General features: G+C 65.6%; 59 protein-coding genes, 1 tRNA gene and 1 other RNA gene (2 of these 61 only partly in view). 22 read left to right on the top strand and 39 right to left on the bottom strand.

From position 1 onward, the window contains the following. The 4 genes from ftsH to pal all read right to left on the bottom strand — a co-directional run. Positions 1–1724, bottom strand: partial view of an ATP-dependent zinc metalloprotease FtsH gene (gene ftsH, locus AC522E_RS16740; protein ID WP_500747380.1) — the 5' portion only. It extends 196 nt beyond the left edge of the window; 1724 of the gene's 1920 nt are visible here — the first part of the coding sequence; its start codon is at positions 1722–1724; the stop codon falls past the left edge of the window. 111 nt (positions 1725–1835) lie between these two features. After that, entirely contained in the window at positions 1836–2843 is a 1008-nt protein-coding gene (gene tilS, locus AC522E_RS16745; protein ID WP_500747381.1) for a tRNA lysidine(34) synthetase TilS, read from the bottom strand. 69 nt (positions 2844–2912) lie between these two features. After that, a complete protein-coding gene (gene ybgF, locus AC522E_RS16750; protein WP_500747382.1) occupies positions 2913–3884 on the bottom strand; it encodes a tol-pal system protein YbgF in 972 nt (323 codons plus the stop codon). Between the two features lie 106 nt (positions 3885–3990). Next, positions 3991–4491 (bottom strand): peptidoglycan-associated lipoprotein Pal, encoded by a 501-nt coding sequence (gene pal, locus AC522E_RS16755; protein WP_500747383.1) that lies wholly within the window; start codon positions 4489–4491, stop codon positions 3991–3993. Between the two features lie 253 nt (positions 4492–4744). Between pal and AC522E_RS16760 the strand changes: the two genes are divergently transcribed. Both AC522E_RS16760 and AC522E_RS16765 read left to right on the top strand, forming a co-directional pair. Further along, positions 4745–6265, top strand: a complete 1521-nt coding sequence (locus tag AC522E_RS16760; protein WP_500747384.1) for a phospholipase D-like domain-containing protein — start codon at positions 4745–4747, stop codon at positions 6263–6265. An 85-nt stretch (positions 6266–6350) separates the two neighbouring features. Then, positions 6351–6971 carry an HdeD family acid-resistance protein gene (locus tag AC522E_RS16765; RefSeq protein ID WP_500747385.1) on the top strand — a complete coding sequence of 207 codons (621 nt, stop codon included), beginning with the start codon at positions 6351–6353 and terminating at the stop codon, positions 6969–6971. Positions 6972–7003: 32 nt separating this feature from the next. Here AC522E_RS16765 and AC522E_RS16770 read toward each other — a convergent pair whose 3' ends face one another. After that, positions 7004–7633, bottom strand: coding sequence for a TetR/AcrR family transcriptional regulator (locus tag AC522E_RS16770; protein WP_500747386.1), 630 nt, complete (start codon positions 7631–7633; stop codon positions 7004–7006). A 100-nt stretch (positions 7634–7733) separates the two neighbouring features. Here AC522E_RS16770 and AC522E_RS16775 point away from each other — a divergent pair, with 100 nt between their 5' ends. Then, complete coding sequence (locus AC522E_RS16775; protein WP_500747387.1) at positions 7734–8510, top strand: NIPSNAP family protein; 777 nt, start codon at positions 7734–7736, stop codon at positions 8508–8510. A 52-nt stretch (positions 8511–8562) separates the two neighbouring features. Here AC522E_RS16775 and tolB read toward each other — a convergent pair whose 3' ends face one another. The 15 genes from tolB to AC522E_RS16850 form a co-directional block, all read right to left on the bottom strand. After that, a complete protein-coding gene (gene tolB / locus AC522E_RS16780) occupies positions 8563–9897 on the bottom strand; it encodes a Tol-Pal system beta propeller repeat protein TolB (protein ID WP_500747388.1) in 1335 nt (444 codons plus the stop codon). Between the two features lie 32 nt (positions 9898–9929). After that, positions 9930–11048, bottom strand: a complete 1119-nt coding sequence (gene tolA, locus AC522E_RS16785) for a cell envelope integrity protein TolA (RefSeq protein WP_500750735.1) — start codon at positions 11046–11048, stop codon at positions 9930–9932. Positions 11049–11078: 30 nt separating this feature from the next. Next, a complete protein-coding gene (locus AC522E_RS16790) occupies positions 11079–11528 on the bottom strand; it encodes an ExbD/TolR family protein (protein WP_500747389.1) in 450 nt (149 codons plus the stop codon). A gap of 13 nt (positions 11529–11541) precedes the next feature. Next, a complete protein-coding gene (gene tolQ, locus AC522E_RS16795) occupies positions 11542–12261 on the bottom strand; it encodes a protein TolQ (RefSeq protein WP_224313619.1) in 720 nt (239 codons plus the stop codon). Positions 12262–12502: 241 nt separating this feature from the next. Further along, positions 12503–12982: a tol-pal system-associated acyl-CoA thioesterase gene (gene ybgC, locus AC522E_RS16800; protein WP_500747390.1), complete on the bottom strand. Its 480-nt coding sequence runs from the start codon at positions 12980–12982 to the stop codon at positions 12503–12505. Beyond that, a complete protein-coding gene (ruvB, locus tag AC522E_RS16805; protein WP_500747391.1) occupies positions 12975–14018 on the bottom strand; it encodes a Holliday junction branch migration DNA helicase RuvB in 1044 nt (347 codons plus the stop codon). The genes ybgC and ruvB overlap by 8 nt, the downstream gene beginning before the upstream one ends. A gap of 148 nt (positions 14019–14166) precedes the next feature. Further along, positions 14167–14784 carry a Holliday junction branch migration protein RuvA gene (ruvA, locus tag AC522E_RS16810; RefSeq protein ID WP_500747392.1) on the bottom strand — a complete coding sequence of 206 codons (618 nt, stop codon included), beginning with the start codon at positions 14782–14784 and terminating at the stop codon, positions 14167–14169. Between the two features lie 137 nt (positions 14785–14921). Beyond that, positions 14922–15425 (bottom strand): crossover junction endodeoxyribonuclease RuvC, encoded by a 504-nt coding sequence (gene ruvC, locus AC522E_RS16815; RefSeq protein ID WP_500747393.1) that lies wholly within the window; start codon positions 15423–15425, stop codon positions 14922–14924. A 7-nt stretch (positions 15426–15432) separates the two neighbouring features. Beyond that, a complete protein-coding gene (locus AC522E_RS16820; RefSeq protein ID WP_500747394.1) occupies positions 15433–16179 on the bottom strand; it encodes a YebC/PmpR family DNA-binding transcriptional regulator in 747 nt (248 codons plus the stop codon). A 125-nt stretch (positions 16180–16304) separates the two neighbouring features. Next, positions 16305–16979 (bottom strand): exopolysaccharide biosynthesis protein, encoded by a 675-nt coding sequence (locus tag AC522E_RS16825; protein WP_500747395.1) that lies wholly within the window; start codon positions 16977–16979, stop codon positions 16305–16307. Positions 16980–17049: 70 nt separating this feature from the next. After that, complete coding sequence (locus tag AC522E_RS16830; RefSeq protein WP_500747396.1) at positions 17050–17871, bottom strand: TIGR00282 family metallophosphoesterase; 822 nt, start codon at positions 17869–17871, stop codon at positions 17050–17052. A 10-nt stretch (positions 17872–17881) separates the two neighbouring features. Then, positions 17882–18493 carry a 5-formyltetrahydrofolate cyclo-ligase gene (locus tag AC522E_RS16835; protein ID WP_500747397.1) on the bottom strand — a complete coding sequence of 204 codons (612 nt, stop codon included), beginning with the start codon at positions 18491–18493 and terminating at the stop codon, positions 17882–17884. After that, positions 18483–18638, bottom strand: a non-coding RNA gene (ssrS, locus tag AC522E_RS16840) — 6S RNA. The genes AC522E_RS16835 and ssrS overlap by 11 nt, the downstream gene beginning before the upstream one ends. 199 nt (positions 18639–18837) lie before the next feature. Continuing rightward, a complete protein-coding gene (gene rcdA / locus AC522E_RS16845; protein ID WP_500747398.1) occupies positions 18838–19365 on the bottom strand; it encodes a protease adaptor protein RcdA in 528 nt (175 codons plus the stop codon). A 273-nt stretch (positions 19366–19638) separates the two neighbouring features. Further along, the gene (locus AC522E_RS16850; RefSeq protein WP_500747399.1) at positions 19639–19845 is read right to left on the bottom strand and encodes a DUF1192 domain-containing protein; all 207 of its coding nucleotides are present in this window, start codon (positions 19843–19845) and stop codon (positions 19639–19641) included. Between the two features lie 105 nt (positions 19846–19950). Here AC522E_RS16850 and AC522E_RS16855 point away from each other — a divergent pair, with 105 nt between their 5' ends. After that, positions 19951–20940 (top strand): NAD(P)H-quinone oxidoreductase, encoded by a 990-nt coding sequence (locus AC522E_RS16855; RefSeq protein WP_500750736.1) that lies wholly within the window; start codon positions 19951–19953, stop codon positions 20938–20940. Positions 20941–21090: 150 nt separating this feature from the next. After that, complete coding sequence (locus tag AC522E_RS16860; protein WP_500747400.1) at positions 21091–21816, top strand: DUF1013 domain-containing protein; 726 nt, start codon at positions 21091–21093, stop codon at positions 21814–21816. A gap of 222 nt (positions 21817–22038) precedes the next feature. Here AC522E_RS16860 and AC522E_RS16865 read toward each other — a convergent pair whose 3' ends face one another. After that, complete coding sequence (locus tag AC522E_RS16865) at positions 22039–23982, bottom strand: propionyl-CoA synthetase (protein WP_500747401.1); 1944 nt, start codon at positions 23980–23982, stop codon at positions 22039–22041. 98 nt (positions 23983–24080) lie between these two features. Between AC522E_RS16865 and AC522E_RS16870 the strand changes: the two genes are divergently transcribed. Continuing rightward, positions 24081–24839, top strand: coding sequence for a sulfite exporter TauE/SafE family protein (locus AC522E_RS16870; protein WP_500747402.1), 759 nt, complete (start codon positions 24081–24083; stop codon positions 24837–24839). Between the two features lie 82 nt (positions 24840–24921). On the opposite strand, the gene AC522E_RS16875 is transcribed toward AC522E_RS16870, so the two are convergent. Continuing rightward, complete coding sequence (locus tag AC522E_RS16875) at positions 24922–25104, bottom strand: YdcH family protein (RefSeq protein WP_500747403.1); 183 nt, start codon at positions 25102–25104, stop codon at positions 24922–24924. Positions 25105–25303: 199 nt separating this feature from the next. Between AC522E_RS16875 and AC522E_RS16880 the strand changes: the two genes are divergently transcribed. The 6 genes from AC522E_RS16880 (at position 25304) to AC522E_RS16905 (ending at position 29244) form a co-directional block, all read left to right on the top strand. Beyond that, a complete protein-coding gene (locus AC522E_RS16880) occupies positions 25304–25504 on the top strand; it encodes a YdcH family protein (RefSeq protein ID WP_500747404.1) in 201 nt (66 codons plus the stop codon). A gap of 143 nt (positions 25505–25647) precedes the next feature. Further along, a complete protein-coding gene (gene purE, locus AC522E_RS16885) occupies positions 25648–26139 on the top strand; it encodes a 5-(carboxyamino)imidazole ribonucleotide mutase (protein ID WP_500747405.1) in 492 nt (163 codons plus the stop codon). Between the two features lie 4 nt (positions 26140–26143). Then, positions 26144–27223 carry a 5-(carboxyamino)imidazole ribonucleotide synthase gene (locus AC522E_RS16890; RefSeq protein WP_500747406.1) on the top strand — a complete coding sequence of 360 codons (1080 nt, stop codon included), beginning with the start codon at positions 26144–26146 and terminating at the stop codon, positions 27221–27223. Between the two features lie 178 nt (positions 27224–27401). After that, the gene (gene rpsU / locus AC522E_RS16895) at positions 27402–27650 is read left to right on the top strand and encodes a 30S ribosomal protein S21 (RefSeq protein WP_227385534.1); all 249 of its coding nucleotides are present in this window, start codon (positions 27402–27404) and stop codon (positions 27648–27650) included. A 177-nt stretch (positions 27651–27827) separates the two neighbouring features. Continuing rightward, positions 27828–28661: a tetratricopeptide repeat protein gene (locus AC522E_RS16900; RefSeq protein ID WP_500747407.1), complete on the top strand. Its 834-nt coding sequence runs from the start codon at positions 27828–27830 to the stop codon at positions 28659–28661. A 22-nt stretch (positions 28662–28683) separates the two neighbouring features. Further along, positions 28684–29244 (top strand): nucleotidyltransferase family protein, encoded by a 561-nt coding sequence (locus AC522E_RS16905; protein ID WP_500747408.1) that lies wholly within the window; start codon positions 28684–28686, stop codon positions 29242–29244. Between the two features lie 6 nt (positions 29245–29250). Here the strand turns inward: AC522E_RS16905 and AC522E_RS16910 are convergent, their stop codons facing one another. From AC522E_RS16910 to AC522E_RS16945, 8 genes are all read right to left on the bottom strand, one after another. Then, positions 29251–29727, bottom strand: coding sequence for a GNAT family N-acetyltransferase (locus AC522E_RS16910; RefSeq protein WP_500747409.1), 477 nt, complete (start codon positions 29725–29727; stop codon positions 29251–29253). A gap of 73 nt (positions 29728–29800) precedes the next feature. After that, positions 29801–31204 (bottom strand): NAD(P)(+) transhydrogenase (Re/Si-specific) subunit beta, encoded by a 1404-nt coding sequence (locus tag AC522E_RS16915; protein ID WP_500747410.1) that lies wholly within the window; start codon positions 31202–31204, stop codon positions 29801–29803. Positions 31205–31208: 4 nt separating this feature from the next. Continuing rightward, positions 31209–31646, bottom strand: a complete 438-nt coding sequence (locus AC522E_RS16920; RefSeq protein WP_500747411.1) for a proton-translocating transhydrogenase family protein — start codon at positions 31644–31646, stop codon at positions 31209–31211. 12 nt (positions 31647–31658) lie between these two features. Next, the gene (locus AC522E_RS16925) at positions 31659–32795 is read right to left on the bottom strand and encodes a Re/Si-specific NAD(P)(+) transhydrogenase subunit alpha (protein ID WP_500747412.1); all 1137 of its coding nucleotides are present in this window, start codon (positions 32793–32795) and stop codon (positions 31659–31661) included. A gap of 74 nt (positions 32796–32869) precedes the next feature. Continuing rightward, positions 32870–33163, bottom strand: coding sequence for an aa3-type cytochrome c oxidase subunit IV (locus AC522E_RS16930; protein ID WP_500747413.1), 294 nt, complete (start codon positions 33161–33163; stop codon positions 32870–32872). Positions 33164–33273: 110 nt separating this feature from the next. Then, a complete protein-coding gene (locus tag AC522E_RS16935) occupies positions 33274–34488 on the bottom strand; it encodes a glycosyltransferase (RefSeq protein ID WP_500747414.1) in 1215 nt (404 codons plus the stop codon). A gap of 61 nt (positions 34489–34549) precedes the next feature. Further along, on the bottom strand, positions 34550–35908 hold the full coding sequence (locus AC522E_RS16940) for an ABC1 kinase family protein (protein ID WP_500747415.1): 1359 nt from the start codon (positions 35906–35908) through the stop codon (positions 34550–34552). 4 nt (positions 35909–35912) lie between these two features. Next, entirely contained in the window at positions 35913–37772 is a 1860-nt protein-coding gene (locus AC522E_RS16945; RefSeq protein ID WP_500747416.1) for a M3 family oligoendopeptidase, read from the bottom strand. A 168-nt stretch (positions 37773–37940) separates the two neighbouring features. Here AC522E_RS16945 and AC522E_RS16950 point away from each other — a divergent pair, with 168 nt between their 5' ends. From AC522E_RS16950 to AC522E_RS16965, 4 genes are all read left to right on the top strand, one after another. Beyond that, positions 37941–38969, top strand: coding sequence for a sigma-54-dependent transcriptional regulator (locus tag AC522E_RS16950; RefSeq protein ID WP_500747417.1), 1029 nt, complete (start codon positions 37941–37943; stop codon positions 38967–38969). Positions 38970–39074: 105 nt separating this feature from the next. After that, on the top strand, positions 39075–40838 hold the full coding sequence (locus AC522E_RS16955; RefSeq protein WP_500747418.1) for a L,D-transpeptidase family protein: 1764 nt from the start codon (positions 39075–39077) through the stop codon (positions 40836–40838). Positions 40839–40966: 128 nt separating this feature from the next. After that, positions 40967–42673 (top strand): peptidoglycan L,D-endopeptidase MepK, encoded by a 1707-nt coding sequence (locus AC522E_RS16960; RefSeq protein WP_500747419.1) that lies wholly within the window; start codon positions 40967–40969, stop codon positions 42671–42673. Positions 42674–42796: 123 nt separating this feature from the next. Continuing rightward, positions 42797–43171 (top strand): hypothetical protein, encoded by a 375-nt coding sequence (locus AC522E_RS16965; protein ID WP_500747420.1) that lies wholly within the window; start codon positions 42797–42799, stop codon positions 43169–43171. Between the two features lie 70 nt (positions 43172–43241). Here the strand turns inward: AC522E_RS16965 and AC522E_RS16970 are convergent, their stop codons facing one another. From AC522E_RS16970 to AC522E_RS16980, 3 genes are all read right to left on the bottom strand, one after another. Continuing rightward, positions 43242–43502 carry a DUF2312 domain-containing protein gene (locus tag AC522E_RS16970; RefSeq protein WP_114184860.1) on the bottom strand — a complete coding sequence of 87 codons (261 nt, stop codon included), beginning with the start codon at positions 43500–43502 and terminating at the stop codon, positions 43242–43244. A gap of 77 nt (positions 43503–43579) precedes the next feature. Continuing rightward, complete coding sequence (locus AC522E_RS16975) at positions 43580–43885, bottom strand: DUF1244 domain-containing protein (protein ID WP_500747421.1); 306 nt, start codon at positions 43883–43885, stop codon at positions 43580–43582. 22 nt (positions 43886–43907) lie between these two features. Beyond that, complete coding sequence (locus tag AC522E_RS16980; RefSeq protein ID WP_500747422.1) at positions 43908–44741, bottom strand: N-formylglutamate amidohydrolase; 834 nt, start codon at positions 44739–44741, stop codon at positions 43908–43910. Positions 44742–44932: 191 nt separating this feature from the next. On the opposite strand from AC522E_RS16980, the gene AC522E_RS16985 reads away from it, so the two are divergent. The 3 genes from AC522E_RS16985 (at position 44933) to pyk (ending at position 47954) form a co-directional block, all read left to right on the top strand. Further along, positions 44933–45859: a DMT family transporter gene (locus tag AC522E_RS16985; RefSeq protein WP_500747423.1), complete on the top strand. Its 927-nt coding sequence runs from the start codon at positions 44933–44935 to the stop codon at positions 45857–45859. Positions 45860–46054: 195 nt separating this feature from the next. Beyond that, the gene (locus AC522E_RS16990) at positions 46055–46516 is read left to right on the top strand and encodes a DUF1036 domain-containing protein (protein ID WP_500747424.1); all 462 of its coding nucleotides are present in this window, start codon (positions 46055–46057) and stop codon (positions 46514–46516) included. A 1-nt stretch (position 46517) separates the two neighbouring features. Further along, positions 46518–47954, top strand: a complete 1437-nt coding sequence (gene pyk / locus AC522E_RS16995) for a pyruvate kinase (RefSeq protein ID WP_500747425.1) — start codon at positions 46518–46520, stop codon at positions 47952–47954. 126 nt (positions 47955–48080) lie between these two features. Here pyk and AC522E_RS17000 read toward each other — a convergent pair whose 3' ends face one another. The 4 genes from AC522E_RS17000 to cpdR form a co-directional block, all read right to left on the bottom strand. After that, positions 48081–48677 (bottom strand): tetratricopeptide repeat protein, encoded by a 597-nt coding sequence (locus AC522E_RS17000; RefSeq protein ID WP_500747426.1) that lies wholly within the window; start codon positions 48675–48677, stop codon positions 48081–48083. Between the two features lie 70 nt (positions 48678–48747). After that, positions 48748–48873, bottom strand: a complete 126-nt coding sequence (ykgO, locus tag AC522E_RS17005) for a type B 50S ribosomal protein L36 (RefSeq protein WP_109599448.1) — start codon at positions 48871–48873, stop codon at positions 48748–48750. 47 nt (positions 48874–48920) lie between these two features. Continuing rightward, a tRNA-Val gene (locus tag AC522E_RS17010) sits at positions 48921–48995 on the bottom strand. A gap of 91 nt (positions 48996–49086) precedes the next feature. Continuing rightward, positions 49087–49443 carry a cell cycle two-component system response regulator CpdR gene (gene cpdR, locus AC522E_RS17015; RefSeq protein ID WP_500747427.1) on the bottom strand — a complete coding sequence of 119 codons (357 nt, stop codon included), beginning with the start codon at positions 49441–49443 and terminating at the stop codon, positions 49087–49089. Between the two features lie 176 nt (positions 49444–49619). On the opposite strand from cpdR, the gene AC522E_RS17020 reads away from it, so the two are divergent. Continuing rightward, positions 49620–50510, top strand: a complete 891-nt coding sequence (locus tag AC522E_RS17020; protein WP_500747428.1) for an N-formylglutamate amidohydrolase — start codon at positions 49620–49622, stop codon at positions 50508–50510. Between the two features lie 720 nt (positions 50511–51230). On the opposite strand, the gene AC522E_RS17025 is transcribed toward AC522E_RS17020, so the two are convergent. After that, complete coding sequence (locus AC522E_RS17025) at positions 51231–52493, bottom strand: MFS transporter (protein ID WP_500747429.1); 1263 nt, start codon at positions 52491–52493, stop codon at positions 51231–51233. 131 nt (positions 52494–52624) lie between these two features. Here AC522E_RS17025 and hisN point away from each other — a divergent pair, with 131 nt between their 5' ends. After that, entirely contained in the window at positions 52625–53407 is a 783-nt protein-coding gene (gene hisN, locus AC522E_RS17030; protein ID WP_500747430.1) for a histidinol-phosphatase, read from the top strand. On the opposite strand, the gene AC522E_RS17035 is transcribed toward hisN, so the two are convergent. Then, complete coding sequence (locus tag AC522E_RS17035; protein WP_500747431.1) at positions 53327–54394, bottom strand: alpha/beta fold hydrolase; 1068 nt, start codon at positions 54392–54394, stop codon at positions 53327–53329. The genes hisN and AC522E_RS17035 overlap by 81 nt on opposite strands. 200 nt (positions 54395–54594) lie before the next feature. Between AC522E_RS17035 and AC522E_RS17040 the strand changes: the two genes are divergently transcribed. Further along, positions 54595–54913, top strand: the 5' portion of a protein-coding gene (locus tag AC522E_RS17040) for an Hsp20 family protein (RefSeq protein ID WP_500747432.1). It continues 143 nt past the right edge of the window; the window shows 319 of its 462 coding nt (coding positions 1–319); it begins with the start codon at positions 54595–54597; its stop codon lies beyond the right edge, outside the window.

Genomic DNA, 54913 nt, shown 5'->3' on the forward strand with positions numbered 1-54913 from the left:
AGATCGTGCTGCTTCTCCGTGAGAATGCGGCGGGCATCCTCGAGACCCGCCTCGACGAGGCGGCGCACTTCGGAGTCGATCTTCTGCGCGGTCGCTTCCGACACGCTCTGCTGCCGGCCCATCTGCATGCCCAGGAACACCTCGTCCTGGTTCTCGCCGTAGGCGACAGTGCCGAGCTCGGGCGAGAAGCCCCACTTGGTCACCATCATCTTGGCAAGGCGGGTCGCCTGCTCGATGTCGGACTGGGCGCCCGACGTGACCTTCTCCTTGCCGAAAATCATCTCCTCGGCGATGCGGCCACCCATCATGATCGCGAGACGGGAGGTCATCTGCTCGAAGGTCATGGAGAGCTTGTCGCGCTCAGGCAGCTGCATGACCATGCCCAGCGCCCGGCCACGGGGGATGATCGTGGCCTTGTGCACCGGATCGGTCGCGGGAACGTTGAGGGCGACGATGGCGTGGCCGGCCTCGTGATAGGCGGTCAGGCGCTTCTCGTCGTCGGTCATCACGAGGGTGCGACGCTCCGCGCCCATCATGACCTTGTCCTTGGCGTCCTCGAACTCGTGCATCGTGACGATGCGCTTGCCGCGGCGCGCCGCCAGCAGAGCCGCCTCGTTGACCAGGTTCATCAGGTCGGCGCCCGAGAAGCCGGGCGTGCCGCGGGCGATGACCTTCAGGTCCACGTCCGGAGCGAGGGGGACCTTGCGGACATGCACGCGCAGGATCTTCTCGCGGCCGGTGACGTCCGGGTTCGGAACCACGATCTGACGGTCGAAGCGGCCGGGACGCAGCAGCGCCGGGTCGAGCACGTCGGGGCGGTTCGTCGCCGCGATGATGATGATGCCTTCGTTGGCCTCGAAGCCGTCCATCTCCACCAGCAGCTGGTTGAGGGTCTGCTCGCGCTCATCGTTGCCGCCGCCGAGGCCGGCGCCGCGATGGCGGCCGACCGCGTCGATCTCGTCGATGAAGATGATGCAGGGAGCGTTCTTCTTGGCCTGGTCGAACATGTCACGCACGCGGCTCGCGCCGACGCCCACGAACATTTCGACGAAGTCCGAGCCCGAGATGGTGAAGAACGGCACATTGGCCTCGCCTGCCACCGCGCGGGCGGTCAGGGTCTTACCCGTGCCGGGAGGGCCGACAAGCAACACGCCGCGCGGAATGCGTCCGCCGAGGCGCTGGAACTTCTGCGGGTCGCGGAGGAATTCCACGATTTCCTGCAGATCCTCCTTGGCTTCGTCGACACCGGCGACGTCGTCGAACGTCACGCGGCCGTGGGCCTCCGTGAGAAGCTTGGCCTTGGACTTGCCGAAACCCATGGCCCTGCCCGCGCCGTTCTGCATCTGGCGCGACAGGAATACCCAGGCGCCGATGAACAGGGCGATCGGCAGGATGTTCATGAGAACGGCGATGAACCAGGGCGTGCTGTCGGATTGCGGACGTGCGGTGATCTGCACGCCCTTCTGCTGAAGCTTGGACACCAGGCTCGGATCGTTCGGCGCATAGGTCGTGAAGGTGCGGCCATCCGTGTAGGTGCCGCTGATCTCCGGACCGGAGATGATCACGTTCGAGATGCGGCCGGAATCGGCATCGCTGAGGAGCTGGCTATAGGCAATATCGCCGCTGCCGCCACGATGGCCCGGGCTCTGGAACAGCGTCACGAGCGCGAGCACCAGAAGAAAGATGACGACCCACAAAGCGAAATTGCGGAAATTTGAATTCATCGGATCAGTTCTGCCCCAGAGGGAGATATGCGCGGAGTAGGCCCCGCGCGGCTAAACTCAATGTAGGCGTACCGTTCCCCCTTGCCAAGGGAATGCGGCGCCCGTGCGGCATCATCGGCGGCCTTTATTGAGCGGGCCCGGCCGGCGACCCCGCTTGCGGAGCCGCTCCTGAGTGACGAAGACCCGCCCCCGATCGAGGCGGATCAGCGCCCCGGCCACCGTCAGCCGAAGCCCTCTCTCCCTGTCGATCGCCGCCCGGAGCCGCTCCGTGCAGGCTTCGAGACGCTGGAGCCGGCTCGTTTCGAGAGCGATCCCGGCCTCCCGAAGCGCTGTCATCAGAACGCGGAGGGCAATCTCGAAGGGCTCCCGGGCGAGAACAGCGGCATCGAGGCTCGCGCCGTCATCGTCCACCACAGGACACGCCTGCGCCCAAGCGTCGCCCGCCTTGGCATCGAGAGCTTCCTCTGCGCGCCGGGCTCTTCGGGCCAGCCCCGCCAGCCGCTCCGCCGTGAGGCCTTCCGTGGCCAGCGCGGGCATCAGGCGGCGCCAGCGCACCCGGGCGAAACGTGCGTTCTCGTTGGAGGGATCCTCCACGAATGCCCATTTTTCCCGCGCGCAGAGGCCGAGCAAGGTCCGCTTCGGACAACCGAGCAGCGGGCGGACATGGCGGATTCCGTCGCGCTCGCGCTCGGACCGCATGCCCCCGAGGCCGGCCAGCCCTGACCCACGCGACAGGCGCATCAGAACGGTTTCGGCCTGATCGTCCAAGGTGTGGGCGGTGATGAGAGCGGTTGCGCCCTCCTCCCGGGCGCAGCGCACCAGAAGATCGTATCGCGCCTCGCGGGCGGCTTCCTGGATGCCGGTCGCAGGTTTGGGCCCGGCCCACACGAGCGTCCGGTGCGGGAAACCAAGAGCCGCCGCCTGCCGGGCAACGAAAGCGGCCTCCTGGGCCGCCTCGGGCCGCAGGCCATGATCGACGGTGGCGATGAACACGGGCGGGCGCGGCGCGGCCCTGCGCCACAGGGCGAGCAGATGCATGAGGGCCATGGAATCCGGCCCGCCGGACACGGCGGCGAGAACCCCGCGAGAGGGGATCAGGGGCGCAAAGAGACTTTCCACCCACTCTTGCGGGAGACTATCGTCAGGGGTGGAAAAAACGGGCACAGGCGGCGACAGGCGGCTCCGCCGTCAGCTGCACTTGGAGCGGCGCTGCTCGCGCTCGGAGCCCTGGCGCACGGCGGCGGAGGCCTGGGGGTATTTGCGATCGAGCTCGGCAAAAACGGCGCAGGCCCGGTCCCTGGCTCCCAGCCCGTTGAGGGCGACGCCGAGCTTCAGGAGCGCATCGGGCGCCCGGGTGGCGTTGGGATGATCGGTGGAGACGTTCAGGAACTGCTCGGCCGCCTCCCGGTAGCGATTGCGCTGGAGATAGGTTTCGCCGAGCCAGTAGGACGCTTCCGGCACCAGGCGATCGCGGGGGTTCGATTGCAGGAAGCGGCGGAAGCCCATCTCCGCCTCTTCGTATTGCCGCTGCGTAAAATAGCTATAGGCCGTCTCGAAGTCGGAGCGCGGATCGCCGACGCTCGTGGCCGCGACGCTTGGTCCGCGCGTCGCGGGCGGCGTCGACGGAATCGCGGCCGTACGGGCAGGATTGAGATCGAGGGGCGCGGCATCCATGGCCATGTCGTCCTCCTGAATCAACTCGCCGATCCCAGAGGGCGGCCCTCCTGCCGCCTGGCTCCCGGGCAGCGCCAGTGGCTGCCCTGCATCGGCGACCAGCGGCGCCGACGGAGCCGTCGTGCCCAAGGGACGGGGGGCGCCGGGAGCGCTCGGGATCTCGGACGGGTCGAAGACGTCGCTGCGCCGCTGGGGCTGCGCTGGAGTCTGCGTCGGGCGTGCCGGAGCGGCTGCCGGAGGCGCCTTGCCGCCGCGGCCTTCCTGGAAGCGGAATTCGACATCCTCCTGGAACCTGCGGAGCTGCTCCTTCAACACTTGGTTCTCGTGCTGGAGTTGCTCCATCTGTCCGGACATCTGGCGGAATTGGCTCTCGAGCCGGTTGAGACGCACGATGGCGTCGGCGGCGTCCTGCGCGACGGCAGGCCCGGCCAAGGCCGTTACAAAGGCGAAAAAGACGATCAGGCGGCGCAGCATTCTGGATACCATGAGGATCGCAATAAAGGTGCCGATAACACAAAAGCGCCGCCACGGCGAGATTGTGGCGGCGCAATTCAGCCCCTCCCGGTCGGAAGGGGCGGGTTTCCAGCGAAGGTTACGATCCAGCGCCCGTGTTCAGCACGGTCACCGCGCGGCGGTTCTGCGACCAGCAGGAGATGTCGTTGCAGACCGCGACCGGGCGCTCCTTGCCGTAGGACACGGTGCGCAGGCGCGAGGCGTTGATGCCGCGGGACACGAGGTAGTCGCGGACATTCTGGGCGCGCCGGGCGCTGAGGGAGAAGTTGTACTCGCGGGTTCCGCGCTCGTCCGCATGCCCCTCGATGATGAAGGTGTAGTTCGGATAGCGGTTGAGCCACTGGGCCTGCTTGTCCAGGGTGGCAGTGGCAGTCGGGGTCAGATCGGTCTGGTCGGTCTCGAAGAACACCCGGTCGCCGACATTGACGACGAAGTCCTGGGCACTGCCCGGAGTCGCGGCCCCGCCGGCGCCGAAGCCGCCGGCCCCATCGGCCATCCCATCTTTGTTGGACGAACACGCCGCCGCCCCGAGGGCGAGGACGATGGCAGCGGCGAACTTGACGGCGCGCAACGTCATCATTGGCAATACTCCTTACACATACGTCTGCCGAACGTTGTGTGATCTATATCGGGCGATGGTTAAGGGAGGGTTCCGGCATTTCGCCGGCGCGAAGGTGGGTTAAGGTGAATCGGACCCAGGTTGAGGAACCTGGGCTTAGCGTTAATTAGGAGTAAATGCGGCAAAGAGGTGACGCTCCGGTCCGAAGACGAGCCCCTTCGATGTCCCCCGACCGACAGCGAAGCCGAATGGCCAGCTTGCGCGTTATGAGATTATGACATTGCCCGTAATGCCGTTGAAACCACACGAGCCGATCCTGCCGCCTGCTCCGATGGACCCACGGCTGGAACGTGCCTTCGCCCGCATCGCCGACAGCGACCTGCGCCAGGGCAATGCCGTGGCTCTGCTGCGGGACGCGGGAGAGAACTATCCGGCCTGGCTCGAAGCGATCCGCAACGCCCGCCGGGTCATCCATTTTGAGAACTTCATCATCGCCGACGACGAAGTCGGCCGGACCTTCGCCAATGCCCTGATCGAGCGGGCTCAGGCGGGAGTGAAGGTCCGCGTTCTCTACGATTGGCTCGGGTCGTCCTGGCGCGCCCTGCCGGGCTTCTGGAACCGCCTGAGGCGGGCCGGCGTGGAGGTGCGGGTGTTCAACCCGCCGCGGCTGGCGGATCCGTTGTGGATCCGGCGCAACCATCGCAAGGTCATTACGGTCGATGGATACAAGGGCTTCGTGGCCGGCCTGTGCGTCTCGAACGCCTGGGAGAGTTCCGACGGGACGGAGCCCTGGCGCGACACCGGCCTGGCACTGGAAGGACCCGTGGTTGCCGACCTCGACGCCGCTTTCGCCGAAAGCTGGGCCCATGCCGGCCCACCGCTCGAGCGAAGCGAGCGGGAGGGCCTGAGCGTCATTCCGCCGGCCGGATCGGTCGCGGCGCGGGTCATCTGCGGCCGGCCGGGAACCTTCCGGGCCTATCGGGTCGACCAGTTCATCGCGGCGACGGCGCAGCGCAATCTCTGGCTTACGGATGCGTATTTCGTCCCCACCACCGCCTATGTCCAGGCCCTCGCGGAGGCGTCCAGGGACGGTGTTGACGTGCGCCTGCTCGTGCCGGGCACCAGCGATGTGACTGTCCTGCAGCCGATCGTGCGGGCCGGATACCGTTCGCTCATCGAGGCCGGAATCCGCATCTTCGAATGGAACGGTCCGATGCTCCACGCCAAGACTGCCGTGGCGGACGGGCGCTGGTCGCGGGTCGGCTCGACCAATCTCAATTTGGCGAGCTGGGCGACCAACTGGGAGCTCGACGTGGTGGTGGAGGACCGTGCCTTCGCCGCTGACATGGAGGAGATGTATCTGAAGGATCTTGCCAACGCGACCGAGATCGTCCCCGGCCTTCTGACGCGCCGCAAGCAGTCCCAGAATCTGCGCTCGCACCGGCTGCGGCGCCTCAGAAGAGGCGGCGTGAGACGCCTGACCGCCGGCGCACTGGCCATCGGAAGCACCATCGGAAAATCCGTAAACGGGCGCTCCCTCACCACCACGGAGGCGAGCAGCATCGCCCTGATCGGCGCCGCGCTGCTGGCATTGGCCGTCGTGATCGCCCTGGTCCCGACCCTGGTCGTCGCGCCCATGGTCATCGCCCTGTTCTGGCTGGGCCTGGCGCTGATGATCCGTTCCCTCCGCCTGAAGTGGCAGGTCCGGATCCGGCGGCGCAAACTGGAGCGCCGACGCCAGATGGCAACGGCTCAGGAGACCTCCTCCGAACAATCCCCATCCGAAAAGGAATAAATCCGGCCGCCTGGCCTGAGTATTGATTTGATGCCTAACGCAAGGTCAGGCACCATGGAATGCCTGAAGCCCAGAGGAGGTTACCATGGCGAGCGGCACTTCCACTCCATTCGGATCCTTCAACCGCGCCGAAGCGATGAGCGCGCTCCTGGCCCAGAACTGGTGGGCCGTCGCCCTGCGCGGCGTCTTCGCCATCATCTTCGGCCTGATCGCCCTGTTCGTGCCGGGCGCAACCATCCTGTCCCTGGTGCTGTTCTTCGCCGCCTACATGCTCGTGGACGGCATCTTCAGCATCGTCGCCGCCGTGCGCGCAGCCTCACAGCATCAACGCTGGGGCCTGCTGGTCCTGGAGGGGATCGTCGATATTCTGGTGGGTATCATCGCCTTCGCCTGGCCTGGGCTCACCGTTGTCTTCTTCGTTACCCTGATGGCCGTGTGGTCGCTGATCACCGGTGTGCTCGAGATCGTCGCCGCCTTCAAGCTCAATCCGGAATTCGGACGGGGCTGGCTGATCTTCAGCGGCATCGTCTCGTTGCTGTTCGGCATCGCCCTGCTGGTCGCACCGATGCTCGGCGCCGTGGTCCTGACCTGGTGGCTCGGAGCCTATGCCCTGGTGTTCGGCATCACGCTCCTCGTGCTCGCCTTCAAGCTCAGGAGCCACAAGGACGATGCGGTGACCACCACCGCGATGCCCCGCGGAGCCTGACCGCCTCGCGGGCAAGCTTGGCCGTCTGATCGCTACGCCATTGCATCCCGGCCTTGCATCGTCCGGGCCAGAAGGCCTGCGCAGGTCTTGAGCGGCTCTGCGCTCTGACTGGCCTTGGCCATGGCCATGGCGCCCGAATAGGCAGCCACGACGAAGGTCGCGACCGCCTCCGGATCGAGGTCCAGGAAGCGGCCGGCCGCCTGATCGCTCCGGATCTTGTCGGCGATGGCATTGCGCCAGCGCCCGAAAATCCCATCGATAACCAAGCGGAAATCCGAATCCTGCCGTGACAGCTCGAGGGCAAGGTTGTTCAGCGGGCAGCCGGAAACGGCGCCGCGGGCATCGAGCTCGGAAGCGATGGCGGCAAAGACGTCCTGAATGCCTTCCGCCGCGCTGGGCGCTACGCTCACCGGCGTGATCCATGTCTCCTCGACGGCGTCGGCAACCCGGCTTCGCAGCACGGCGAGCCCAAGATCCTTCTTGGTCGGATAGTGATGGGACAGGGCACCGCCCGAGGCGCCGGCTTCCCGCTTCAGGTCATGCATGGACGTGGCGTGATAGCCGCGGCCCGTGAAGGCTGCGTACGCCGTATCCAGCAGCTTCTGTCTCAAACCTTCTGGATCATTCGCCCGCCCGCGTGAGCGGACCGCCTGCTTCGCCATGGTTCCTCCCAGGCCTCCGAAACTAGCAGATTGACAAAACAGGACAAGCATCCTGTATTGCAAACAGGACAGACGTCCTGTTTGCAGGAGAGCGAGGGACATGGACATCGAAGCGATCAAGACCGGACAAGGGTCAAACCTGAGGGACCGGAGAGACACTGTCGTCGAGTTCCGGCGATATCGACTTGTCCCGGGACGGCGGGAACGACTGATCGCCCTGTTCGACGGCACATTCGTCGAACCGCAGGAAGCTGTGGGCATGAAGGTCATCGGCCAGTTCCGGGACCTGGATGATCCCGATGCCTTCGTCTGGCTGCGCGGCTTCGCGGACATGCCGTCCCGCGCTGAGGCGCTCGGTGCCTTCTATGGCGGGCCGGTCTGGGCAGCCCATCGGGACGAGGCGAACGGCACGATGGTGAACTCGGACAACGTCCTTCTGCTGCGCCCCGCCTCTTCCTCCAACGGCTTCGTGTATCCGGATGAGCCCCGGAAGGGGATCGAAGCGCGCGGCCAGGGCAAAGGTCTGATCGTGGCCACGACCTGCCATCTCGCACCGAGGACGGAGGATGATTTTTCAGCCTTCTTCGAAGAGACCATGAGACCCGGCCTCACGGCGGCATCCGCCCGTGTGCTCGCCACCCTGGTCACGGAACGCAGTCCCAACACCTTTCCTCGCCTTCCGGTCCGCGAGGGGGAAACCGCGTTCGTCTGGTTCTCCGGCTTTCCGGATCAACGGGCCTATGACCGGCACATCCAGGAACTCGCCGGCTCGGAATGGTGGACACGGGACGTTGTCCCGGAGATGGAGCGCCGCATCTGGCGGCCGAACGAGGTGTCCCGTCTGCAACCGACCGCGCGGTCCCTCCTGCACGGCTGAAACCGGCACGTCTCCTTCAACGAAGAAGGGGCGCAGTCGGCGCCCCTCGATTTCAGTTCTGCGCGCGGTTCTCGCTGAGAAGCGGCGACCAGGTCGGGTCCGAGGCAAAGGACGGCGTCGGCACCGGCTGCTCGACCCGGCCGGTGATGTCGACCATGTAGAGCTTGCCGCCGGCCTGACCGCCCGGATCGCGGAAGAACAGGATGTACTGGCCGTTCGGCGCCCAGGTCGGGCTCTCGTTGTGGAAGCCTTCCGTCAGGATGCGCTCGCCCGACCCGTCCGGCTTCATGATGCCGATGGCGAAGCCCCCGGCCCGGCGCTTGGTGAAGGCGATGTAATCGCCGCGGGGGGACCAGGCAGGCTGGGAATACGAGCCGTCGCCGAAGGAGATGCGGCGCTGGTTCGAGCCGTCCGCGCCCATGGCATAGATCTGTTGCTGCCCGCCCCGGTCGCTCTCGAACACGATCTGCGTTCCATCGGGCGAATAGGATGGCGAGGTATCGATGGCGGCGGTCGACGTCAGCCGCGTCGTGGCGCGGGAATTGAGATCCATCATGAAGATGTTGGCATTGCCGCCCTGCTGCAGGCTCATGACGATGCGCTGCCCGTCGGGGGAGAAGCGCGGGCTGGAGGTCATGTCGGGGAAATTGCCGACCACCTGACGGGAGCCGGTTTCGAGGTTGATCACCTGCACGCGCGGCTGCTGGCCGTCCACCTGCGACATGTAGGTGATGTCCTGCGAGGCGGGCGAATAGCGCGGCGTGACGACAAGGTTGTCTCCTTGGGTCAGGAAGCGCACGTTGGCGCCGTCCTGGTCCATGATGGCGAGCCGCTTGCGGCGGTTCTCCTTCGGCCCGGACTCGTCCACGAACACGATGCGCGTGTCGAAGAAGCCGCCGAAGCCGGTGAGTTTCGTATAGACCGCATCGGAGATGATGTGGCCGACGCGGCGCCAGAAATTGGGATCCGTCACGTATTGCTGGCCGGTGAGCTGCTGGCCCGTATCCACGTCCCAGAGCCGGAACTCCGCCTTGAGGCGGCCCGAGGGATCGCGCGTCACGCGCCCCGTCACGAGCGCCTGAGCGCCTGCGAGCTTCCAGGCCTCGAAGCGCGGCGCCACATCGAAGGCCGGACGCTCAGGAAAGCGCGACCTGTCGAGGGGCGCGAAATAGCCGGAGCGCTGCAGGTTGCTCGAGATGATGCCTGAGACCCGCTGGCCGAGATCGCCCTCGCCTGCGAAATCGGCGACGGCGATGGGCATGGGCTGGAACTGACCGCCGGGCCCGACGCGGAAGCTCAGCTGCGCGAAGGCCGCGGGGGCGAGAGCGAACATCGGCACGGCAACAGCCAGCGCGACAAGAAGACGGGAGAGCAGACGGGTGATCATGAGGGCATGTCTCAAGCGGTGGGAGCTTCAGATCAGGTGAGATCGAACTGGACGTTCAGGTTCTTCCAGTCCGAGTAGTACGGGGCGAATTGGGCGGGAACACGATAAGGGGCGCAGCGACGGACAGCGCGCAACGCAGCATCGGCAACCGCGCGGTCCGTGGAATTGGCGCCGCTGCGCATCACGGTGGGATCGCCGGCCAGGGATCCGTCCTGGTTGAGGCGAATGTCGAGAACCGGCGGAGAGACATCGCCGCTGGATGCACTGATCGGTGCATTGTAGCAGCTCTGGATTCTCTCCTTGAACCAGCCCATCAGGGCATCCTTCTGGCTCGGATTGAGCTTGGCGGCCGATCCCGTCGCGGTACCGAGGGAGGCGGTCTTCTGGACCTCCGCTCCTGTCGCGCCGGTGGACTGGTGCCGTTCCTTGTTCTCCAGGAACTGCTTGAGATCGCCCATGTCGAGCTTCTTGGCGACCTGCGCTTCCTTGCGGGCCTTGGCTTCCGCCTCGGCTTTCGCCTTCGCCTCCGCGACCTTCTTGGCCTCGGCCTCCGCTTTCGCCTTGGCCTCCGCTTCCGCCTTGGCCTTGGCTTCGGCGAGCTTCTTGGCCTCGGCCTGAGCCTTCGCCTCGGCTTCCGCCTTGGCTTTCGCTTCCGCCTCGACCTTCGCCTTCTCGGCGGCCTTGGCGCGCTCGATGGCTTCCGCCTCGGCCTTCGCCTCGGCGATCTTCTTCTCTTCCTCGGCGGCCTTGGCCTTCGCGTCGGCCTCGGCTTGGGCAGGTTTCGGGGGCGGCGGCGGCGGTGGGGGCTGTGCCGCCACCGGCTCTTCCTTGTCCGCCACCTTCATCTCTTCAGGACGCTTGGGCGGAGCCGGCGCATCGCGCTTGTCCTCACCGGGGTCACGCAGTTCGGCCTTGTCGGCGACGCGCTCGGCGCGGGGCTTGGGCTGCGGCAGCACGGCCTTGGCCGTCGTCTCGCCCTTGGTGATCTGCGAGAACTGGTTGTCGGTGATGACCTCGACCGGGATGCCTTCCTGCGCCTCGGGAAATTCACGCACGGCGGAGAGGCCGACCAGGGCCGCGGCCAGGAGCGCCACATGGATGACGCCGGAGACCCAGAGGCCCGGTTCGGAGGAGTTGAATTTCAGCTTCAACGCCACGGTCTGCCCCTGCCCTCTTCCCGCTCAGCGCTGATCCGGCTCCGTGACAAGCGCGACGCGCTTGTATCCGGCTCCGGTAACGATGGACATGACCTGGGCGACGCGGCCGTAATCGACCTTCTTGTCGCCACGCACGAAGATGCGCTCGTCGAAGCCGGTCTTCGCGACCTCGGCGAGCTTGCCGACGATGGCCTCGTCGGAGAGTTCCGCATCGCCCATGAAGACTTGGCCCGTGGCCTTGATCGACAGGGTGACGGGCTTGGCGTCCATGTTGAGGGGCGCCGCCTTGGTCTGGGGAAGATCGAGGGGTACGCCGGCCGTCATCATCGGCGCCGCCACCATGAAGATGATGAGCAGCACCAGCATGACGTCGATGAACGGCGTCATGTTGATCTCGTTCATGGCGCCGCCGCGATGGGCGCGCCGCCGGCGGCGGGACCCGCCTCCCTTGGCCATGCCTGCTGTCGATGCCATTGCCAGCCCCCCCTTAAGCCGCGAGCGCGATGCGCTCGTCGATCTGACGCGAGAGAATGGCGGAGAACTCGTCGGCGAAGCCCTCGAGCCGCGATTGCAGCTTGCTGACCTCGCTCTGGAGCTTGTTGTAGGCCAGCACCGCCGGGATGGCCGCGAAGAGGCCGATAGCCGTGGCGAACAGCGCTTCCGCAATGCCCGGCGCGACGACCGCGAGGCTCGTGCTCTTCGAGGCGGCGATGGAGGTGAAGGAGTTCATGATGCCCACCACCGTGCCGAACAGGCCGATATAGGGGCCGGCGGAGCCGATGGAGGCGAGGACCGTGAGCTTGGAATCGAGCCGCTCGACCTCGCGCTGGATGGTCACGTCGAGCACCTTGTCGATGCGCTGGGACAGGCTCTGGAAGGAGCGCCCGGACCCCTCGAAGGAGCGCTTCCACTCACGCATGGCGGCGACGAACACCGCGGCGAGGCCCGTCGCCGGGCGGCTCTGGAGAGAACGGAACAGTTCCTCCAGGGACTGGCCCGACCAGAACACCTCCTCGAAACGGTTCATGGCCCGCTTGGTGCGGGCGTAGAGCAGGGTCTTGTCGATGATGATGGCCCAGCACCAGACGGAGGCGCCCAGAAGGCCCAGCATCACGAGCTTGACGATGAAATGGGCCTGCCAGAACAGGCCGAAAAGAGACATGTCGTGGGCCACAGGAACGGCCTGGGCCACATCCGCCGGATTCATATGTCGCGTCCCCGCTCCTCGAGCAGCCCGGAACCGGGCTCGCCGCGTTCGTAGGAAAATCTTGTGCGTATCATTGTTCGTTCGCGCCCGAATCTGTCGAAAATAAGGGCGCGCATCGATGGGACGCCGATCTTCCCGACCCGTTACATGTTAAGCACAGATCAAGGTTAAGGCTTGGTTTAAGGGCGCGGCGGGAGGGATCCGCCCCCTGTCCTCCCCGAGCGGGCTGCGACGCTACGCCTTAGGCCTTTTCCCCGAGGGCGACCCGCAGATGGTCCGGGATCCGGACCGCCCGGCCGCCTCTCACCGCGGCGACGGTCACCTCGGCGGTGACGAGGATATCGTCCCCGCGCCGGACTTCCTGGGCGAGGGTCATGGACGCGCCGCGCATCTCCTTGGGACGGGTCATGACCGTGAGCACGTCGTCCATCAGGGCCGCGCCGAGAAAATCGATGACCATCTTCCGGACCACGAAGGCGAGGCCGCCCATCTCCGCATGGAGGTCCGACTGCGCCACCTCCGCCGCCCGCAGAAGCTCCGTGCGGCCCCGCTCCATGAAGCGGAGATAACTGGCGTGATAGACCCGGGCGGAAAAATCCGTGTCCTCGTAATAGACCCGGATCGGCAGCACATGGGTGTCACCGTCGAGATGGCCCGACAGGCGGAGCGGGGCGTCGCCCTGCCCCCTCGAGGGGGCGGTGACGTCCCGCCTCTCACTCATCGTCAGCCCCGTTGAACAGCCCGAATTGCGCGGCGGTTTCGCGCGCAGGCTCCGACATGCCGAGATGGCGGAAGGCGTGGGGTGTGAGGATACGGCCACGGGGAGTGCGCTGCACGAAGCCCTTCTGGATCAGATAGGGCTCGATGATCTCCTCGATGGCGTCCCTGGGCTCGGACAACGCCGCGGCAATGGTCTCGATGCCGACGGGTCCGCCCCCGAAGGACAGGGCGATGGTGGTCAGGTACTTGCGGTCCATCTGGTCGAGGCCGATGGGGTCGACGTCGAGAAGGCGCAGGGCCTTGTCGGCGAGGTCGCGGGTGACGGCGGGGGCGCCTTCGACGATGGCGAAATCACGCACGCGCCGGAGCAGGCGGCCGGCGATGCGCGGCGTGCCGCGGGAGCGACGGGCGATCTCGTTGGCGCCGTCGTCGCTCATGCCGAGGCCGAGCACCCGGGCGCCGCGGCGGACGATCAGCTCCAGTTCCTCGACCGTGTAGAATTCGAGCCGGATCGGGATGCCGAAGCGGTCGCGCAGCGGCGTCGTCAGGAGACCGGCGCGGGTCGTCGCCCCGACGAGGGTGAATTTCGGGAGCTCGATCTTCACCGAGCGGGCAGCCGGTCCCTCGCCGATGATCAGGTCGAGCTGGTAATCCTCCATGGCCGGATAAAGGATTTCCTCCACCGCCGGGTTGAGGCGGTGAATCTCGTCGATGAAGAGCACGTCCCGCTCTTCCAGGTTCGTGAGCTGCGCCGCCAGGTCCCCTGCCTTGGCGATGACCGGGCCGGAGGTGGAGCGGAAATTGACCCCGAGTTCCCGCGCCACGATCTGCGCCAGCGTCGTCTTGCCCAGCCCGGGCGGGCCGACGAAGAGCACGTGGTCGAGGGCATCACCCCGGGACTTCGCGGCGTTGATGAAGACCTGCAGGTTCGCCCGCGCGGCCGCCTGGCCCGTGAAGTCGCCGAGTGACAGCGGCCGGAGCGAGGCATCCGGATCGTCTTCGCGTTTCTCGGGGGTCAGCAGACGTGAATCGGTCAAGGAGACTTACCTTCCGGCGGCTTGTTCATGGGGCAGTCCCTTCCCATACGCCATTTCCAACAAGATCAAAACAGGAACGACGAAAGGTTACAGGCCAATGCCCCGGCTGTCTTACCAATCCTGACGGGCGGACGCCAATCCGAGGCGCTTACCGCGCCAGTTCCCTGAGGCCGAGGCGGATGAGCGTCTTCGCCTCGGCTTCCTCTCCCACCTGCTTGAGTGCGGCGGCAACCGCAGCGGAGGCCTGCGCCTGGGGATAGCCGAGATTGACCAGGGCCGAGACCGCATCCGAGACCGGGACCGGGGCCGACCTGTCCTCGACCGCGCCGGTCAGGCGGATCAGGGCCGGATCGATGGTGGAGAAGGCGGGTGCCTTGTCCTTGAGCTCCGCCACGATGCGCGCGGCAAGCTTCGGCCCGACGCCGGGGCCACGGGCCACGGACCCCTTGTCGCTCGTGGCGATGGCCGTGGCGAGACTGCCCGGGTCGAGCACGGAGAGAATGCCGAGCGCCACCTTGGCGCCGACGCCCTGTACGGTCTGGAGAAGCCGGAACCACTCGCGCTCCGCATCCGAGCGGAAGCCGAACAGGCGGATCATGTCCTCGCGGACGAGGGTCTCGATGGACAGCACCGCCGCCTCGCCCTGGGGCGGCAGGTTCTGGAGCGTGCGGGAAGAGCAGTGGACCACGTAGCCGACCCCATGAACGTCGAGGATGACGAAATCCTCGCCGTAGGAGTCGATGACGCCTTTCAGTTTGCCGATCACGTTCTTCTTCCCTCCCCCGTCATCCCAGGGTGGCGAAGCCAGGCCCGGGATCCATAACCGCCGACGGTTCCTGGTCCTGCAATGACTGTTGATGGATCCCCGCCTTCGCGGGGACGGCAGGGGTATCTCTGTACCATTTAGAAGCTCGCCGCCAAAGCGCGGGCCTTGCGGTGATGGGCGTGGGCGATGGCGATGGCGAGGGCGTCCGCCGCATCGGCCTTTTTCGGGTCCGCCTTCGGCAGCAGGACCTTCACCATGGCGAGCACCTGCGCCTTCTCCGCATGGCCAACGCCGACAACGGTCTTCTTGACCTGATTGGCTCCGTATTCGGCAACGGGCAGGCCGTGGAGCGCCGGAACCAGAAGCGACATCGCGCGGGCCTGTCCGAGCTTGAGGGTGGCCTGGGCGTCCTTGTTGACGAAGGTCTCTTCCACCGCGACCTCGTCCGGCGTCCAGGTCGTGACAACCTCGGTCAGCCGGTCGTGGAGCTGCTTGAGGCGCAGGGCCAGGGACAGGTCCCCGTCCGAGGTCACGACCCCGCAGGCGATGTACGAAAGCTTCGTGCCCTCCACGGCGATCAAGCCCCAGCCTGTGTTGCGCAGGCCGGGATCGAGGCCGAGGATACGGATACGTTCGGTCAAGAAGATGCTACTCCGCCATCTTCTGCATCAACGTCTCGGACAGTTCGAAATTGCCGTAGACGTTCTGCACGTCATCGTGCTCTTCGAGGGTTTCCATGAGGCGCATGAGCTTCTCGCCCGCCTCGTCGTCGACCGCCACGGGGGTCTGGGGCTTCCAGACGAGCTTGGAGGCCTTCGGCTCGCCGAACTTCTCCTCCAGCGCCTTGGTCACCTCGTTGAGGGATGTCTGCTCGCAATAGACCTCGTGCCCGTGATCGGAGGACACCACGTCTTCCGCGCCGGCCTCGATGGCGGCTTCCAGCATGGCATCGGCGCTGGCAGCCTCGGGCCCGAATTCCACCAGCCCGACCCGGTCGAACATGAACGAGACGGCGCCCGTTTCCGCCAGATTTCCACCGCTCTTGGTGAAGTAGGAGCGGATATCGGAGGCGGTGCGGTTGCGGTTGTCGGTCATGGCCTCGACGATGAGGGCCGCGCCGCCGGGGCCGTAGCCCTCGTAGCGGATCTCCTCGTAATTCTCGCCCTCGTTGCCCGCCGCCTTGTTGATGGCGCGCTGGATATTGTCCTTGGGCATGTTCTCGGCCCGGGCGGCCAGGATGGCGGCGCGCAGGCGCGGGTTCATGTTGGGGTCGGGCATGCCCATCTTGGCCGCGACGGTGATTTCGCGCGCGAGCTTGGAGAAGAGCTTCGAGCGCACCGCGTCCGCGCGCCCCTTGCGGTGCATGATGTTCTTGAACTGTGAATGTCCGGCCATGGGGTCTCCGCGATCGCGACCGAGAGCGTCTTGGCTTCAAGGGCCCGTCAGGCCGCGGATGTTGACGATAGCGGGCTTATAAAACGGTGTAGCGCCCGAGGCAAAGCCCCCGGCCACTCTTTGTTCTAAATCCCGAACCAGCTCGCCAGCCCAGCCCGGATCAGGTGGTAGGAGGCGCCGAGCACGGTCACGGTGTAGGCCAGCCCTGCCAGACCGATGAGATAGCCCAGAATCAGCAGATAGCCGTCCTCCTCGATCACCGCGATGGACACGATCACGAGGGCGATCGAGGGCGGGAAATTGGTGCCCGGGAACGGAATCAGCACAGACAGGGCCACCAGGAAGGCGAAGAGGCCCACCATCCGGTCGCCGACCAGGCTGAAGAGCGGCAGCACCCGGGGCTTGCAGTAGCTCTCCAGCCATTGGAGCTTGGGCTCGGCCACGTCGATCAGGCGCTTGAACTTGGACACCGAGACGGACCGGCGCTTGACGAAGCCGGGCAGCCAGGGATGCCGGTGTCCCAGCATCATCTGAAAGCCGAAGATCAGGACCGGCGTTCCGACGATGCCGGCGATTCCGGGCGGGGCCGGGACGCAGTTCGGCAGGCTGAACAGGATCAGCACGAAACCGAAGGCACGCTCGCCGAAGGCCTCGATGATCTCGCCGATGGTGATGCTCTCGCCTTTGGCCTTGTTGATCACCGCGCGCAGAACGGCGGAGACGCTCTTGTGCTCCGCCGCTTCGGGCAAAGTGCCGTTCTCACGGGCGGAATGCAATCTGTGTTGATTTTCGGCGTCCACTGTTCTCTCCGTCTGGAGACAGATGGGCATGTTTCGGCCCGAGCCAAGGGCGGGCCCTTGAGGGTGCCCGCTAGTCCCAGAAGCGTGGCCAGGATTCCTCGAGATGCGGCCCGAGCCGCAAGGCCGCAACGCGAAGGGCGCGTCCCGTACGGTCGTCGGTCTCGACGGCGATACCCGACAGGGTCCCCTCCCCGAGCCCAGGCTCCATGCGCGGACCGGGCGTCTTCTGGAGGAAGCGGCGGATCGATTCCTCCTTCTGCATGCCGAGGACGGAATCGTAATCGCCGCACATGCCCGCGTCGGACATATAGGCCGTGCCGCCGGCGAGGATCCGATGATCGGCGGTGGGCACATGGGTGTGCGTGCCGACGACCAGGCTGGCGCGACCATCGAGATAATGTCCCATCGCCTCCTTCTCGCTGGTGGCTTCCGCATGGACATCGACGATCACCGCGTCGGCGACCTGGGCGAGCGGGCAGGCCTCGAGCTCCCTGTCCACGGCGGCGAAGGGATCGTCGAGGGCGTCCATGTAGAGCCGGCCCATGACGTTGACGACGAGGACCCGATGACCGGTGGCCGTCTCGATGAGGTTGGCCCCGCGCCCCGGCGTGCCCGGTGGATAGTTCACCGGCCGCAGGAGCCTCGGCTGGCGTTCGATGAAGACCAGGGTCTCCCGCTGGTCCCAGGTATGATTGCCGAGGGTGACCGCGTCCGCGCCCGCCTGGAGCAGCTCGTCGCAGATCGCCTCGGTGATGCCGAAACCGCCTGCCGAGTTCTCCCCGTTGATGGCGACGAAATCGAGCTGCCAGCGGTCCCTCAAGGACGGCAGACGATCGATCACCACGTTGCGGCCGGCCCGCCCGACCACATCGCCGAGAAACAGAAGACGCATGGAAAGTCCTTCAGAGGGTTTTGCGGACGGGTTTCGTCCGGATGAGCTCGGTTTCGGTGACGACGACATCAAGCAGCCGGTCGTGGGGCTCGGCCGGGACCTGCTCGATCTCCTGAACCGCATAGGCGATCCCGATGGTCAAGATGGGATGCTTGTCCTCGAGAGCCGCGATGGCCCGATCGAAATGGCCTTTGCCGTAGCCGATGCGTCCGCCACGCCGGTCAAAGGCGAGGAGCGGCACCAAAAGGGCAGTCGGAAAAACCTCCGGCGCATCGGGGCCGGGCTCCCGGACACCGAAGCCGCCCGTCACGAGAACGTCACCGGGCCGCCAGAGGCGAAAGCTCAGATGGGGATGAAGGACCTGCGAAAGCGCCACATCCTGGCCGCGGGCTACGAGCGCCTCCATGAGCGGCCGCGAATCGACCTCGCTCCGGATCGGCCAGTACGCGCCGACGGGATTGGCCCGTTTCAGATCGTCGAAGGCGATGGCTCGGTCTGCGATGCGCTGCGCAGCCCCATGGCGGAAAACGTCGTCGAGGGCGTCACGACGGGCAAAGGCCTCGCGGCGGAGCCGTTCCTTGCGCTCGGGGAGGGAGAGAGAATCCATGAGGTGCGGAGCCACAAAAGCCGTCGGAGAAGCGATCCCGGGAACCTACAAAGTAGGTGGGCGCCGTATGTCCCGGTCCACGGACCGGGTCAGGGACAGCTCCCTTCAGGATCGATAAGGCCCCGGGGAAATGAACTCCTGACGCGCCCCGCAGCCCCGCCTTCCCTATGTAGGGGCCGAAGGGCCGCGGGGGAAGGGGAAATTTTGGGAGAACGCAACTGTCCTTCCGAGAGGGCCCCGCGGGCCGGGCCCGGGCGATGATCCGGGGTCCGGGATGCACCCATGAGGCCTGGTTCTGCCCTGCGTCTGGCGGCTTCGGGTTCCGGGCTCGCCTCACAGCCGAGATGACGGCGGAGACGCTAGTGGCCCCCGAAGACCTGCTCCAGCATCCGCTGCTGGGCCACCACCTGGTTCGGGCGCGGCACGGCCGGGGTCGTATCCGGTTCGGACATCAGACGCTCGAGGTGAAGGATCCGCGCGTGGAAGCGGGTCGCGAGGCCAATGAGCTCCTTGAGGCGGGCCGGCAGGGCCTCGTATTCATCGATCCCGGTAATGGTGTCCTGCTGGGTCAGATGAACGCGGTTCTTCTCCAGCTGGGCCTGGTCGGGAGTGATTTCTCCCTCCGACACCGCCCGCTGCAACAGCAGCCATGAGGCGATCTGCATCAGCCGCGTCGTCAGGCGCATGCTCTCCGTCGCATAGGCGATGATCCCGTCCCGGGGCAGAAGCTTGGAATCGATGCGTCCCTGGCCGTCGAGATATCCCGCCGTGTCCTCCACGAGTTCCATGCCTTCGTGGAAGAGGGCCTTGAACGCATCCGAATGCACGAAGCTATGCCCGAACGGGACGGTCCCGGCTCCAAGCTTGATCACATCGGGTTCGCTCACTGGCACTCTCCCATAGACCCTGGTTCCCGGCCGTCAGCCGGCCGGGCGCACTTCCTGTCAGGAGAACACTATAGAACGGCTCTTGGTTCGATGCCTCGCTAACCGTTTCTTAAGGTTAAGCGCAGGGGGAGCACCCAAAAATAGAGCCGCCAGGGGCGGCTCGAGTCATTACAGGGAGGCGTCAAACAGAGTGGACAGGAGCCACTCGGCATCCAGAGAGAGCTGGATGTGGCGATCATCTTTTGAAAACCTTAAGGCTTGGTTAGCGGCCGCTCACGCGGAGCCGAGCTTGAAGAAGGCACTGGCAGCGGCCATCGAACTCTCCTTGCCGCGCTTGGCTTCCTTCAGGCGATCGATCTCCCGCTCCAGCATGGCGATTCGCTCGTCGAGTTCATCGATGGAAAGCATCGAGAGGTCCTGGCCGAACTCGTGACCCATCGGGCGCACCCGCGTTTCCTCATCGAAGGGATCGAAAGCCATGACATCCTCCTTCCTCGCGCTTCCAAAGGTAGAGCGCGATGCGCAGCTTGCCAATCTTGCCCTATATCCATCAACCTTTGGCCGAAGGAGGACGGAATGGCGGCAATTTCTGACACGATGCGCGCTGTCGTTGCGCAGGGCCAAGGCGGCCCCGAGGTTCTGAGGCTCGTCGAGCGCCCCGTGTCCCGGCCCGGAGAGGGCGAGATCCTCGTGCGTGTGAAGGCGGCCGGCGTGAACCGCCCGGACGTCCTGCAGCGCCAGGGCGGGTATCCGCCCCCTCCCGGCGCGCCCGACATCCTGGGATTGGAAATCGCCGGCGAGGTGGCGGCTTCCGGGCCGAATGCCTTCCGCTTTCCGGTCGGCGCGAAGGTCATGGCCCTCGTTCCGGGCGGGGGCTATGCGGAGTACGCCACGGTCCACGAGAGCAATGCCCTCGCCGTGCCCGCCGGCCTGTCCCTGGAAGAGGCGGGCGCGGTCCCGGAAACCTATTTCACGGTGTGGACCAACGTGTTCGAGCGGGGCGGCCTCCAGCCCGGCGAGACCCTCCTGGTCCATGGCGGCTCGTCCGGTATCGGCACCACGGCCATCCAGCTGGGAAAGGCCCTGGGGGCCCATGTGATCGTGACGGCCGGGTCTCCCGACAAATGCGAGGCCTGCCTCCGGCTGGGGGCCGACCGGGCCATCAATTATCGCGACACGGACTTCGTCGCCGCGGTGAAGGGGGCCACGGACGGCCGCGGGGCCGACGTCATCCTCGATATGGTCGGGGGCGACTATATCTCCCGCAACTACGAGGCGGCCGCCCGGGACGGCCGCATCGTCCAGATCGCCTTTCTGAAGGGCAGCCGGGTTGAGGCCGATTTCCGCCTTCTGATGCTCAAGCGCCTGACCCATACCGGTTCGACCCTGCGTTCGCGCTCCGTCGCCGAGAAGGCCGCCATCGCCCGGGCCCTGGAAGAGAAGGTCTTGCCCATCCTCGGCCAGGGCCGCGCCAGACCGGTGATCGACTCGACCTTTTCCCTTGAGGACGTGGCCAAGGCCCATGCCCGCATGGACAGCGGCGCGCATATCGGGAAGATCGTTCTCATCCTTTAAGAATTGCATCATGGGGGTGCGCTCCCTATAATCACCTCGTTTCCCTCACAATGTGAGACGAGATGCTCCGGCCCGGCCGGGACGGAGCGCAGGAGAGTTTTGCCGTGCGGCGCCGATGAACGGGCGCCCGGCCTGGAGGAGTGAAAGCCCATGTCCCAGGGACCGCTGATGCCGAAGGCGACAGCCGTGTGGCTCGTCGAGAACACATCTCTGTCGTTCGAGCAGATCGCTGATTTCTGCAAGCTCCACCCCCTTGAGGTGAAGGGCATTGCCGACGGCGAAGTCGCCGCCGGAATCAAGGGCATGGACCCGATCACCTCAGGCCAGCTGACCCGGGAAGAGATCGAGAAGGCGCAGAGCGACACGAACTATCGCCTCAGGATGGCCGAGTCCCGGGTGAAGCTGCCGGAGCAGAAGCGGATCAAGAAGGGGCCCCGCTATACGCCCGTCTCCCGTCGCCACGACCGTCCGAACGCCATCCTCTGGCTGGTGCGCAACCATCCCGAGCTGAAAGATGCGCAGATCATGCGGCTCGTGGGCACCACCAAGACCACGATTCAGCAGGTCCGCGACCGCACCCACTGGAACTCGGCCAGCCTCAGCCCGATGGACCCCGTGACGCTCGGCCTCTGCTCGCAGATCGACCTCGATTTCGAGGTCCAGCGCGCGGCGAAGGATCGGCCGCATGCGGTGGTGGCCCCGGAAAGCGGCGGCACGCTCATGCCGGCGGAAATCTCCACGGCCGAGCCCGAGCGTGAGGAGCCTTTCGCCGATATGAGCCGGCCGAAGCCCGCGAAGGAGGAGGAGATCGACGTCAACTCGGTCTTCGCCAAGCTCAAGCAGCTCAAGCGTCCCGACGAGGACGACGAAGAGTAGGATTTCGAAAGGCCCGGACCGCTCCGGGCCTTTTTTGTGTCAGGCCGGGCGCTTAGGAATTGCGCTGTCATTCCGGGACAGCTCGAAGAGCTGGGCCTGGAACCCATAGCCGCCGAGCTTGACGAACTGGGCGCAGCGGCCTCCCAAGCCCTTCATCCTGCGTCGCTGGCGTCGATGGGTTTTAGGCTCGCCTGCGGCGCCCCGGATGACGGCGACGAGAGATCATCCCAACCCTCTACCCTTGAGCGCCTCGCCGATCTCGTCGAGGATCGCCGGGTCGTCGATGGTGGCGGGCATGGTCCAGGTCTCGCCGTCGGCGATCTTCTTCATCGTGCCGCGCAGGATCTTGCCGGAGCGGGTCTTCGGCAGGCGTCCGACCGTGATGGCGAGCTTGAAGGCGGCAACGGGGCCGATCTTCTGGCGCACCAGCCCCACCAGTTCGGTCTCGACCGTCGCCGGAGACTGGCCGACGCCCGATTTCAGCACCACGAAGCCGCAGGGCACCTCCCCTTTCAGGGAATCGCGCACGCCGATCACCGCGCATTCCGCGACCGCCGGATGGGAGGCCAGCACCTCCTCCATGCCGCCCGTGGACAGGCGGTGGCCAGCGACGTTGATGATGTCGTCCGTGCGCCCCATGATGTAGACGTAACCGTCCGCGTCGATGAATCCCGCATCCGAGGTGTTGTAGTAGCCGGGATAGGTCGCGAGGTAGCCTTCCCGGAAGCGTTCGTCCGCGTGCCAGAGGGTCGGAAGGCAGCCGGGCGGGAGCGGTAGCTTGACGGCGATGGAGCCCATGGTGTCGGGAGGCACCTGCCTGCCGCCCTCGTCGAGGACCTGCACGTCGTAGCCGGGCATCGGCACGGTGGGAGAGCCGTACTTGATCGGCAGCGCGCCGAGGCCGAGCGGGTTTCCCGCGATCGCCCAGCCCGTCTCCGTCTGCCACCAATGGTCCACGACGGGGACGCCGAGGATGCGCTCCGCCCATTGCACCGTGTCCGGGTCCGCCCTCTCCCCCGCGAGGAACAGGGCGCGGAAGCCCGACAGGTCGTAATCCTTCAGAAGCCTGGCGTCGGGATCCTCCTTCTTGATCGCCCGGAAGGCCGTCGGCGCAGTGAACAAGGCGACCGCCTTGTGCTCGGATGCCACGCGCCAGAAGGCACCGGCGTCGGGGGTGCCGACGGGCTTGCCCTCGTAGAGGATCGAGGTGCAGCCGTGCAGCAGCGGCCCATAGACGATGTAGGAATGGCCGACGACCCAGCCCACGTCGGAGGCGCAGAAATAGACCTCCCCGGGATCGATGCCGTAGAGATTTTTCATCGACCATTTCAGGGCGACCATGTAGCCGCCCGTATCGCGCACCACGCCCTTCGGCCGCCCCGTCGTACCGGAGGTATAGAGGATGTAGAGCGGATCGGTGGCGGCGACCGGGACACAGGGTGCCTGCCGCCCGGCCCTGCGGGCCTCCGTCACCGCCACGGCCCAGTCGCGGTCCCGGCCCTCGACCAGCGATGCCTCGGCCTGGGGTCGCTGGAGGATGAGGCACGCCTCCGGCTTGTGGCTGCTCAGCGCGATCGCTTCGTCGAGAAGCGGCTTGTAGGGAACGACCCGGGAGACTTCGATGCCGCAGGACGCCGAGAGCACGAGCCTGGGCGTCGCATCCTCGAGCCGCGTCGCGAGTTCCCGCGCCGCGAAGCCCCCGAAGACGACGGAATGGACGGCGCCGATGCGGGCGCAGGCCAGCATGGCGAACACCGCCTCCGGAATCATCGGCATGTAGAGGACGACCCGGTCTCCCTTGGCGACGCCCATGTCCTGCAGGACCGCCGCAAGGGTCGCGACCTCGTCCCTGATCTCGTGATAGGTGTAGGTGCGGATCGTACCGGTGACAGGGCTGTCGTAGATCAGGGCCGCCTGGCCGGCCCGGCCACGCTCTACATGGCGGTCGACGGCATTGTAGCACACGTTGCCTTCGGCCCCGACAAACCAGCGCCCGTAGACCCCCTCGGATGGATCGAAGATCCGGTCGGCGGGCTTGAACCAGTCGATCTCCCGCGCCGCTTCTCCCCAGAACCACTCGGGATCCGACCGCCAGCGTTCGTACACCTCGCGGTAGCGGCTCGTGCCACCTGCCTCTTGCTCCGACGTCATCCGGGTTGATGTCATGGCCCTACCCCAATGTGCTCACCGCATGAGACTTCACGGTTCTGCCGTGGTAGCAGGCGGGCAGGCCGTGGTCAGCGGCGACTTTCGGCGAGTGCGTCATGATTACCGATCCCCTGTTCTACGCCGCAGCGATCCCCTCGGTGGTCCTGATGGGCCTCTCCAAGGGCGGGTTCTCGGGTCTCGGCCTCCTGTCGCTGCCATTGATGGCGCTTGTCGTCTCCCCCGTTCAGTCGGCAGCGATCATGCTGCCGATCCTGCTCGTCCAGGATGTGGTGACCGTCTGGGCCTTCCGGCACAGCTGGGACCGGCGCAACATCGCCATCCTGCTTCCCAGCGGCATCGTCGGCATTCTCTCGGGCTATCTTTTGGCGGCGCGTGTCTCGGACGATGCCGTCACCCTGGTCGTGGGCATCATCTCCATCGCCTTCGCCGTTCGCCGGCTGATCCTGGATCGCCGGGCGTCTCCACCGGAGCCCGCCAAGGCCGACGTGCCCCGCGGCGTTTTCTGGGGCTATGTGACGGGCTTCACCAGCATGATCGCCCACGCGGGCGGCCCACCCTTCCAGATCTACGTGATGCCTCAGCGTCTGCCGCGCGACGTCTTCGTCGGGACCGGGGCTGTGTTCTTCGCCCTCAACAACTGGATCAAGGTGCCGCCCTATATCGCACTCGGCCAGTTCACATCCGAGAATCTCGCCACGGCCGGGGTGCTGTTTCCGCTTGCGGTCGCCTCCACCTGGGCGGGCGTGCTGCTTGTGCGCAGGGTCTCGGGAGCCCGGTTCTACACCCTCGTCTATTGCCTGCTGGTCCTGGTCGGCGCCAAGCTCGTCATCGACGGCATGCGGGCGTTTCTGTAGTTCTTGCCAGACTCGTGAAAACTGCCGCTCTTCACGGGGAACAGCGGCAGCTTTTCTGGGAAATCCGACTGAAGCGGTGTGTTCAGTGCATCACCGCGTGAACGCCTTTGAGGCGGGTGATCTGATCCTTGAGCTGAAGCTTCTTGCGCTTCAGCTCCGCCATCTTCGTGTCATCCATGGAGGGGTGGTTGAGAGCATCCTGAATTTCGCGCTCGAGTGCCTGATGCTTACGCTCGAGCTCCACAAGATGATTCTGCAGCGGCATATCAATGACCTCCTGTTCGACATCTGACGACAGGAGTGTGACACACAGAAAGTGGCGAGTCGAAGGCAAACCGTGCTGCGTTGCGGGAACGGATATGCGGGCAAAGAATCGGCTTTATGCTTGCCCTTGAGGATGCCGCGGAGCATAATTTCCCCTTCTCGCGCCCGGTTCCGGGCGGCTCTGCCATCTGGGCTTTTCGATGCACGATCTGGCTGAACTCGAAGCGGAACTCTCGCGGCTGAAGCAGGAGCACCGAGATCTGGACACGGCGATCGACGCGCTCGAGAAGATGATCGCCGGCGACCAGTTGCAGGTCCAGCGCTTGAAGAAGCGCAAGCTCGTCCTCAAGGACCGCATTATCCAGATCGAGGACCAGATCACTCCCGACATCATCGCCTGATGCCGCTGCATTTTCCGGCGGGACGGCAGCGGCCCAGCTTGGAAATGCACTCGAAAACAGGGCTCTCCCATGCATCGGCCTTGCTTGGCCATGAAGCCTTCGTTATGCCCGCCTGACGCGTAGGCCAGAGCCGGAGCCGGAACATGGCGGGAATCCCCGTTGCCATCATCATGGGCAGTCAGTCCGACTGGGCCACCATGCGGCATGCCGCAGACACCCTCGATATCCTCGAAATCCCCTACGATGCGCGCATCGTCTCCGCGCACCGGACGCCCGATCGGCTGGTCTCCTTCGCCAAGGGCGCGAAGGCGGCAGGCTTCCAGGTGGTGATCGCCGGCGCGGGCGGAGCGGCGCACCTTCCCGGCATGACCGCCGCCATGACCCCGCTTCCGGTTTTCGGGGTGCCTGTGGAATCGAAATCCCTCTCGGGCCAGGACAGCCTGCTCTCCATCGTGCAGATGCCCGCCGGCATCCCGGTCGGAACCTTGGCCATCGGTCGCGCCGGAGCGGTGAACGCCGCGCTTCTCGCCGCCGCCGTCCTCGCCCTGCACGACAAGGCCCTCGCCGGGCGTCTCGATGCGTGGCGGACGCGCCAGAGCGAGAGCGTCGCCGAGAAGCCCGCGAACGAAGGTTGACGCCATGATCCGTCCCGGCAGCACCCTCGGCATCCTCGGCGGCGGCCAGCTTGGCCGGATGATGGCCATGGCCGCAGCGGAACTCGGGCTGCGCACTCATATCTTTGCGCCAGAGCGGAACAGTCCCGCCTTCGACGTCGCGGCTGAACACACGGTGGCGGCCTACGAGGACGAGGCGGCGCTCGTGCGTTTCGCCAAGGCCGTCGATGTGGTGACCTACGAGTTCGAGAACGTGCCGGGAGAAACGGCGGCGATCCTGAGCGCCCATGCGCTCCTCGCTCCGAATGCGCGGGCCCTGTCCGTGTCCCAGGACCGCCTGACCGAAAAGACATTCCTTGCGGATCTCGGCATCGCGACCGCCCCCTTCGCCGCCGTATCGGGTGAGGACGATCTCGCCGCGGCGCTGGAGCGGATCGGCCGCCCCGCCGTGCTCAAGACCCGCCGTTTCGGCTATGACGGCAAGGGCCAGGTCATGCTCCGTCCCGATAGCGATCCGCGTGCGGCCTTCGCGGGAATCGGGCGGGCGCCGGCGATCCTCGAGGGCTTCGTCCCCTTCGAGCGCGAGGTTTCGGTGGTGGCCGCGCGCACGGAAAAGGGCGGATTTGCGGCCTATGACCTGTGCGCCAACGAGCACCGCAGCCATATCCTCGCCACGACCCGGGTCCCTGCGGGCGTCTCGGTTGCGACGGAGAAGGCCGCCTTCGCCATCGCCCGTTCCATCGCCGATGCGCTCGATTATGTGGGCGTCCTGGCCGTGGAGATGTTCCTCCTGAACGGTGCCGAAGGGGAGCGTCTCGTCGTCAATGAGATTGCCCCGCGCGTCCACAATTCCGGCCACTGGACCCTGGGCGGCGCGACGACCTCGCAGTTCGAGCAGCATGTCCGGGCCATCTGCGGCTGGCCGCTCGGCACGACCGCCCGGCTGGGCCGGGTCGAGATGCAGAACCTCATCGGCGATGACGCGAATGGCTGGGAGCGCATCCTCGCCGAGCCCGGGGCGCACCTGCACCTCTACGGCAAGTCCGAGGCCCGGCCCGGACGCAAGATGGGCCATGTCACCCGGGTCTACCCGGAAGAGAAGTGAACTTCCTTCGAGCTGGAGCGTTGACCCCGGTTCGCCTTGTGGGGCCGGCGCTTTTCTTGGCAGGAAAGCCTAGACAATCCAGGCATCTTCTGGTAGTCACGCCGGTCAGATAGAGGTGCGCAGGACGCGCCTCATTTGTTTTTGCAGCAATCGAAACGGATCATTACGAGGAATTCGCGTGCAGGTTCTTGTCCGGGATAACAACGTCGATCAGGCGCTCCGCGCTCTCAAGAAGAAGATGCAGCGTGAGGGCATCTTCCGCGAGATGAAGCTCCGCGGCCACTATGAGAAGCCGTCTGAGAAGAAGGCCCGCGAGAAGGCCGAGGCCGTTCGCCGCGCCCGCAAGCTGATCCGCAAGCGCATGCAGCGCGAAGGCCTCCTGCCTTCGAAGCCGCGCACCGTCGCTCCCGGCCGTCCGGCCCGCTAAGCTCTTCCACGAGCTTCGAAAATCCAGCCTTTCGATTGTGATTCGGCGCCTGTCTGAGAAGACCGGGCGCCGATTGCGTTTCAGCCCTCCCTCCCCGTCCATGCTGCTTTATTTCATGGCTGTTAAGGTTTACCCCTTAGGGTGAGCCTATCCCCATTCATTGAGCTGGAGACGAAGGTGCTCGCCTCATCGATTCGCCGCTTCGCGCCCCTGACCCTGACCCTTGTCGCCCTTGGCCTTGCAGGCTGCGAGACCACCGGCGGCGGCGTGACCCGCCGCATCGCCGTCGTCGAGGAGGACACCCAGGGCACCAGCAAGGTGAACATCGCCTCCCTCTCCGATGTGATTGAGCGCAATCCCACCGACCCGGGTGCCTACAACACCCGCGGCGCCGCCTATGCCCGGGTCGGCCGCTACAGCGACGCCACGGCGGATTTCACCAAGGCGGTCCAGCTCGATCCGAACTACGCCCCGGCCTATACCAATCGGGCCCTCGCCCTGCGCCAGACCGGACGGAACGACCAGGCGCTGGCCGATTTCACCCGCGCCATCCAGGCCGACCCGAATTACGGCCCGGCCTATATCGGTCGCGGCAACCTGTTGCGGGCCCAGAACCAGTACCAGGAAGCCCTCAACGACCTGAATGCGGCGATCCGCCTGGTGCCTGAATCGGCCGAGGCCCTGCACGCCCGTGGCCTGCTCTACCAGCGCCAGGGCATGCACCAGCAGGCGATCCTGGACTTCGATGCCACGATCGACCGCAATCCCTTCGTGGGTGCGCCCTATGCCGCCCGCGGGCAAAGCCTCGTGGCGACCGGCCAGTACGACAAGGCCATCGAGGATTTCAACGCCGCGCTCAACGTGAATGCCCGCGATGCCGATTCCTGGGCATGGCGCGGAGTGGCCTTCGAGCGCCAGGGCAACAAGAGCCAGGCCGCCGAAAGCTTCCAGCGCGCCCTGTCCATCGACAACTCGAACGCGGTCGCACGCCAGGGCACCTCGCGCCTGTAAGGCTCAGGGCCCGGCCGGCCCCATGCGCAGCCTCGCCGACATTGCCGATCTGATCGAAGCCCACGCCGCCATGCGTGGGCTTCTTGCCGTCGCGGCATCGCTCGATCTGCCGGATGCATGGATCGGTGCCGGTTTCGTCCGCAACGCCGTGTGGGACGCGCTTCATGGCCGGTGCTTCGATCCCGACTCCCTCGAGGACGTGGACGTGGTGTTCTTCGATCCGTCGAATGCCGATGCCGGCCGGGACGAGACCCTGCGGGAAGAGCTCAAATGCCTCCGACCTGGCCCGAACTGGCAGGTGAAGAACCAGGCGCGCATGCACGCCCGCAACGGCGATGCGCCCTATCGCGACACGTCGGACGCCATCGCCCACTGGCCGGAAACCGCCACGGCGGTCGCTGCCCGTCTGGTGAAGGGCGATGTGGAAGTCATCGCTCCGTACGGAGTCTCGGATCTGCTCACTCTCACGGTCAGGCCGACGCCGGCCTTCCGCGACAAGGTGGAGCTCTACAGGCGGCGGCTTGCCGGCAAGGACTGGTCCACCCGCTGGCCGGGCCTCACATTCGCCGCCCGGGAAATCTGAATCCCGTCAGATTGTCTTGACCATATAGGAAACATAAGGCTCGAAGCCGAACCTCCGGTAGGTGTGCTCGGCCCGCTCGTTGGCAACCAGGGCGCCGATCATGAGCCGCTTCAGGCCGGCCTCGCGGGTCAGGCGCTCGGCCTCCTTGAGCAGCAACTGTCCGATGCCTCGGCTACGCCATTCCTCGTGCACGATGAGATCGGTCACGGTGCCGTGCCGGCGCACATCGTCACTGACATAGGCGGCGTCCTGATCGATGGAGAAGCCCATGGCCGCGATGGCGATGCCGTCCGCCTCGGCCAGAACGATCCGGCCCTGGCGACCGGAGAGGCGCTGGAGCAGTTCGTCGTAATAGGCACTGGCGCCGCCATAATCCCGCCGGCGGTCGCCGGTCAGGTCGGCCTCGAAGACGTTGAGCCGGTGAATCAGCTCGATGACGACGGTCCGGTCCGCCGGACCCGCCGTGCGCAGGATCACGCTCATGCCACAGGCTCCATAAGCCGAAGGCCGGCTCACACCGGCCTTCGGATCGCTGGGAAATCGTTGCGACGAAAACTCAGTCGAGATTCTTCAGGATCTCGTCCACCATCTTCTTCGCATCTCCGAAGAGCATCATGGTGTTGTCGCGGAAGAACAGCTCGTTCTCGACGCCGGCATAGCCCGAGCCCATGCTGCGCTTGATGAACAGCACCGTCTTGGCCTTTTCCACGTCCAGAACCGGCATGCCGTAGATCGGCGATTTCGGATCGGTCTTGGCCGCCGGATTGGTCACGTCGTTGGCGCCGATCACGAAGGCGACATCGGCCTGGGCGAACTCGCCATTGATGTCCTCGAGCTCGAAGACCTCGTCATAAGGCACGTTCGCTTCGGCGAGCAGAACGTTCATGTGGCCGGGCATGCGGCCCGCAACCGGATGGATGGCGTATTTGACCTCGACGCCCTCGGCTTTCAGCTCGTCCGCCATTTCGCGCAGGGCATGCTGCGCCTGCGCCACCGCCATGCCGTAGCCCGGCACGATGATGACCTTTTCGGCATTCTTCATGATGAATGCGGCGTCGGCGGCCGAACCCTGCTTCACCGGCCGGGCCTCGACCGCGCCGCCCGCTGCTGCCCCGGCCGTCTCGCCGCCGAAGCCGCCGAGAATGACGGAGAAGAACGAGCGGTTCATGCCCTTGCACATGATGTAGGACAGGATCGCACCCGAGGAGCCGACCAGCGCGCCAGTGATGATGAGCGCGAGGTTGCCGAGGGTGAAGCCGATGCCCGCGGCCGCCCACCCGGAATAGGAGTTGAGCATCGACACCACGACCGGCATGTCGGCGCCGCCAATGGGGATGATGAGCGTCACGCCAAGCACGAACGACACCAGCACGATGAGCCAGAACACGGTATGGCTCTCGGTGCGGATGAAGGTCACGAGCAGGACGAGGAGCAGCACGCCGAGCGCGATATTGAGCAAATGGCGCTGCGGCAGAAGAATCGGCTTGCCGGACATGCGCCCATCGAGCTTCAGGAAGGCGATGACCGAGCCCGTGAAGGTGATGGCGCCGATCGCGACCCCGAGCGCCATCTCGAACAGCGAGCCGCCATGGATGGTCCCGACGGAGCCGATGCCGAAGGCCTGCGGCGCATAGAGCGCGCCCGCCGCCACCAGAACCGCGGCCATGCCGACGAGGGAGTGGAAGGCCGCCACGAGCTGGGGCATGGCCGTCATCGGCACGCGCTTGGCGACGACCGCGCCGATGCCGCCGCCGATGGCGAGGCCCGCGATCACCAGAAGCCAGCCGCCAAATCCGGTCGGCGGGGAGACGAGAAGCGTTGTGACGATCGCGATCCCCATGCCCACCATGCCGTATAGGTTGCCCTGACGGGACGTGGTGGGATGGGAGAGGCCGCGCAGGGCCAGGATGAAGAGAACGCCGGAAACCAGATACAGGATCGAGGCCAGATTTGCCGACATCGCCTCAACCCTTCTTGCGGTACATGGCGAGCATGCGCTGGGTCACCAGGAAGCCGCCGAAGATATTGATGGAGGCGAGGATCAGGGCGATGAAGCCCAGCGCCCGCGCCCAGACCGGTCCATCCCCGAGGGCCGGGGCGACGTTGACGCCGACCGCAAGGACCGCGCCGACCACGATGACCGAGGAAATGGCGTTGGTCACCGACATCAGCGGTGTGTGCAGCGCCGGCGTCACCGACCAGACCACGTAGTAGCCGACGAAGATGGCCAGCACGAAGATCGCGAGACGGAACACCGTCGGATCGACCGCGCCATGGGTCACGACGCTCGCAGCGGCGGCGACCTGATCGGCGATGGATTGTGCCGTTTCGGCCGCGCGCTGGGCAGCCTCTGCCGCCGCCCGGGACTGTTCGACGGCCTGTTCGGGTGTCAGTACTGCCATGGCGTTGCCCTCTTACGCTGTCGGCTGGAAAGCCGTGTGGACGATCGCGCCGTCGCGGGTCAGGCACGTCGCCTTCACGAGTTCGTCGTCCCATTTGACGGCCAGCGCCTTCGTGTCCTTGTCGACCAGCGTCTCGACGAAGGCGTAGAGGTTGCGCGCATAGAGGCTCGACGCGGTCGCCGCGAGGCGCCCGGGCACATTGAGATGGCCGACGATCTTCACCCCGTTGTGGTTGACGACCTTGCCGGGCTCCGCCAGTTCCACGTTGCCGCCCCGCTCCACCGCCAGATCGACGATGACGGACCCGGGCTTCATGGCCTCGACCATATCGCGGCTGACGAGCTTCGGGGCCGGACGCCCGGGGATGAGGGCCGTCGTGATGACGATGTCCTGCTTGGCGATGTGCGAGGCGACCAGGGCCGCCTGCTTCGCCTTGTATTCCGCCGACATTTCCTTCGCGTAGCCGCCCGCCGTCTCGGCCTGCTTGAACTCCTCGTCCTCGACCGCGATGAACTTGGCCCCGAGGCTCTCCACCTGCTCCTTGGCGGCGGGACGGACGTCGGTCGCCGTCACCACCGCGCCGAGACGGCGCGCTGTCGCGATGGCCTGCAATCCGGCGACGCCGGCGCCCATGACGAAGACCCGCGCGGCGGGAACGGTACCGGCCGCAGTCATCATCATCGGCATGGCGCGGCCATATTCGGAGGTCGCGTCGATGACGGCGCGGTATCCGGCGAGATTGGCCTGGGAGGACAGAACGTCCATCACCTGCGCCCGGGTGATGCGCGGCATCAATTCCATGGCGAAGGCGGCGACATGCGCGTCGGCCAGCGCCTTGAGCGCGGCATCCTGGCCATAGGGATCCATGATGGCGATGAGGAGTGCGCCGGGTTTGAGGCCGACGAGTTCCGCAGCTTCGGGGCGGCGGACCTTCAGGACGATATCGGCATCCTTCACCGCGTCCTTGGCGTTCCTGGCGATGGCGGCGCCGGCAGCCTCGAATTCCGCATCGGGAAAGCCGGCGCGCTGGCCCGCTCCTGCCTGCACCACGACATCCGCGCCGAGCGCCTTGTATTTCTTGATCGTCTCGGGAGTGGCAGCGACGCGCGTCTCCACCTTATCGGATTCTGAAAGAACAGCGATCCGCATGCGATCCCCCGCCTCGGGCACCTGACCGGCCGCCCTTTATTGTCCGAAGGGGACTTTTGTCCCCTCCGCCTATTTCAATAGAAAAAGAGTGCCAGAAGCAAGAGGATGGCGACCACTGCGGGCGCACGTACGCCGATGGCTGGCGAGACCGCGCCGACGGCTCCGGCGGCGAGGGAGAGGATGACGCCGAAAATCGCCGTCAGCCAGGCATGGTGGATACCGCCGACGGCGAGCGCCAGCACGTGACAGATGACCACGACGGTCGCGATCTCGACGAACCGGACGAAGCCGCTATAGGCCGCCTCGTGGGCGGCCGCGTCCATATCCGGGCTGTAACCCCCAAAGGGTGCGTGTTTTGTATCGGCCATGATCGATGCCTTTGTTTCGCAACAGTTCTTTTGGCTGCGTTTACCCCATGCGGTGAGGCGCCGCAACGCTCGGAACGGCCAAGTCGCCAAAATTATCGGACGGAACCGGTTCAGGCTCCGAGGAACGCCCGCCATTCCGGCAGGCAGACGCTTTGGAAGTCATAACGTTCCAAGGCGATCCGGCGCCCCTCCCGCGCCATCTCCGCGGACCGGGCTTTGTCCTTGAGGGTTTCGCGCACCTGTTCCACGAGGGCCCTCGAATCGAAGAAATCGAACAGCCTGCCGTTGACCCCGTCCTCGATGATCTCCCGGACCGGCTCCGTGTCGGAGGCGACCATCCGGCATTCGAGGGCCATGGCCTCGATCGAAGACCAGGACAGGACGAAAGGATAGGTCATGTAGATATGGGCGGAGGAGACCTGGAGCACCTTGACGAACTGGTCGTAGGGCAGGTTTCCGACGAAATGGACGCGCGACCAGTCGACCGTTCCCTCGATCCGATCCCGGAAGTAATCGAACCAGCTCTTTCCTCCGGGCGCCTGGCCGGAATAGCTGGTGCCCTTGCCGCCGACGACGACGACCTGGAGGCGCGGGTCGATCTGGAGCATGTCGGGCAGGCTCCTGAACATCACGTGGGACCCGCGCATCGGCTCGATATTCCGGCTGACATAGGTGATGACCGGGATCTCCCGGCTCAGGCGCGGACCGTTCTGGCCGAGGCGCAGGCTCAGGCCGGGATTGGGCCTCAGGCCCTGGGCGTCGATTCCATCGTGGATGACGGCGATGCGATCGCGCAGATAGGCGGGAAAGGTGCTGCGCTGGTAATGGGTCGGCGCGACGGCGAGATCGGCGGCGTCGAGCGCCCCGAGCTGCATCGCGTTCTTGGCCCTCAGCCGCCACACGACCTCCGGGTTCGTGACCGGGAATTCCGGGTCGAAATCGAGATCCTGTCCTTTTGCGGCGTAGTAATACTCGAAATACGCCACATGCTTCGCGGAAGGCCACACATCCTTGAGGAAGAGGTTTTCCCCCCAGCCCGTATTCACCACGACAACATCAGGGTGAAACCCCTGCTCGGCCATCTGCCGTGCCTTGTGGGCGACGCCATAGGCGCGGCGAAGCCGCGGAACGGCAGCCGAATACCGGTTCTGGTAGGGAGCGTCGTCGGGACCCGGCACCGCGTCGTAAGGCACGTAGCGGATCCCCGGAATCGAACACTCCTTCACCATGCCCAGGGCAATGACCTCATGCCCGTCCTGCACGAGAGCCCTGGCAATCCGGCCGAACTGGCCGGGAAAATTCTGGTGGACGAAAACGAACTTCATGGCTTCCCCTGACGCGCCGTAACCCTCCATCTACGGCGACAAGGCCCAGGACGCAACTTCATTACGCCGACAGGGGAAGTCCCGAGGCCGTGAGGGCGCCGTTCTGGCGCTCGGCCAGAAGATCGAGCGAAAAGCGCTCGATCTCGGCCTCGAAGAGCCTGTGGTAGTTCAATTCCGCGCGCAGGTGCAGGAAGACGGCACCGAGCCCGACCGCGGCGCGGTCCATGAAGACGAATTCCCGCGGGACCGTCACCGGCCCCCTCTCCTTCAGCGCCTTGTGCACCTCGAAGGCCTGGCGGCGCCCGTAATCCCCCGGCTTGACGCCATCGGCGACCGTGCGGACCCGGTCGTCGAGGAGCGGCCCATAGATGAACCGCGCCCAGATATTCAGGATATCGATGAGCTCCGCAGACAGGTTCTTGAAGCCCCAGGTCTCGTAGGCATGGACGATCCGGTCCCGGTCATTGTTCTGGAGCCCGCGATAGAGATCGACCACGCCGCCGACGAATTTCGGATGGAAGATCCGGACGCAACCGTAGTCGAGCAGGTTGATCCCGGCAGGCTCGCTGCCGTCGGAGAAGACCGTGTAGTTGCCGAGATGCGGGTCGCCATGGATCACGGCCGCATGGCTGAAGGGATGCCACCAGGCCTTGAACATGGCGACGGCAAGCCGATTGCGCACCGCCACATCCGCCTGCGCGTAGTTCAGGATCCTGTCGCCATCGAGCCATTCGAGGGCGAGCAGACGCCGCGTCGACAGCTCCGGATGGACCTTCGGCACCCTCACCTCGGAGACATCGGACAGCGTCCTGGCATAGAGTGCCGCATGGCGTGCCTCCCGCTCGTAATCGAGCTCCTCCCGCACCCGCTCGCCGATCTCCTTGGCGATCTCGCGCGTGTCGATGGCGGGGTCCATGCGACGATGGAGGGAGAACACGAATTCGAGCTGCGCGAGATCCGCCTCCACGGCGGATTGCATGTCTGGATATTGCAGCTTGCAGGCGAGCCGCGCGCCATCCTTCGTGGTGGCGCGGTGCACCTGACCGAGGGAAGCCGCCGCCGCCGGGTTGAGGTCGAAGCTTCCGAAGCGGCTCTGCCAGTTCGGCCCGAGTTCAGCCTGCATGCGGCGTTTCACGAAGGCGGCCCCCATGGGCGGCGCCTCGCTCTGGAGTTTCTGCAGCTCCGCGGCGTATTCGGGCGGGATGAGGTCGGGAATGGTGGCGAGCAGCTGGGCCACCTTCATGATCGGTCCCTTGAGACCCCCGAGCGCCTGGGCGAGCGCTGCCGCGTTCGAGGCATCCCCTCCGAAGAGGCGCGCCCCCGCCATCCGCGCGGCGACGCCGCCCATATTGGCGCCGACCCTCGCATAGCGTGCGGCGCGGGCGGAGAAGCGGTTGGCTTCGGGGTCGCTGCCGGACATGGGTTCAGGCCGTTCCTTCCATCGCCTCGAGCTCGCCGATCAGACGCTCGATCATCGACAGGCCGATCTGCCAGAAGGACGGGTCGCGGGCATCGAGGCCGAAGGGCGCGAGCAGCTCGGAATAGTGCTTGGTGCCACCCGCCGACAGAAGGGCGAAGTAGCGCTCCACGAAGCCCTCGTTGGAGCGCTCGTAGATGCCGTAGAGCGAATTCACCAGGCAGTCGCCGAAGGCATAGGCGTACACGTAGAATGGAGAATGGATGAAATGCGGGATGTAGGTCCAGAAGGACTCGTAGCCCGCGCCGAGGCGGATGGCCGGGCCCAGGCTTTCGTCCTGCACCGACATCCACAATTCGCAGAGCTTCTCTGCCGTCAATTCGCCGTTGCGGCGCTCCAGATGGACCTTGCGCTCGAAGGAATAGAACGCGATCTGGCGCACAACGGTGTTGATCATGTCTTCCACTTTGGCCGCCAGCATCGCCTTGCGCTGCGCCGGATCGGTGATCTGGTCGAGAAGCTTGCGGAAGGTCAGCATCTCGCCGAAGACGGATGCCGTCTCGGCCAGCGTCAGGGGCGTCGGCGCCATGAGGGCCCCGTTGGGGGCGGCGAGGACCTGATGCACGCCGTGCCCCAGCTCATGGGCGAGGGTCATCACGTCGCGCGGCTTGCCCTGGTAGTTCAGCAGCACGTAGGGGTGCGCCGACGGCACGGTGGGATGAGCAAAGGCGCCGGGCGCCTTGCCGGGCCGTGTCGGCGCGTCGATCCAGCTCTCGTCGAAGAAACGCCGGGCAATGTCGGCCATCCGCGGAGAGAAGTCCGAATAGGCGGACAGCACGGTCTCCCGGGCCTCGTCCCAGCGGATCGTCCGCTGCTCGACCTTCGGCAGGGGCGCATTGCGGTCCCAGTGATCGAGCTTCTCCTTGCCGAACCACTTGGCCTTCAGAGCGTAATAGCGGTGCGACAGCCTGGGATAGGCCTCGTGCACGGCCGAGACCAGGGCCTCGACCACCTCGCGCTCGACCCGGTTGGCCAGGTGCCGGGAATCCGCCACGTCCTCGAAGCCGCGCCAGCGATCCGAGATTTCCTTGTCCTTGGCGAGCGTGTTGGTGATCAGCGTGAATGTCCGCAGATTTGCCTTGAGGGTCGTCGCGAGGGCGTCGGACGCATCCTTGCGGACAGTCTCGTCCGGATCCTGCAGCTTGTTCAGGGTCGGCTCGATGGGAAGCTCCTCGCCGCGGACCTGGAAACGCAGCGAGGCGATGGTCTCGTCGAAGAGTCGGTTCCAGGCGGCTCGTCCGGTCACGGACTTCTCGTGAAACAGCTTTTCGGTCTTGTCGTCGAGCTGGTAGGGCTTGTCCTTCCGCAGATCCTCGATCCAGGGCCGGTAATGAGCGAGCGGCCCATCGGCCGTGGCCTTGTCCATCACCTCGTCGTCGATCCGATTGAGCTCGAGCCCGAAAAACAGGAGATCGCTCGAGGCCGCCGTCAACCGCTCCTGGGTATCGCCATAGAACTTCGCACGCACCGGATCGGTCGTGTCGCCGGAATAGACGAGGCCGGCATAGGACATCAGCCGCCCGAGAAGATCCTCGACCGCCTCGTAGCGTTTGACCGCCTCCCCGAGGGTCGTCGTCGCATCCTCCCCGCGGGCCAGGGACTCGAGCTTGCCGCGATAGGCTTCCGCCAATTCCCGGCATTCCGCCTCCGCCTTCGCGAGATCATTCCGGAATTCCGCGCTGTCGATCGCCGGATAGAGATCCGCGAGGTTCCATTCGGGCAGGGCACCGAGTTCGGCCTGCTTGGCGCCGGTCGAGGAGATGGAATGCGAGGGCGAACGGTTCTGACTTTTCAAGGGATCTGCCATTTCAGAAAGGATTTCGTGGGCCGGTAGCCTCCATATTGGCCGTCTGCTCCCCAGGATCAACCCAGGACCGCCTGAGGATAACCCGTGCGGGACCGTTCCCGTTAAGGACCGGTTTACCCTTGTCGCGCAGCATCCCGGCGTTCCATTCGCCATACTTGATATCTTTTCATGCCTTTGCCCCAGATCTTCGCGGACGACATCCAGGCCCTGCGCCGGGGTTCGGCCAATCACGTGGCGCACCCGGACCGGCTGCGCACGGTCCGCCTCGCCGATCGCGCGGCACGCTCGGCGATGCCGCTTCTGATCGAGGCGGAGCCCGGGAGCGGCGCGATGGCGCTGGCCCGCGCCATCCATGCGGTCGGCGACAGGAAGGGCCGCCCCTTCGTGAGCCTGCGCGGCGAGGACCTTCTCCCCGGAGAGGATGGCCAGGATGCAGCCTTTCGGAATGCTTTCCGGGATGCCCATGGCGGCACCCTGTGCATTGAGGATGTTCAGCACCTTTCCACGTCCGTGCAGGCCCGCCTGCTCGACATCCTCCTGCAACAGGACGGCATGCGCCGCACATCGCGCCTCGACGTGAGAATCGTTGCCACGGCCGATTTCACGCTCGGCGACGCGGTTCGTCGGAGCCGGTTCCGGGAGGATCTCTATTACCGCCTTCAGATCCAGCCCATCGTTCTTCGACCCCTCCGGGCGGAGCCGGACACCATCGGCGAGTGGGCCCGGGTCTTCCTGCGCCGTTTCGCGAAGGAGGAAGGCAAGCGGCTCGTCGACCTGATGCCGGATGCTCTTGCGCTCCTGGCGGAATATGAATGGCCCGGCAATCTGCGGCAATTGGAGAATGCGGTGTTTCGCGCCGTCGTGCTCGCGGAAGGCTCCGTCCTGACACCGGCGGAATTCCCGCAGATTGCAGCGCGTGCGCGACGGGAGCACGTCCACATCCCGCCCCTGCCGGAATCGTCGCCCGCTCCGATCTACGATCGCCTGCTCCCGGAAATGCGCGATCCCGGCACACTTCCGCTGATGGGGGCCTGTGGAGAAATGCGCACGCTCGCGGAACTTGAAGCGGAAGTGATCCGCTTCGCCTTGTCCCACTACCGCGGGCAGATGTCGGCAATTTCGCGCCGGCTCGGTATCGGCCGCTCCACACTTTACAGGAAATTGAAGGAACTTGGCCTCAGCGATGAAGCCGCATGAGCCTTTCAAACGTTAAGAGCTTGGCGGGTGCGTACCGTCACGCCATGCATGATGACTTGATGGGACGATTCGCCGTCGTCCCGACCGACGACGAGGAGCAACGGGATGCTTAGCCTGCGCAAGACGACATTGTGGCTCGGCCTGATTGGCTCGGTGTCACTTTTGTCCCTGTCCGCCCTGGCAGCAGAGAGTAAAGCGGGCCATGCGCAGCCGGCGCCGCCCCTCGCCGTCGAACCTGCCGAGCCGTCCTTCGCCGATGTCGCCATATCCGCAGCCGCGTCCCCGGCCCTGGATGTTGCCCTTCCCGGGCCGCCGCCCACCGCGCCTGTGACGATCGACGCGTCGGAGGCGGTCGGGCCCTTGCCCGAGATCCCCCTGCCCGACGCCGCTTCCGCCCTGGCTTCCGCTCCCATGGACTGGCTGCGCGTCGCGCTGGAGGCGCGCCTGTCGTCCGATACGCTCCTGCGCGACCTTCGGTTGAAGCAGGGTGACAGGGAATCCCTGGCCGCATTCTATGCGGAAGCCGACTATCCCCTGGCCTTCGCCCGAGACGGCGCCTTCACGCCGGCTGCCCAGGCGGTCGTGGCACGCCTGAAGGCCGCCGATGAGGACGGGCTCGATTCCACCGACTACCCCGTGCCGGATTTGCGCCTGTCCAAGGAGGCATCGCCCGCGCAATGGGCCGAGGCCGATCTCAAGCTCGCTGCCGCCGTCATCCGCTACGCCCGCGATGCACGCGGCGGGCGCATCGACCCGTCGCGGATCTCGCCGCTGATCACGCCCAAGCTCGACCTGCCCGAGGCCGGCGACGTGCTCGCGCGGGTCGCCAACGCAGCCGACGCGAACGTCGCGCTGGAGGCATATAATCCGCCCCATCCCGGTTATCGCGCTCTCAAGGCCCAGCTCGCGAAGCTGCGCGCCAGCCATCCGTCGCAGCCGGGCGTGAAGGTGCCGAAGGGCCCCACCCTGCGCGTCGGCATGCAGGACGATCGGGTTCCCCTGATCAGGGCGCGGTTCAACCTCGGCAAGGAGCCGGCCGACCCCAATGTCTATGACGCCCGTGTCGCCTCGGCCGTGGCCGCGTTCCAGAAGGAGAAAGGCCTGGCCGACGACGGAGTGCTCGGTCCGGAAACACTCGCGGCGCTCTCGGGGCCGTCGGTCGCCCGCATGGAGAGCGAGCTGATCGCCAACATGGAGCGCTGGCGGTGGCTGCCGAGCGACCTCGGCGAACGCCACATCATGGTGAACGTGCCCGAATACAGCCTCCGCCTGGTCGATGGCAGCTCCGTCATCCATCAGACGCGGGTCATCGTCGGCAAGGAGCAGACGCAGACACCGATCTTCTCCGAGAAGATGAAGTACCTGGTGGTCAACCCGTCATGGACGCTCCCGCCCTCGATCCTGAAGAAGGAGTTTCTGCCGGCGCTTGCCAACGATCCTTCCTACGCGGAGCGCAAGGGCTATCGGATCATTCGCAAGGGCAACCGAATCACAGTGCGGCAGCCGCCCGGTGAGCGCAACGCACTGGGGTTCATCAAGTTCATGTTCCCGAACCAGCACTCGGTCTATCTGCACGATACGCCGAATCGCAAGCTGTTCGCGGCCGGCAAGCGCGCCTTCAGCCATGGCTGCGTTCGCGTCGATCAACCCTTCCAGCTCGCGGAAGAAGTGCTCGGCGAAAAATGGTCGGAGGAAAGGCTGAAGAGCCTGATCGGCAAGGGCGAGCGCTATCTGAATCTCAGCCGCCCGCTGCCGGTCCATCTCACCTATTTCACGCTCTCCGTGGACGAAAAGGGCGTGGTGAAGACCTTCAGCGATCTCTACGGCTTCGACCGCAAGGTCCGTGAGGCCCTGGGCCTGCTGTCCTAGCATTCCTGCCCTGGGCGGCGATCTTTTCACTGTGCATTTAACGTCGAAGTAACCGTCTTCGGCAAAGATCCCTTCATGATCGGGGATGCCGCCCCCACCTGCTGCGGCGTGTAACGACGAGTATCACAGTGAGAGTATTGCGTTCGGATCGCCGTGCGGCCGCGTCAACCATCGTGCGCCGCGCCGGTATCGGTCTTGCGACCCTTGTCGCCGTCCTGTTCGCGGGAACGCGAGGCACGCAGGATGCAATCGCCAACGGCGACACGCGTACTTTGACATTTTACCACAACAACACCAAGGAGAGCCTCACGGTCACGTTCCGGCGCAACGGACAATACGACCCGCAGGCTCTCGAGCAGCTCAACTGGTTCCTGCGCGACTGGCGCAGGGAAGAGAAGACGCGGATGGACCCGCGCCTCTTCGACACCGTGTGGGAGGTCTACCGCGAGGTGGGATCAAGCGCGCCCGTCCATGTGAACTCCGCCTATCGCTCGCCCCAGACCAACGCCATGTTGCGCCGCCGCTCCAGCGTGGTGGCGAAGAACAGCCAGCACATGCAGGGCAAGGCACTGGACTTCTACCTGCCCGATATTTCGGCGGAGCGGCTGCGCGCCATCGGCATGCGCCTGCAGCGCGGCGGCGTCGGCTATTATCCGAATGCCTATACGCCTTTCGTGCATCTCGATGTTGGCAGCGTGCGCGCCTGGCCGCGGATGACGCGCGATCAGCTCGTGCGCCTCTTCCCCGACGGCAAGACCGTGCACATTCCGGCGGACGGCTCTCCGCTGCCGGGCTATGAACTGGCGCGCGCCGAAGTTCTCGCAAATGGCGGAACAGTCGCGGGCTACAGTGCCGTGGCGGATGCCGGCGAGGTGGTGCCGACCCGCCGCAAGAGCCTGTGGGCGACCCTCTTCGGCAGCAGCGACGAGGACGAGGACGTGGAAGAGATCCGCGCCGCCTCCCGGCCAGGCCGCAATCTTCTCGCCTCGCGCTCGGCGGCGCCCGCACTGCCGCAGGATTATTACGCGAGCGATTCGAACGCCTCGGTCTTTGCGGCCCTCCGTGCCTCGGAGCAGCCGCGCCAGCAGGTCGTGGCCGCCCGTGCGGTCCCGGTCGTGCAGCCGAGACCCGAGCCTGAGCCGATGCCCGCTCCGTCTCCTGCGGCCATCGCAGCCGCCGCTCCGGCTCTGCGCGAGGACATCGCGCCGCCACCGCCGCTGCCGCCGACCCGCATCGCCGGGCTTCCGAGCACGGTTGCGACCCCGACCGGCCCGACTCTGGCCTGGCAGCAGGGCCCGTCGGGACAGGACGCAAATGCCGGATCGGGCCGCGAGATCGCCTTCGCCCCGATGCCGCCCCGGCGGCCGGATGACATCGTCGTGACCGGTGCCCTCGCCTATGCGCCGATCCCGCCAGCCCGGCCAAGCGCCCTCGCCCAGACGAATCCGATTCCCGGCATTCCGGAGTTGCGCGGAGCCACCCAGATGGCCGGTCTCCTCGCATCGAGCCAGCCGTCAGGGGTCCCGCTTCCCCCACCGCGCCCCGAGGCGCCTGCTCTGATCGTCGCCTCGGCCGCTCCGGTCGAAATCGCGGTCCCGGCGCCGGCCGCCCGTGAGGCCATCAAGGTCGACCGGCCGAAGGTTTCCGCCCCTGCCGCTGCCAAGGTGGCCCCCGCCAAGGATCCCGCCAAGGACAAGGGGCACGCTGCCGGCGCCCGCGCGCTCCTGACAGCTGGCCCCAGCCTCCGGATGGGCTTCTCGTCGAAGCCGCTGGGTGAACTGGCCACCAACCGCTTCACCGGCCCGGCGGTCAAGCCCCTGCCCCTGGTGCGTTGAGGCCCGGGCCGTTTGCCCGAGCCATCCGGACCGCCAAATCTCCTGTCACGCTGAAACATTCGCTCTCCGGCCGAGTATCCCCTTCATGACGAAGCGTAGTCTCATGCAGGCTGGAGGAAGCAGATGTCTGTCAAATCGTGGTCTGCCCTGATTCTTGCAGGCACAGTCCTAGCGGGGATAAGCGGCGCTTCCGCCCAGACGGGCGGCAGCCAGCCCGGCCATGCCCCCGGCATGTCCACTCCGGCGCCGAGTGTGGATACCGGCAATGCGGGAACCCGCCAGTTCCCGGTTCAGGAAACATCCGATCCCAAGGCGACCGGCACCACCGGCAATACCGGCTCGGCGGTCAATCCTCCGGGCAAGCCGCCCGGCACCATCACGCCGGGCCCCAAGAACGCCCTCGATGCCGATGTCAGCGGCCGGAACCCCTGCTATCCGGGGCAGCGCGGCCAGCCCACTGGCAGTACCAACCCCTCCGGCATGGCCAGCCGCTGTTGAGCCCTCCTGCCGGAGCCAAAAGAAAAGGCGGGGTTAAACCCCGCCTTCTGTCCAATCCGACCGGCCCGGCTCAGCCGACCATGCCCAGGGCCTGCATGTAGAGTTCGAGGATGGCCTCCTCCTCCTGCCGCTCGGCGTAGTCGCGCTTGCGGAGGGCAATGATCTTGCGCAGGACCTTGGTGTCGAAGCCGTTGCCCTTGGCCTCGGCGTAGACGTCCTTGATATCTCCGGCGATCCCGGCCTTTTCCTCTTCCAGGCGCTCAATGCGCTCGATGAAAGCTTTCAGTTGATCGGCTGCGACGGATTCGGTTTGAAAAGCTGCGTCATCCATAAATGTTGCCTTTGATTGAGGGCGCTGGCGCCGAGAGAGGTCGGGTGAAAGGATAAGGTCATTTGGTTGAAGCCGTTTTAATGGCTCGGCTTGGATTCTTCAAAGGCCTTGAGCTGCGCCCCCGTGGCCTCCCGCTGATGCTGCGCCTTCCACTCCTCATAGGGCATGCCGTAGACGTAGGTCCGGCTGTCGTCCTTGGAGAGGGGTACGCCGCTCATGTCGGCCGCCTCCTTCAGCCAGTTCGACAGACAGTTCCGGCAGAAGCCCGCCAGGTTCATGAGGTCGATATTCTGGACATCGGTCCGCTCCCGCAAATGCTCCAGGAGCCTGCGGAAGGCAGCGGCCTCGAGCCTGGTCCTCGTCTCGGAATCGATCTCGTTCATGGCGTCCTCCCCAAAATACGGCTTAGTGCCGGCGCAGGCGGTCGCGGGTGCGGGTCGGCTGCGGCGCCGGAAGCCTGCGTTTCGCATCGGCAACCAGGGGATCGAGAAGCCGGGCGAATCGCTCCGCCCATTCCTCCTGCCCCTCCTCCGCGGCGATCAGATCCTGCCGGATCTCGATCAGCGCGCTGGCGAGGCCGCGCCGCGTAGCGTGCCGGTCCACCGTGTCGCCGAGAAGCGCGCCATCGTAGGGCTCATTGTCCCCGACGACGAGTCCTTCCTCCGCCCGCAGGGCCTCGATCAACGGCACGGCGAAGCGCGCATCAGCGTCCCACAGGATTCCCACATGCCACGGCCGGGGCCAGCCGCGCCAGATGGGCGTGAAGCTGTGGACCGTGACGATCACAGGCGGGTGCCCCTCCGCCATCGCGCGCCCGATCGCCGCCGTGATCGCCGCATCGTAAGGGTCGTAGAAGCGCCGGATGCGGTCCTGCGTCTCCGCTTCGGAGATCCTGGCATTGCCGGGAACCACGGCACCGTCGGAAAGGCGCATGACGAGAGTGGGATCGTCCCGACCCCGGTTGGGGTCGATGATCAGGCGGGAAAAGCGGGTGAGCACCGCCGGCGCACCGAGGCGCCGGGCCAGGGAGCGCGTCACGCCGGCCGCTCCGATATCGTAGGCGATATGGCGCTGGAACTCCGTGTGCGGCAGCCCGAGATCGCCGAGATCCGGAGGCACGGTGTTGGAGGCGTGATCGCACAGGAGAAGGACGCCGGATGCGGCAGATCCCTCGATGGTCTCGACAGGCCAGGTCTCGAGAGCGAGGTCGTCGCGCAGAAGCGCAGGAGAAGCGGACATGACAGGAAAGGGTCAGCAGAGGTTTATGGACTGAAGGGGAGCCTTATCCCGCCTGGAGCATCGGACGACAAGCGGCGCATCGTCGCTTGCGGAAAACCGGGTCCACTTTTCCGCACGATACGCTAGGAAGACTGACAATGCGACCTTCTGCGCTGTGATTTGGCGGCGCGGCACCATCCCGATAAAGGCCCATGCCCTCTACTCCGACGTCCTCCACCCCCAGCCAGGCGCGCCTGGATACGGGCTTCGCATCGGCCTTCACGGCCCTCTGTCTCGGAGCGGTGGCGATGGGCATTTCGCCGATCTTCGTGCGCTATGCCTCCGCCGATGTGGGACCTTTCGCCAGCGCCTTCTGGCGCGTCTGCCTTGCGCTGCCGCTTCTCTATGCCTGGATGCGGATCGAGGAGGCGCGAGCGCCCAATGGCGCGCCGCGGGTCTCCTTCCCGAAGGCGACGATCTGGGCCGGCCTGGCCTTCACGGGGGATCTCTTCTTCTGGCACCTGTCGATCATCAACACGACCATCGCCAATGCCACCTTCTTCGCCACCACAGCACCATTCTTCGTGGTCATGGTCACCTGGCTGGTTCTGAAGCAGAGGGTCTCGAAGGGCACGATCGCCGGCCTCGGCATGTGTCTGCTCGGCGGCGTCGCTTTGATCGGCCAGAGCCTTCAGGTCGATCCGGCGCGGATCCGTGGCGATCTCTTCGGTCTTGCCACCGCCTTCTTCTTCGGCCTCTATTTCATCTTCGTCGGGCGGGCGCGGACCATGGCCGGCGCCGCGCGGGTCACCTTCGAGAGCGGATTGATCACCTCTGCGGCCCTCCTCGTCATCGCCCTCGTCCTCGATGGCCGCGTCCTGCCGCAGACAGGCCAGGGACTTGCCGCCCTCATCGCCATGGCCTTCATCAGCCACGCGGGCGGTCAGGGCCTTCTGGCCGTTGCGCTCGGGCGGCTGCCCCCGGTTTTTTCCTCGCTCGTCATCTTCCTGGAAGCAGTTGTCGCCGCCCTGTTCGGCTGGCTTCTCCTGGGCGAGGCCCTCAGTGCGGTTCAGGCGCTGGGCGGTGCCGCGATTCTCGCCGGAATCTGGGTGGCACGGCCAAGGCCGCGGAAGGCTTGAGGATGCCGCGCGTCGGCCCCTCCATAAAGAGAGGATTGTGCGAGCATCCATGGGAGCGGGACTTTTTCAGCGACCGCCATCGGATGATTTTCACCATGGGACTTGATGCGGCGCCTCTTCTGGCCGACAAGGATTCGACATACTTCCCGAAGCATTGTGCGTCTTCGTTATCCAAACCCACTTGAACACACACTCATGATTGCCGGATCGGTCCTATCGGCCCACAGCGGGCGGCGAAGCCTTGGGCTCGCGCTCCTTCTCCTCGGCGGAAGCCTTTTCGCCGCAAGCCCTGCCCGCGCCGACCTGCGCATGTGCAACATGACGTCGAGCCGCGTGGGCGTGGCGATCGGCTACCGCGACGGTCAGGGCTGGGTGACGGAGGGCTGGTGGAACCTGAATTCCCGCGGCTGCGAGACCCTGCTCAAGGGCCAGCTCGCAAGCCGGTTCTACTACGTCTACGCCATCGACTACGACCGCGGCGGCGACTGGAGCGGGCGCTCCTTCATGTGTACGCGGGAGCGGGAATTCACGATCCGTGGAACGGAAGATTGCCTCGCCCGAGGCTTCGATCGCAACGGCTTCTTCGAAGTCGATACAGGTGAACAGAAGAGCTGGACCATCCAGCTGACCGAAACAAATCGCCCGGGGGGGCAATGACATGAGACGCGTACGGCGCACGAAGATCCTTGCCACCTTGGGGCCGGCCTCGGAGAACCCGGAGATGGTGGCTAACCTGTTCCAGGCCGGCGCGGACGTGTTCCGCCTGAACATGAGCCATCTCCCCCGCGAGAAACTGAAGGAGCGGGTCGAGATGATCCGCAGCGTCGAGGCGAAGTTCAAGCGGCCCATCGCCATTCTCGCCGACCTCCAGGGCCCGAAGCTGCGCGTCGACGCCTTCGAGAACGACAGCGCGATGCTGGTGAAGGGCCAGACCTTCACCCTCGACAACAACAAGGCTCCCGGCAATGCGGAGCGCGTACATCTGCCCCATCCGGAAATCCTGTCTTCGCTCGAACCGGGCCACACGGTCCTGATCGACGATGGCAAGCTTCGCCTGCGCGTGAAGAGCGTGAAGCCGGGCTCCGCCGTCACGGTGGTCGAGGTCGCAGGCAAGATCTCCAACCGCAAGGGCGTGAGCCTGCCGGACACGGTGATTCCCGTCGCCGCCATGACCGACAAGGATCGCTCGGATCTCGAAGCCGCCCTCGACGCGGGGGTGGACTGGATCGCCCTGTCCTTCGTGCAGCGGCCCGAGGACGTCGCGGAGGTGAAGAAGGTGGCGCGCGGCCGCGCCCTCGTCATGTCGAAGCTCGAAAAGCCCCAGGCCATCGCCCGTCTCGATGAGATCATGGAGATTTCCGACGCGGTGATGGTGGCGCGCGGCGATCTCGGCGTCGAGATGCCCCTCGAGAAGGTGCCGGGCATCCAGAAGCGGATTGTTCGCGCAGCCCGCAGGCTCGGCAAGCCCGTCGTGGTCGCGACCCAGATGCTGGAATCGATGATTACCGCTCCGGTACCAACCCGCGCGGAGGTCTCGGACGTTGCGACTGCAGTCTATGACGGCGCCGACGCGGTGATGCTGTCCGCCGAGAGCGCCTCCGGGCAATATCCCATTGAAGCGGTGACCACCATGAACCGCATCGCCGAGGAGGTGGAGCAGGATCAGAGCTACTGGTCGATCGTCAAGACCCAGTCGACCGAGCCGGAAGCGACCGGGTCCGATGCCATCGCGGCCGGTGCGCACCAGATTGCCGACACCCTGCATCTCAAGACGATCGCCGCTTGGACGTCATCCGGCGCCACGGCTTTCCGCCTCGCCCGCGAACGGCCGAACTCCACGGTGCTCGCGTTGACGCCCAACATCCACACCGCCCGTCGCCTCGCCCTCGTCTGGGGGACGCATCCGATCCGCACCAAGGATGCGAGCGATATCGACGACATGGCGTTCCGCGCGTGCAAATTCGCCCTGCGCGAGGGATTTTCGGAGGTCAACGACCGCATCATCATCGTAGCCGGCGTTCCCTTCGGGACGCCGGGAGCGACCAACATGGTCCGGATCGCCTTCATCAACGCCGAGCACGCGGCCAAGGCCTGATTCCCTCCACGGCACCGTTCTTCGCGGCCGCCGGCGGCGGGCCCCTTCCCTCGCCCCGGTGGCCGGGGATCCGAGGCGAAGCGTCCTGCGATCCTGCCGGACAACAGCCCCTATGCGGATCAGGATCTAAAGGTCCTGGCCGTCGATATCTAGGCTGAGGCGGGACACGATGGTCTGGATGGAGGGCGTCTGGGGGTTGATCTGCAACACCCGGCGGTAGGCCGCGAGGGCCTGCGCCTTCTCGTCGGAAGCCATGAACAGGTGGCCGAGCGCAGTCCAGGCCCCGAAATGGCGCGGCTCGAGCTTCACCGCCTGATGCAGGTCCGCCAGCGCGCCCACGGGATCGTCGAGCATGTAGAACACGAGCGCACGCCGGTACCAGGCCTCGGCCCATTGCGGTTCAAGGGCCAGGATCCGGTCGAGCATCTCGATGCACAGGGGGTAGTCCTTCTCGTCGAGGGCCTTTGCGACGCGGGTCAGGAGAAGGTCGGCCGTATCGGAGCCGGATCGGGACAGGCGCCGCTCGATGAGGGATGCGACGCCATCCGCCTCCCGTTCACTGCCGGCCTTGGCCAGACGCTCGAACAGGCTGTCCAGCGTCACCGCCCGGGGGGCCGGGCGGCTGTGGGGCGGGCGGGGAGATGGGGCGCGCAGATCATCCTGCGCCAGAACCGGCGCGGACAGGCCCAGCAATGCGGTCGAAAGCAACGCGAAAAAGCGCATGCCGGGATTCTAGGATCCCGGCATGCGCCGTCAATTCATAAAAGCGTGCGGCGAAGCCGCAGCGCCAAGCTCAGCCCTGGCGAGCCTTGTAGCGCTTCTGGGTCTTGTTGATGATGTAGATGCGACCCTTGCGACGAACCAGCTGGTTGTCGCGGTGACGGCCGCGGAGCGACTTCAACGAGTTACGGATCTTCATGTCCGATCTCCTGCAGCAGCCTCTCGGGAAGGCCGACAAAAAGAAAATGGTGGGCGCGGCTGGGATCGAACCAGCGACCCCTACGATGTCAACGTAGTGCTCTCCCGCTGAGCTACGCGCCCGTGAAACGGCGAAGTTTTGGGTCCCGCTTCAGGTGTGGAGCGCGATATACCGGCTAGCGGGCGGGGACGCAAGCCATGATCACGACCTTTTTCAGGCCGCCATCATTTTATCGACCTCGTTCACCAGATCGCGCAGATGGAAGGGCTTCGACAGCACCTTGGCTTCCCGCGGAGCCTGGGAATCCGGGTTGAGCGCAACCGCCGCGAAACCGGTGATGAACATCACCTTGATGTCCGGATCGAGCTCGGTCGCCCGGCGCGCCAGCTCGATGCCATCCATTTCCGGCATGACGATGTCGGTCAGGAGAAGCTCGAAGGGTTCCTCGCGCAGCCGGTTATAGGCCGAGAGGCCGTTGTCGAACGAGGCCACGTCGTAGCCCGCGTTCTCCAGCGCCTTCACCAGGAAGCGGCGCATGTCGTTATCGTCTTCGGCAAGAATGATCTTCATCGCCGCCAACCTCGAATCGTCACGAACATCTCCCGTCTTGATGCCTGCTCGGGGTAAATAAGCCGTGAAAGAACGACGCAGTATGCCCACGATATTGCCATGGACAGAATATGGCGCTGCCTTACACTAACCCCAGCCCTTTCCCTGTCATCAACTCAAGACCTGTCACAAACCGGATGCGGCCCATCATCACCGACGAGTTCGAGCCTCCCTTTGTCGTCATCGAGCCAGCTGGCCAGACGGCTCCCTTCGTCTTCAACGTGCCTCATGCCGGAGCCGTCTACCCCGCGACTTTCCTGGCCTCGTCGCGTCTGGACGCCTTGGCCCTGCGCCGGTCGGAGGATGCCTTCGTCGACGAGTTGTTCGCTGCGGCAGTCGCTCTTGGCGCTCCCCTGATGACAGCCCGCTTCCCGCGGGCCTATCTGGATCTGAACCGGGAGCCCTACGAACTCGATTCGCGCATGTTCGACGGTCGCCTGCCGCCTTTCGCCAATACCCGCTCGATGCGCGTGGCAGGCGGGCTCGGCACCATTCCCCGGATTGTTGCCGACGGGCAGGAGATCTATGCCGGTCGCCTGCCGGTCGACGACGCTCTTCAACGGATCGAATGGCTCTACAAGCCCTATCACCGCATGCTGCGGCAGCTCATCCGTCGCACGGCCCAGACTTTCGGCCAGTCCTTCCTGATCGACTGCCATTCCATGCCCTCTACCAGTGTCAGCCGGGAGGAAGGCGCCAAGGCCGATATCGTTCTGGGCGACCGCTACGGGACCAGCTGTGCGCCTGTGCTGATCGACCTCGTGGAAACCGCCCTGCGGGGCCGCGGCTACACCGTTGTCCGCAACAAGCCCTATGCCGGAGGCTTCATCACCGAACATTATGGCGAGCCTGCCCTCGATCGACATGCCCTTCAGGTCGAAATCAACCGCTCCATCTATATGGATGAGCGGAACCTGGAGAAGAAGCGTGGCTTCGATACCCTGGCGGAGGACCTCGCCTTCGCCTTTTCCCAGGTCATCCGGGATCTCGCGGGCGAAGAGAGCCCCCGGCGGATCGCGGCGGAATGAGCCGGGAGGCGGGGTCCAGGCAGAAAAAAAGGCCGCCCTTGCGAGCGGCCCGGAGTTTAGGGAGGAAACGCCCAAGAAGGGCTGCGGCAGGGCGACGCCATCGCCATGCCGCACTGCAATATGTAGTTTCCACATGAACCGTCGGCAAGATTAAAAGGGCAGCATTGCTGCCCTTTTTTGTCTCACCCTCTGGCCGTCGGACATTTCGTCGTCAGGATCCGGCTTCTCCCGGCCGCATTGCGGAAGCGGCGCCTTTTGCCACACCTGCGCCCCGTGTCATGCGGATGAAATACATCGGAAATATCGGCACTTGGATGTTGAGCCGATATGATAAAGACGACTTGGATCTCCTGGACGACAGGCAAAGCGCTCCTTCGCACTGCCCCCGATGGTTTCCGCTCTATCTGGCAGGGGCTGGGTTGATGGGCGTGATCTGGCATCAGATCTTTCAATAGCCGTCCGGGCTCGCCTGCCCGCCAATGGCCAAGTCGAAGGGATCCGCCTCGGATCGACGAACCTCGACGGTTAGCAGGCCTGCCAGCAGGTGTGCGAGCGTGCGAGCCCAATCACTCGCGCAAGAAAAAAGGCCGCCCTTGCGAGCGGCCCGAAGTTTAGGGAGGAAACGCCCAAGAAGGGCTACGATACGGCGACGCCATCGCCATATCGCACTGCACAATATAAAGTGCGCCGCACAATTTTCAAGCGCAAAATTGCAGGAAGCTATGCTCTACCGACATGACTGGCTGGATGTGGATCGATAGCCCTGGCATAAATGGCAAGGCTGAGCAGCATCCAGGCCGCCAGAGCACCAAAAACCAGTCGGTATCCGTCAGGCGGATATCCCCCGCCCTGCTCGCGCCCGACCATGTCCATGAGCACCCCGGTCACGCTCTGGGACAGGAAGGCACCGCCGATCGTGCCCACATTCATCAGGGTGATGCCGCGTCCAGTCAGGGATTGCGGGAACAGGGACCTGCCATGCGCCGTCAGGATCGGCGTTACGGCCACCGAGAGGCCGAAGAGGACGAACCATACCATGGTCCGCCGGAGGTCCAGGGGAAGCGTTGCCGCGACCGCCAGCAGCAGCACGGTTGCCGTACCGCCGGCCAGAACCGGCCTCCTGTAGCTTCGCCACAAGCGGTCCGCAGCGCCCCAAAGGAACAGTCCGGCCATCTGCGCGGCCGCTCCAGCGAGAAGGATTGTGCCCTTCTGGGTCGTATCGGCGCCATGCACATCCGCCAGCCATGGCCCGCCCCAGAGGCCGATGATGGTGGCGAAACAGGAATAGGTCGTCAGGTGCATGAAGAAGACGGACCGGAAGGAGCGAACCCTCAGCGCCGCGAGAACACCCCGCAAGGCATCGGGCCAGGTTTCCCGCTCGGCCCCGACAGGATTGTCCCGGGGCACGGCTCGTACGAGCATGAGGGCGATGGCGGCGGTCAACACGGCCACTGCCAGGAATGTTTCACGCCAGCCCAGCAGGGCAGCTGAGGCTGCAAGCGGAGCCGTGGCGGACAGAGTGCCGAGATTCGCGAAACCCATCTGCAGGCTCGTCAGCCTGGCAAAGCGCTCCGGCGGGAAGCGCCGGGCATAGATCACCAGCGGTGCCATGAAGAAGGTGGAGCAGCCGAGCCCCATCAGGCCTCTTGCCGCAATCAGCACCGAGGCGGAGGGAGCGACGGCAAAGAGCGCCGTCCCGGCGACCGCGACCACCGACGTTGCCAGCATGACCCGCTTGGGGCCGTAGCGGTCGATCGCGATCCCGACCGGGATCTGAGCCGCGGCGAAGACGAGAAAGAACACGCTGGAGAGAAGACCGAGTTCCGTGGCCGAAAGGCCGAGTTCTGCGGACAGGTTTCCGGCGATGACCCCGACGGAATTGCGCAGGAACTGGCTGATCGCATAGATCGAGACGAGGGCGGCGATGAGGAGTGCAGCCGGCGCCGGCCGGCGGCCCGATACGGCCAAAGGTTCGGAATTCATGCTTTTGTGCTCGATGGAACGCAGCCGTCTCTTGCCGCAGGACGAACGCTTGATAAAAGCGGAACAGGAACCGCCAGCCAAGCCCGTTGGCGCCGAAGACAGTGGATCAGGGGCAGAGGATGTCGAGCATCATGAGGCTCATCGACTTCACGCAGTTCGTCAATGAGCTCGCCACCGTATCGGGCCAGGCGATCCTCCCCTTCTTCCGCAGCGCGATTGCCGCCGAGGACAAGTCGCGAGGTGGCGCCTTCGATCCGGTGACCGAGGCTGACCGGGCGAGCGAAGCCACCATGCGCCAGCTGATCAAGCGCACCTTCCCGACCCACGGCATCGTCGGGGAGGAGTTCGGCTCGGAACGGGAGGACGCGGAATATGTCTGGGTCCTCGACCCCATCGACGGCACCCGCGCCTTCATCGCCGGCCTGCCGACCTGGGGCACCCTGATCGGCCTGACCCGGAACGGGAAACCGGCCTTCGGGATGATGCACCAGCCCTTCACGGGCGAACGCTTCTTCGGTGACGGCGGCCGCTCGACCTATGGCGGCCCTGGAGGCGAGCGCAGGCTGACGACCCGGCGCTGCGCCTCGCTCAAGGACGCCGTCATGTCCACCACCAGCCCGAAACTGTTCGCGGGCGAGGAGTTGCGGGCCTATGACCGTGTCGAAAGCGTGACGCGCCTCGCCCGCTACGGCTGCGATTGCTACGCCTATTGCATGCTGGCGGCCGGTCATATCGATCTCGTGGTCGAATCCGGCCTGAAACCCTACGACATCGTCGCCCTGATCCCGATCATCGAGGGGGCCGGCGGAATCGTCACGTCCTGGGACGGCGGATCAGCCGCTCAGGGCGGCCGCATCGTCGCGGCTGGCGACCGCCGCATCCATGCGGCCGCCGTCGAGCTCCTCAGCCGGTAGGCGCTCTTCCACCGTCTCGCTCTCGGCAACGAGCGCGGCCGTCAGATCCGGGCTGCCCGGGACAAAGGCGTCAAAGGCGGCCCAGAACTGCTCACGGATCGCGTCCCGTTCCATCATGATCTCGTGTTTGGCCCCAGGAATGACGATGGCATGCCCCGCCTTCAGGCGGGAGGCGAGACGCTCCGTGGCGGGCGTCGCGCAGACGGGATCGGCGCCCGCCGCGAGGATCAGGGTCGGCAGGCGGATCTTCAGGGCATAGGCCGGATCTGTGAACCGCTTCATGAAGCGGAAGGCCGAATCGAGCCAGGCGACGGTCGGGGCGCCGATGGCGCCCGCTCCGATGGCGCTCGCAGCCTCGGCATTGCGGGCGTAGCGTCCAGGGTCGCCTGTCAGCCGGTTCCCCTTGAAGGGCATGGTCGAGATGGAGGTCTCGCCGCCTCCCGGGACGAAGGCCCTGCCGAAGCCCAGCCACCGCAAGATGCGGACCATGACCGCCGCCATTCGTGGCATCCGGATCATGCTGAGCGCGATCATCGGCGTCGTCGTCACGAGCCGGCGAAAGGGCAGCCAGCTCTCGTGCGCGGCGCTCAGCGCAATGGCGCCGCCCATGGAATGGGCAAGGGCGAAATGCGGCTCCGGCATGTAGGGCACGAGCACCTGGTCTCTCACCGCCTCGAGATCATGCCGGAAATCTGCGAAGCGTCGCACATGGCCCTTGCGGGCATTCCTCACCTGACGCTCCGAGAGCCCCTGCCCGCGCCAATCGAACGCGACGACGGCGAAGTCCCGCTGGAGCAGCTCGCCGATGACTTCAAAATACTTCTCGATGAACTCCGCCCGGCCCTGGAGCACGCAGACGGTTCCCCGTGCCGTCCCGGATTCCGGCAACCAGTACGCGGTGCGAAGGGTCAGGCCGTCCCTGGTCTTCACGCCGATGAGGGACGGCTCGGCCGGCACGGGATTGTTCGGGGTCGGGACGAGCTGCACGGGGACAGGTTCTCGGTGAGCGGAGACAGCCCTCTTTATAGGGCATTTTCGCTCCGGGCCACTGACTTTCCGCACACCTCTTGACAGTAAAAATGCCTATTCCCACATCTGAATCGTGCCGGCCACGATTGGCGGCACGAACCCATGATCCAGCCTCTCAGGTGGATCGCCCTGCATGTTGCTCAGATGGAGAATATGCCATGCGCCAATATGATCTTGCCCCCCTCTACCGCAACACGGTCGGCTTCGACCGTCTTTTCTCGATGCTTGACCAGTTCGTCGGCGTCGATGCGGCTCCCAGCTATCCGCCCTACAACATCGAACGCACGGGCGAGAACGCCTACCGGATTTCCGTTGCCGTCGCGGGCTTCACGGACAAGGACCTTGCCATCGAGGTGAAGGAGAATACCCTGTCGATCCGTGGAGAGAAGAAAGTCTCGGAAGAGCGCAAGCCCGACGTTCTCTATCAGGGCATTGCGGCGCGCACCTTCGAGCGGCGCTTCCAGCTCGCAGACGGCG

This window comes from Microvirga sp. BF8 (genome assembly GCF_059888585.1).

Excerpts from the sequence above, each read along its gene's own strand:
- ybgF (WP_500747382.1), bottom strand. The coding sequence starts at position 3,884 with ATGGTATCCAGAATGCTGCGCCGCCTGATCGTCTTTTTCGCCTTTGTA.
- pal (WP_500747383.1), bottom strand. The coding sequence starts at position 4,491 with ATGATGACGTTGCGCGCCGTCAAGTTCGCCGCTGCCATCGTCCTCGCC.
- AC522E_RS16760 (WP_500747384.1), top strand. The coding sequence starts at position 4,745 with ATGACATTGCCCGTAATGCCGTTGAAACCACACGAGCCGATCCTGCCG.
- AC522E_RS16765 (WP_500747385.1), top strand. The coding sequence starts at position 6,351 with ATGGCGAGCGGCACTTCCACTCCATTCGGATCCTTCAACCGCGCCGAA.
- AC522E_RS16770 (WP_500747386.1), bottom strand. The coding sequence starts at position 7,633 with ATGGCGAAGCAGGCGGTCCGCTCACGCGGGCGGGCGAATGATCCAGAA.
- AC522E_RS16775 (WP_500747387.1), top strand. The coding sequence starts at position 7,734 with ATGGACATCGAAGCGATCAAGACCGGACAAGGGTCAAACCTGAGGGAC.
- tolB (WP_500747388.1), bottom strand. The coding sequence starts at position 9,897 with ATGATCACCCGTCTGCTCTCCCGTCTTCTTGTCGCGCTGGCTGTTGCC.
- AC522E_RS16790 (WP_500747389.1), bottom strand. The coding sequence starts at position 11,528 with ATGGCATCGACAGCAGGCATGGCCAAGGGAGGCGGGTCCCGCCGCCGG.
- tolQ (WP_224313619.1), bottom strand. The coding sequence starts at position 12,261 with ATGAATCCGGCGGATGTGGCCCAGGCCGTTCCTGTGGCCCACGACATG.
- ybgC (WP_500747390.1), bottom strand. The coding sequence starts at position 12,982 with ATGAGTGAGAGGCGGGACGTCACCGCCCCCTCGAGGGGGCAGGGCGAC.
- AC522E_RS16820 (WP_500747394.1), bottom strand. The coding sequence starts at position 16,179 with ATGGCCGGACATTCACAGTTCAAGAACATCATGCACCGCAAGGGGCGC.
- AC522E_RS16830 (WP_500747396.1), bottom strand. The coding sequence starts at position 17,871 with ATGCGTCTTCTGTTTCTCGGCGATGTGGTCGGGCGGGCCGGCCGCAAC.
- AC522E_RS16850 (WP_500747399.1), bottom strand. The coding sequence starts at position 19,845 with ATGGCTTTCGATCCCTTCGATGAGGAAACGCGGGTGCGCCCGATGGGT.
- AC522E_RS16860 (WP_500747400.1), top strand. The coding sequence starts at position 21,091 with ATGTCCCAGGGACCGCTGATGCCGAAGGCGACAGCCGTGTGGCTCGTC.
- AC522E_RS16865 (WP_500747401.1), bottom strand. The coding sequence starts at position 23,982 with ATGACATCAACCCGGATGACGTCGGAGCAAGAGGCAGGTGGCACGAGC.
- AC522E_RS16870 (WP_500747402.1), top strand. The coding sequence starts at position 24,081 with ATGATTACCGATCCCCTGTTCTACGCCGCAGCGATCCCCTCGGTGGTC.
- AC522E_RS16875 (WP_500747403.1), bottom strand. The coding sequence starts at position 25,104 with ATGCCGCTGCAGAATCATCTTGTGGAGCTCGAGCGTAAGCATCAGGCA.
- AC522E_RS16880 (WP_500747404.1), top strand. The coding sequence starts at position 25,304 with ATGCACGATCTGGCTGAACTCGAAGCGGAACTCTCGCGGCTGAAGCAG.
- purE (WP_500747405.1), top strand. The coding sequence starts at position 25,648 with ATGGCGGGAATCCCCGTTGCCATCATCATGGGCAGTCAGTCCGACTGG.
- AC522E_RS16890 (WP_500747406.1), top strand. The coding sequence starts at position 26,144 with ATGATCCGTCCCGGCAGCACCCTCGGCATCCTCGGCGGCGGCCAGCTT.
- AC522E_RS16905 (WP_500747408.1), top strand. The coding sequence starts at position 28,684 with ATGCGCAGCCTCGCCGACATTGCCGATCTGATCGAAGCCCACGCCGCC.
- AC522E_RS16910 (WP_500747409.1), bottom strand. The coding sequence starts at position 29,727 with ATGAGCGTGATCCTGCGCACGGCGGGTCCGGCGGACCGGACCGTCGTC.
- AC522E_RS16915 (WP_500747410.1), bottom strand. The coding sequence starts at position 31,204 with ATGTCGGCAAATCTGGCCTCGATCCTGTATCTGGTTTCCGGCGTTCTC.
- AC522E_RS16920 (WP_500747411.1), bottom strand. The coding sequence starts at position 31,646 with ATGGCAGTACTGACACCCGAACAGGCCGTCGAACAGTCCCGGGCGGCG.
- AC522E_RS16925 (WP_500747412.1), bottom strand. The coding sequence starts at position 32,795 with ATGCGGATCGCTGTTCTTTCAGAATCCGATAAGGTGGAGACGCGCGTC.
- AC522E_RS16930 (WP_500747413.1), bottom strand. The coding sequence starts at position 33,163 with ATGGCCGATACAAAACACGCACCCTTTGGGGGTTACAGCCCGGATATG.
- AC522E_RS16935 (WP_500747414.1), bottom strand. The coding sequence starts at position 34,488 with ATGAAGTTCGTTTTCGTCCACCAGAATTTTCCCGGCCAGTTCGGCCGG.
- AC522E_RS16940 (WP_500747415.1), bottom strand. The coding sequence starts at position 35,908 with ATGTCCGGCAGCGACCCCGAAGCCAACCGCTTCTCCGCCCGCGCCGCA.
- AC522E_RS16945 (WP_500747416.1), bottom strand. The coding sequence starts at position 37,772 with ATGGCAGATCCCTTGAAAAGTCAGAACCGTTCGCCCTCGCATTCCATC.
- AC522E_RS16950 (WP_500747417.1), top strand. The coding sequence starts at position 37,941 with ATGCCTTTGCCCCAGATCTTCGCGGACGACATCCAGGCCCTGCGCCGG.
- AC522E_RS16955 (WP_500747418.1), top strand. The coding sequence starts at position 39,075 with ATGCTTAGCCTGCGCAAGACGACATTGTGGCTCGGCCTGATTGGCTCG.
- AC522E_RS16965 (WP_500747420.1), top strand. The coding sequence starts at position 42,797 with ATGTCTGTCAAATCGTGGTCTGCCCTGATTCTTGCAGGCACAGTCCTA.
- AC522E_RS16970 (WP_114184860.1), bottom strand. The coding sequence starts at position 43,502 with ATGGATGACGCAGCTTTTCAAACCGAATCCGTCGCAGCCGATCAACTG.
- AC522E_RS16975 (WP_500747421.1), bottom strand. The coding sequence starts at position 43,885 with ATGAACGAGATCGATTCCGAGACGAGGACCAGGCTCGAGGCCGCTGCC.
- AC522E_RS16980 (WP_500747422.1), bottom strand. The coding sequence starts at position 44,741 with ATGTCCGCTTCTCCTGCGCTTCTGCGCGACGACCTCGCTCTCGAGACC.
- AC522E_RS16985 (WP_500747423.1), top strand. The coding sequence starts at position 44,933 with ATGCCCTCTACTCCGACGTCCTCCACCCCCAGCCAGGCGCGCCTGGAT.
- AC522E_RS16990 (WP_500747424.1), top strand. The coding sequence starts at position 46,055 with ATGATTGCCGGATCGGTCCTATCGGCCCACAGCGGGCGGCGAAGCCTT.
- pyk (WP_500747425.1), top strand. The coding sequence starts at position 46,518 with ATGAGACGCGTACGGCGCACGAAGATCCTTGCCACCTTGGGGCCGGCC.
- AC522E_RS17000 (WP_500747426.1), bottom strand. The coding sequence starts at position 48,677 with ATGCGCTTTTTCGCGTTGCTTTCGACCGCATTGCTGGGCCTGTCCGCG.
- ykgO (WP_109599448.1), bottom strand. The coding sequence starts at position 48,873 with ATGAAGATCCGTAACTCGTTGAAGTCGCTCCGCGGCCGTCACCGCGAC.
- cpdR (WP_500747427.1), bottom strand. The coding sequence starts at position 49,443 with ATGAAGATCATTCTTGCCGAAGACGATAACGACATGCGCCGCTTCCTG.
- AC522E_RS17020 (WP_500747428.1), top strand. The coding sequence starts at position 49,620 with ATGCGGCCCATCATCACCGACGAGTTCGAGCCTCCCTTTGTCGTCATC.
- AC522E_RS17025 (WP_500747429.1), bottom strand. The coding sequence starts at position 52,493 with ATGAATTCCGAACCTTTGGCCGTATCGGGCCGCCGGCCGGCGCCGGCT.
- hisN (WP_500747430.1), top strand. The coding sequence starts at position 52,625 with ATGAGGCTCATCGACTTCACGCAGTTCGTCAATGAGCTCGCCACCGTA.